The following is a 57,671-nucleotide window of genomic DNA, read 5'->3' as shown; positions in this document are numbered from 1 at the left end:
ATGATAAGGGTTGGGGATTGTACAATGGCTGGGGTAACTTCTATCCGACGAAAGAACTGTATGATACGTATCCGGCGGGCGACAAACGCCGCGAAGCTACGATTCTGAAAACGGGGGATAAGTTCATGTACTTCGGTCAGGAGCGTACTTATAACCAGGATAACTTTAAGGTAAGCTCAAGCAACCGGACGGGTTACCAGTTCCGCAAGTACATGGAACCCTACGGCTATGCCAATCCAATTGGTACGTACGTGAATCCGAACGGCGATAAGCCTTCTACGTCGCTGAACGTTCCTTTGCTGCGATACGCGGATGTACTGCTGATTAAAGCGGAAGCCAAACTCATGCAGAATAAAAACGCGGATACGGAGCTGAATCTGATTCGTAAACGGGCCGGACTGGCTACGCTGACCAATGCCACGCTATCCGATCTGAAACGCGAACGTCGGTGCGAACTGGCGGGTGAGTGGACCGACCGTCACTTTGATCTGGTTCGCTGGGGGGATGCTCAGGCCGTATACGCTCAGCCGCTACACCACGCGGATGGTCGGGTCATTTACGCCGCCCGGATGTTCAACCCGGCTATTCACCACGTCTGGCCGATTCCTCCGATGGAAATTCAGAATAGTAAAGGTACGCTGGCTCAGAATCAGGGCTGGTAAGTTTGAAAGTGACAATCCAAAAGACCCCGAAAGTGTTAAACTTTCGGGGTCTTTTGGATTGTCGCCTAGGATAAAGGAGTTGAACTGGTGCAGGTTTCCAAACCTGTACCTACCCTCGGGCAGTTTCTAAGGGCCAACCGCCTAACTGATATTCCCCGCATTGCATGCGGGGCTAATGCGGTTGAACCCCTTCGGGGTTAGCAGCTCGGTTACAAAAGACAGAGACAGGTATGCGTACCCAAACTTGCACCAGTGTTAGCCGTTTAAAGGTCAGGATCCTTAACCCCGAAGGGGTTCAACGATGATTAGCCATGGGTACAACCCATGGGACGGGACGGTACGTGTATCAACAATGCCTTAACCCTGCCGCTCGCTCAGACGGTACACCCGGCCGTGCTCCAGAATTTCGGGATCAATTTCCCGTTTCTTCAAAATGATATTGCTTGGCACAATCGGATTAAAATCGCTCATGCTTCGAATCTTATCCAGTTTCATCCGGGCGTGCAGACTGAATTCAATCAGATTGATTACGTGCGTATCGTTCTGGAAAAAGTCGTCCTCCAGCAGGAAGTTATGTTCCAGTAATTCGCGTAATAATTCCGCCAGTTTCTGATTGGCGTAGAGGTGTTCTTTCTTCTGGAAATACTCCTGATTGAGAACCATATACTTCTCCTTAATCCAGCGGGCAGCGGCCAGGGAAGTCACTACCATCCGGTTTTTGTATACCATTACGTTTTCCAGAAACGCATGAATTTCTTTAAGTGTCAGTAATCCTGCCCAGTACAAATCCCGCAGCGTATAATCCAGCCGATCGGCACACAAGTGGGGCAGGGGCTGTTCCAGAATCGGAAACGAGCCCGTCAGCATCTCATCCGCTGTATAACCATAGGCCTCCAGAATAGAGGAAATTTCGGGCTGCCGAAGAAAGTACGCAAACCACTTTTCATGAAAATCTTCTTCCTGATGATTCAGTACGTAATCAATCACGTGAGAAAAAGCCGTATGCGAAAGATCATGCAATAGCCCCGCCACCTGCTCTTTTTCCGAACCACCCAGTTGCCGGATGAGTAGCATTACCCCAATGGAATGCTCAAAACGGGTATGCCGTATCTGGGGATTGACCAGGAAGATGGCTCCGCCCTGGTGAATGAATTGTAAGCGTTGGAAAAACGAACTCTGGATTAGCGTTTCAAAGACTCCCGTAATCTCATGCGAACCATACAGTATATCGGAATACAACATATCTCAACTAGCAATTAACAGCACCACCTACCGGGCATGTACGTAAAACCAGTGGTCTGAAGTTTTTACCAAACCTCGTTTCCGGTAAAACGAACGCCCTTTTTAAGACTACGGATACCGGACAAAGTTTCAAACAAATAATGAATACTGAAGGTTAGTTTTGAAAAATTTCACAACCTATGAAAACAAAATCTTTATTCTTACTTCTACTTGGATTCGTTTGTGCCAGTGCCGCTCAGGCTCAAATTCGGCTGGACTTGGAATCAGGCCTCGTGTTCGGGACGCCTTACAACCGGATCCGTATACCCAATCAGGGCGGTACGCTGGTGGATATTGGCAAAGAGCTGGATGTCAAACCTAAGGTTTTTTTCCGTTTACGGGGGGGCTATACCATCAATAATCGGCACACGATTTCTGCTCTGTACGCTCCACTAACCGTTCGCTATGATGGAGCTTTTCGGGAAAACGTTTCTTTTAACTCGGTGGTATTCGAAGCCGGGAAACCCGTGGAGGTAGATTACAAATTCAACTCTTATCGGCTAACCTATCGGTATGATTTCGTGGCTAACGAGCACTGGCGGGTAGGAGCGGGTGTGACGGCAAAAATCCGGGATGCCAAGGTTCGTTATAAAAACGATACGCAGGATACGAATTTCGATAACTTCGGTTTTGTACCACTGATCAATTTCTACGCCTCCTGGCAGCCGGGCAAACGCTGGGGCGTCCTGGTAGAGGGCGATGCCTTGGGTTCAAAACAAGGTCGGGCCGAAGATATTTTTGCGGGAGCCACGTATGCCCTGGGCGAACAGGCCTTTGTTAAACTGGGGTATCGGGTTGTGGAAGGCGGAGCCGACGTAGATCGGGTCTACACCTTCAACTGGATCAATTACGCTTCCGTAGGTCTGGTGGTGGAATTCTGATTATTCCCCAATTACTACGTGCAATCAATGCCGATACGGTTCGTTTACCACCGTATCGGCATTTAGTTTTTGTATACATGTTACGTATAGCGTAAGTGGTTATGGGACGTTAATGGCGTCTGGAACAGGCGTTAACGGCATTGCATTAACTTTTTGTGAAGCCGCTTAACGAAAATATAACTTGGTGAAACCTAGGACTTCGCTACAATTTTGCGGCGTAAAACACATGCATCATATCGCCATGCTTCCCAAGTTTCTGCTATCAATGCCCAACGAAACGGACGTTGATTATGTACTTCACACGGATAACCCTTCTTTTCTGATTCGCGTTGACCGGAATGATGAAGATCAGCCGGTTTTATCGAAAAGATCTATCATTCGCTGGTACGATGCCGAACCTGCTCAGTCGGGCATTCTGGAGGCCGTTTTTGAGGAAATGATGGAGTTCCTGTTGGAAGAATACGACTTTATTTCAGACGAAGAAGAGTGGAACGACTAATCACCAGAACCATGAAACAGCAATGGCTGGCCTGCGGGCTAAGTACCCTCTTGTGCAGTGCCGCTTTCGCCCAGAGTCAGGTGAAAGGCTACGTGTACGACGATCAAAACGGAAACGGTAAAAAGGATAAAAAAGAAGTCGGACTAGCGAAAGTGGCCGTATCCAATGGTCGTGAAGTCGTACTGACCGACGAAAAGGGAGCGTATACGCTGCCGCTAGGACCGGATAATGCGATTTTTGTCATCAAGCCAACGGGGTATCGCCTGCCGGTAAACGAATACAACCTGCCGCAGTTTTACCGCCACCATAAACCTCAGGGATCGCCCAAAACCAAATTTGCGGGCGTAGCCGCTACGGGTGCACTGCCCAAATCTGTAGATTTTGCCCTGATCAAACAGGACGAGCCCGAGACTTACAAAATGCTCGTTTTCGGAGACCCTCAGGTGTATACGCAGGAACAGGTGACGTTCTTTGAAAAAGGGATCATCGACGAGGTAAAAACCAAAACCCAGGACGTGCGTTTCGGCATCAGCATGGGCGATGAAGTAGGAGACAACCCGAACCTGTACGGCCCCTACAAACAAGCCATTCAGAAATTGGGCGTACCCTGGTTCCATGTCATGGGTAACCACGACATGAACTACGACGCTCAGACGGACAGCCTTTCCGACGAAAGTTTCGAAGCCGCCTTTGGCCCGAACAACTACGCGTTTAACAGTGGGAAAGTCCATTTCGTCGTACTCGACAATATTCTCTATCCCGATCCCCGCGATGGCAAAGGCTATCAGGGCGGTTTACGTCCGGATCAACTGGATTTCATCGAAAATGATCTGAAACTCGTACCGAAAGATCACCTGATCGTATTCTGCTATCACATTCCGCCTTTCGAAGAATTTCGTAAGGAAGATCGGCAACGGATGTTCAACGCCCTCAAAGATTTCCCCCATACCTTATCTCTGTCGGCTCATACGCACTTCCAGCTACACCATTTCTTTGGCAAGGAAGAAGGTTTTGCCCGCGAAACGCCTCATCACGAGTACAACGTAGGAACGACATCGGGGGACTGGTATTCCGGTGAAATGAACGCTCAAGGCGTACCCGTTTCGATGATGCGGGACGGTACACCGAAAGGATACATGTTTCTTTCCTTCAATGGCAACCAGTACGCGTTTGATTACCGCGTGGCGGGTCAGCCTGAGACGTACAAAATCGGTATTCACGCTCCGAAAGTGATTGCCCGTCGTCAGTCCGGAAAAGGAGAAGTATACGCTAACTTTTTCCAGGGTAGCAAAAACGATCAGCTTGAGTATCGGGTGGGTAACGGCGAATGGAAAGCCATGACTTATACGGAAGAACCCGATCCGATCATGGTCAGTACGCGTTTACGTTGGGATGAAGCTGCCGAACCACTGCAAGGTACACGTCCTTCCAATCCGGTGCCTTGTACGCACTTGTGGAAAGCCAGTTTGCCGGGAAACCTACCCGCGGGTGAACACACGCTGGAAGTACGGGCGAAGGATGCCTATGGCCGGACTTTCACCGGAACGCACGCTTTGAAAGTCATTAACGCAGCGGAAAATAATTAACCCATTACCGCTTGATCGTAACAAAGCCGAAGGAAGCCCTGCTTTCTTCGGCTTTCCTGTTTTCTAGCTTGTCCAGATGATACGAACCAGCAATCAAAAGCGTCCACCGTTTCTACGATGGACGCTTTTGAGTATCAGGAAATTTTCGAGTGGTGCTCATACGTCATGTACGTATGGGGAATGCCATCTTCTACGTATTCCTGACCCGTCGAAACAAATCCGAGCGATTTATAAAACGAGAGCAGGTACGTCTGGGCACCAATTTTAATGGAATGAGGACCGAACAACCGGCGGCAATAGGCGATAGAGGCATCCATCAGCCTTTTTCCTAATCCCGTACTACGAACATCGGGTGCCGTAACGACCCGGCCAATGGCCGTATAGCCCTGATAGCAAACGTCCTTCGCAAAGAGTCGCGTGTATGCAATGAGTTTGCCCGTCGTATCGTCCTTGCCCATGCAATGCCAGGCTTTCTGATCGTTGCCATCAATATCCTGATACGGACACTTTTGTTCAACAATGAAAACTTCGGCACGCAGAGCTAAAATATCGTATAGTTCCTGAGTCGTAAGTTCGTGAAATTGCTTGAGTACAAACTGCATAAAAGGCTTAATGAAATGAAGAGATAAGTCAACCGTAAAGCAAATGAAAAAAACGTATGCCTGTTAATCAATAGGGGGAAGGACTGACGCTTGACCAGCCGCCATCGACCACCAGCGTTTGCCCGGTGATATGACCCGCCTCGGGCGAAGTCAGAAAAACGACAGCCGCCGCAATGTCGGCTACACGGGCGGGTTTACCCAGGGGTGTAATACGAGACCAGGTTGGGATGTATTCGGGATCATCGAGCGTACGTTCGGTCAGGGTGGCCCCCGGAGCTACGCAGTTGATGGTAATACCGTGGGGGGAAAGTTCGGCCACCAGCGATTTCGCCAGCATCTGTAGGGCCGCTTTGGTCATTCCGTATGCAGCCAGGTAAGCGTGGGCCTGCTGACCCGTAACGGAAGACATGAGCAAAATCCGACCGCCCTGCCCCTGAGCTCGCATCTGGCGAGCCGCCTGTTGCGTCAGAAAGAAATTACCGCGAATGTTTAGATCCAATAATTTCTGGAGTGACTCGGGCTGATACTCAAAAAAATCGCCAAACGTAGTGATACCCGCATTTCCCACCAGAATGTCTACTGAACCAAAAGACGCTACAGTTTTTGAGACGAGATATTGAATGAAAGAAACATCGGAGGCATCGCCGGGAACGGCCAGACAAGTACCGCCTTCGGCCTGTATTTTTCCAGCGGCTTCTTCCGCCAGCGTTTCATCCACATCGTTGAGTACAACTGAGGCTCCCCGAAGGGCCAGCTGACGGCAGATTTCAAAACCAATTCCCTGGGCAGCTCCCGTAACAATAGCATTCATCAAGTCTAGCGAAAAGAGGCAGGCGTAAAGATAGACATTGTTTAGAGTTCCAAACGGCCAGCCCAGGGGATTGTTTTTAGCCAAACGTTTCCGTGATGCCCTGCTTCTACGACTGAGCATTTGGATTTGCCTAAAAAAACTCCAGATGAAACGGGCTTTCCGAAAAATTAGGCGATGGTGCCGTTTCAGGCAAAGCTTTGACTGTCAGTGTGTAAAAAAGCATAACGCTGCAAAATCAATCCAGTTTCTTTTTGTACTTTTCGACACGTTCTTCGGAATAGACCCCAATACCTCAACCGATTTATCATGCGTACAGTCATGAATTTACCCACCCCTGATGAAGTAGGAATCATTGCTGGCGAAGGCGATCCTGTACTTCGAAACCTGCAAATCACGCAGTGCTATTACGAACTTTCTGCTGCTTTTCTGGAACGCACCGGGCCGCTGGCCAACTGGTGTACCTTTGCTACCTGGGCTTCCAGGCAGGCCGGACAGACCATTCGCAAAGAAGATTTGAAACGTACCCTGGAAGCGGAATTGTCCGCTCGCTTACGCAATGACTCGGCCTTAGCTCTGCTCACCTCTTTACTGAAAGAGATGGGTGCCCACATCAAAACCGAGGAGCTGGAGCATCTGCTCTGGAAAAAAATTATTACTCAAAGTATTGAGCGATCCAGTGAGGCCGTAGCCCGCGGTAATCAGAAGGTTTTTGAAGAAATCGGGTACGAGTTTGCTCGTTTTGAAGGCACTTGCTTGAATGACCTGATCTACACGCCGGAATCCATTGAGAGGTTCTGTCAGAATTTGCGAACTGGTCTTCCACCCGAAGGGCAGCGGTACTTGCAGCAGGCGTTTACGCATTACTACGAATCTTTTTTTGAAACCGATCTTCGGAAAAAGGCTGAACTGCAATTGCTGGCGAATCTGGAAATTGGTTTTCATGAGCAAACCCGTTTGCAGCCCGAAATTCAGGCCTCGCTTGAATCTGTATTGCTGCTGGATACCGAACGTGTAAAGCAACGCATCCGGGAAATTCTTTTTCCGGCGGGAAGCTTAATTAGCTATCTCCGCATGCTAGTCCAGAAAATGCTGGGCCGTAAAGCCGCATTCGAACAAACCCTCGACGATGTAATGCAACGGGTGGTTGGACAAATACGCTTGCTGATTACCAGTCACCTGCTTACCCTGACGGTGCCGCCGAACGTACGTTTGCGGCTGGGTCAGGATTTAACCAGCCTTTTCCCTGAAAACCTGCGTAGCCTTTCCAACGAACGGTTACGGATTTTGTTAGCCCAGATCGATCCAACACTGGACAGTGTACGCGAAAGTGGGGCTCTCGACTGGGCTAATCTTCCCGAACGGCTGCAATTCATTGCCGATTTTTTCCGGTGTTATCAGGAATCCGTTGAATTGCTGGAGGCTCCTTTCACAGTCCTACAGGTACAGACTTTGAAGCAGGGGCGTGTACCGCAGGGACGATTGTAATTCAACGTACGTCAATGAAAAAGGCCGGGAAGTCCCGGCCTTTTGTGTGAGCTACTGTATGGATTAAAACCCGGTTTTCTTTTCGGCGGGCTTTTTCACCGGAGCAGCTTCCTGCGTTTCGGAAAGCGACGTGATTTTTTTCGTCTTGGTCGAATCAGAAAGGGTCGTTTTCTTCGCCGGAACCTGTACAAGTGCTTTTTTGTCTTTCACTTTTTTCAGATCCGTGCTATCGGTTGCTACTGAGTCGCCAGGCATGGCGGTCGTTTCTTCGATGACTACTTCCTGAGCTTTTTTCCTGGGTTTCTTCGCGGACTTCGCGGTTTCTTCCACTACGGGTTCTTCATCCCTAACTTCTTCCGCCGGGAAGGTTTCTTCCACTACCGGTTCCTGAGTCTTTTTCTTCGATTTCTTCGAAGGTTTCGCCCTGGTAGCTGCTACTTTCTCTTCCACCTGCTCCGTAGCGGCCGTTTCCTCGGTACTTACCGTTTCTTCCTTCGTTGGTTCCGATTCCGTTTTCTTCTGAGCTACTACCGGGCGGGGGGCACGGGGTTTGTTGGAAGAACCGGCCCGATACATCGTGCTAAAGCGATCGACGAAGTTGTTTTTGTCTTCTTCGGAAACCAGGAGAATTTTGTTATCCTTACCCGTTTTGGCCTGAAGCTGAGCGTTGAAATCCTGATCGGAGCTGAAGACTTCCGTCGTACCCTGAACCGAAGCAAAGTAGTACCACACGTCCGGGTTAAGTTCCAGATACAGGAACAAGTCATCAATGCCCGTCGGATTTTTACGAATTTCTACGGCTCCATCGAACTGGGCATTAATATCCGTTGCACCCACATTCGCCACGCCAATTCGACCTACACTATAGAAAGCCTGATTTTCGGGATTATACCGCAAGCTCACGTTGGAAAGTACTGCCGTCGCCGCAAATTTGGGCGAAACTGTCGGCAACGCGACGCTGGCTCCATTGGTCGATTTCTGACTGAATTGTTCGGCCACTTTGCCACCGGCAATGTTCGCAATTTTCAGTAACAGGCGATCAAAGTCTCCTTCGGCAGCCTCTTCGCTAATTTTTTCATCCAGATTCGTCTTCACAATTTTATCCGCGGCAACCGCCATGACAGGAGCGGGAATACTGGTGTTGAAGACCAGCATTGTATTGAACAGATACTTGGCCGAATCGGGAACGAGTCGGGCGAATCCCGCCGCTTGTACTGTAGTGGCAGGCGAAAACAGCGTCATCGGTCCTTCAAACGTGATGACTTTCTTGGAGTCGTCCAGCACGTATTTTTTTCCTTCCAGCGTTTCATCGTTAGCCCGAGCATCGCTGGCAATGGTGAGCTGATTGGTTTTAGCATCGTCCCGCAGACTGCCGCTGGCCGTGAAAATATTCGTATCCTGAGCATTGTACTTGGGTGACAGGAAAGTCAGGTACAGCCCCTCGCCGCCGAAATGCAAGCCAGTATACAAAGGCGTTGTGCCGTCTTCGCCCTTCAGTCCATCCACGTGCAGACTCAAACTATCGCCATTGCTGCCTTCGAAGGGAATCCAGGCGGGTTCGGCAATTTTGCTTTTCAGGTTGGTTTGAATCGCTCCCTTGAACTTGAGTCCCGGATCCGCCGCTACCATCGTAATGTCACCTTTATACAACAAACGGGGCGTGAGCAAAAAGCGATTTTCTTCGCTGATCCCTGATTTGGCCACGGTACCATAACTCACATTGGAAACCGTTTCCGTCTTGTTACGCCGACTGGATTTCGATGCTACGGCGGAGGTACTGGTAGTCTCCCGGAACTCAAACGCATCCATTTTCAGATTTGTCGTATCACCTTTGGAGCGAACGTACTGATAGGTAGCATTTCCTTCGAATTTCTTGGCCGATAAAATCTGAATCGTTCCGTCGGACAGGTGGTGAAACTCATTGACCGTATCCGCAATGACGCGAGCCTTTTTGAGCGGTAAGATCTCCGCATCCTGTTTGATCGAAACCAAGCCGTTCGCCGGAATAATCTTGGCATCCGCTGACTTGATGTACGGTACACCTTTGATATTCAGCGTCATTTTGTCCATTTCGTACAAGGCTTCCGCTCCATTGAAGGCTAGCCCTTCCTGCGTCGGATTCATGGAAATAAACGTAGACGTCTTGACATTGCCCTTCATGGAAATCGTTTTCTTGGCAATGTCCCAGTCCGCCCGGTTGATCGTCGTCGTATAAGCCGCGTAAGGGAAATACAGACTCGAAGAATCCTCCAGCGTCGCGTTTTTAGGGGTTTGAATTACCGCATTCTGAGCCACCGTATTGAACGTAACGTCTACTGCACGCCCTAATAAAGCCGGTTTTTCAGCCGTACCCACCTGAATCTGAGCCCGTTCGGCGACGAACTGATCTTTCTTGAAAGAAAAGGATTCGGAGCTGATTTCGGAGTCTTTCCGTTTCATAATGCCCTCTCCGTACAGGCCGGTTGAGCGGACCAGCAAACTGCCCGTCAGGTGCGAGGTGCCGTTGTAAAAGTCGAGTGAACTTTCTTTGTCTTTGATAATCAGACTATCCTGCTTCGGCAACCATTTTACTTCGTAGGATTTCAGAGCTACTTCGGGGAAATAGGTCTTGCCTACCATACCTTCCTTAATCCGGCCCGAAGTACCGCCCGTACTGATGACAGAGTCCGGCGTCAGTACCAGATTTTTTGCTTCGAGAGAGGTAGTCAGTGTAGTTAGTACGCCGTCGGCCCGTAAGCCTTCGTTATCCATGGTTAGCGTACCCGTCACTTTCAGATTCCCCTTGCCTTCGTACAACTTCAGTCCAGCTTCGGGAACCTTGTGGGTAAAGCCCAGCGAGTTATCAGGCATGGTAACGAGCTTGGTCTGAATAGGAGGAAGCACGCCATCTGAGTAAAACGTCCCCGCAAATTCAATATCCTTACTGGTCAGACTGTCCTGATCAATTTTCGGGATCTTGAAGTATACCTTGCGGTTGTACGCACCCGCCAGCCGCGTGGTATCATCGAAGTAAATATTGACGCCATCCTGTACAACGAGTCGTGGTACACTGGGCTTCTTCCCGGATTTATTATTCGGTTTACCCAGGTATAATTTGCCCGAGCCGTACTTCAAATCCTGACCGATTTCCTTCGAGTTTTTCTTCCCCTTCATCTGTTGGGGAATGAAGGTTACCGTATCGAGTTTATCAAGATTGACGTAGAACTGCTCGTAATTGAAATTCAGGTCGCGGCCTTTGAAGCGGAAGTTATCAAGCTTCATTTCGCCGTTGAAAACAAATGAACGGTTTTTGCCCACCCGTACTACTTTATCCGAAGGGCGAATATAGATTTTGAGCGAATCGCTGACTTTAAACGGAGCTACACCGCGGATGGTCAGGTAGTTATCTTTAAAGTTGATGGAAGCATTGGCCAGACTATCCCGATCTGAACCGGCCTGGGTGGAAAGAATCGCCAAGTTGTCAAAATCCTTTTTCGCCAGAGCTACCTGTAAGTAATGCAGACCTTTGGAGCTGAGTTTTACCTGATCGGTATCGGGGTTGTAATCAATGAAGCCCTGTTCGATGGGTAGAATCAACGCGTCCCGCATGAGTTTACCCTCGCGGCGATAATGAGCCGCCAGTTCGTCCACCGTAATGGCCGATACGCCCTTCTGCTTGAGACAGTTCGCGAGTAGCGTCACCGGGTGAAAGCCCTGCGGACTGGTTAGGCGGTCATATTGCGTCGACTCATAATAATCCACGGACTCAAAACGGGCCGGTACAGCGGTTTGGCCGCCAATGATGTCAAACTCCAGGTGCTGACTCGGTAAGCTCCACTTGGCCGCATCCGCCCGAATGGCAAAGCCATGGTAGCTGTCACTGAACGAAGCACTGCGATAGCCGCCGCGTTCGAGGCGAGCCAGCCGCAGATTTTTAGTCTGGGCGTTGTACGTAAGTCGCAGGGCTGGGTGGGTGAGGGAGTCGCCCGTGGGGAAGTAGCCGCTGAACTGAGCATTCGGACTATAAATCAGGGAATCACTTAGTTCAAAACCCTTGCTTTGGGCCCGAAAAGCAATTTTGTCATTCTGTTTAACGGTCAGCGTAGCTCGATGACCATTGGCAGCCGCTCCGTATACTTTTGTTCCAATCACAGCAAAACCACCCCGGTACTCGACGTCCTTGCCCAGATTTTTCAGTTCTACGTCTGCCTTAGCGGATTCAAACTGGGGCTGCGTAACTACAGCGTTCGGAGCACGTTTCCGGCTTTCAAATCGGAAGGTTCCGGGTACGGGCTCTTTCAGCCGTTCGCCGTAAGTTAGTACGGCTTCATCGGCTAAAATTCGCGGCGTCTTGAGCAGCATCTTGTACGACTTCAAATCCACGTTGGCCTGTTTCAAATCACCCATCGGCCAGGTGTACTTACCCGACTGTCCGTACAGCAAACCTTCCTTGATGCCCAGGGTCAGAGTCGCCTGATCTACCACAAAAGAATCCTGAGCTGTAACAATGGCTAATGATACGCCCTGTAAATCAAGCAGGGGGCCCGCCGCCAGTAACTTCGGTTGAGGCAGAGCCTTTATGGGTTCATTGGTCGCTGAAACGGGCGTATCCCAGCCCGAATCGTCCCAACCATTGCCCCAGCCGTCGTCGGTAGGTTCCGTAGATTTGGGTTCTTCATCCGCTGGTTTTGGGGTTGTTGCGGGTGAAGTCGTTTTATCAGTCCGTACATCCAGCGGTTGATCAATGAAGCGGAATTTAAAAGTACCTCCAGTGGTAGGAAGTTTATGGAAGTTCGTAGCGTACAACTGACGCGAAGTCAGAAACAGCCGGACAAAATTCAGATAATTCAGGTACGCCTTGCTGTCGCTGGACTTAAAGGTTTTTTCCGTTACGCTCAGAAAGTTACTCAGTTCTGCCCCGCCCAATTGCTGTTGTGTCGTACCGTGAAGAGCCTGAAACCAGGGAAGCAGGTACGGCGGTTGCTTCATGTTTTTGGCAAACATGGCCCGGGTAATGGCGATGATCTGCGACTGCTGGGCTGCGTTGAATCCTGTCCAGGCCGTCGCGAAGTCGGTACCCACCTGTTTCTGACCAAAAGCGGCCGTTGCCGTTTGAACATCCTGCACAAACTGATCCGGCTGATCCGAAAATTTAACCTGCTGAGCGTACGATAACTGGAACGTCAGTAAGAGTGTAAAAAGTAGTAAAAACCTCATACAAGAAATAGTTAGTAGCGGGTTGGTAGAAGTATCGTTTAGGGAACAGAAAACGTTCCGGCAATTCGTTTTTCTTTAAACGCGAAACTGCCTGCTTTTCGCCAAAGTCGCAACAAAAAAAGCCTCAACTCTACGCTGAGGCTTCTGCTAGCAGGCGAATAGCCCTTATAGTTGGCGAGTAAAACGGGCCGCAGCCCAGCCATTTCTGGTTTTCAGCGAAGTCAGCTGTAAACCTACGGATTGTGCAACAGCTTCGATTTCTGGCAGATCGTGTTCGTAAAAACCGCTGATGACCAGCGTTCCGACGGGCGTCATGTACTCGACGTACGTCGGAATTTCACGAAGCAGAATGTTCCGGTTGATGTTAGCCAGTACCACGTCATATTGGGCGGCGGGTTCGTCCTCAATGGTGCCCTGGCGAACATGTACGACGTCTTCCAGGTGATTTAACTGAACGTTTTCCAGGGCATTTTCCGTCGCCCAGTCTTCAATATCGAAGGCAGATACGTAGGTGGCTCCGCGGAGAGCAGCCATAATGGCTAAGATGCCCGTACCCGATCCCACATCCAGTACCTGTTTGCCACTTTGGTCAATTTCCAGTTGATGAGCCAGCATCATCCAGGTCGTTTCGTGGTGACCCGTACCAAAGGACATTTTGGGATTAATTTCAATGATGTATTCGTAACTGGAAGCGTCCATGTCGTGGAAACTGGCCCGCACTAGTACGCGACCTTCTACGTCGATGGGGGGGTAGTTACGTTCCCATTCCGCGTTCCAGTTTTCTTTCTCCAGGTATTTAATGCTGTAATCGACGGTTCCAGTGATGGACTCGTACTGTTGCATGATGTGCTGCAACGCATCCCCGTTGAAACCCGTTTCCGGGATGTACCCGAGCAAACAGGTGTCTTCTTCAACAAAAGATTCGAAACCAATTTCGGCCAGCTCCGCCACGAAGATGTCGTGTACCCCGGGCGAAACGCAGAGTTTTAGTTCGTAGTAGTTCATAATACGAAGGTACGGCAAAAGCTACGGAGAAGGCCTACAAAAGCTGAAGATACATGTGATTGTTCTTCTGCGAATAGGAAAACTTACACTGGTCGTACTTGGGAGATTTCACCCGCGGACGATAGTTATTGGAAAAGCAATACGGTTCTTTGGGAATGCCTACAATATTAGTATTGAGCTTCCCATCGCCGTTTTCATCCTGAAAAACGGCCACTGCATATTCTCCGTACGGGAGATCGTCAATGAACAAGGTTGGAGAGGATCCGCCGTTGGGTTCAAGTTTGTAGTTTTTGAAAGGCACTTTCGTGAACGGATCACTTTTACGGAATACGCCCACAACCAGAGGAGCCCGAGTATTACGAACATTAGTGAAAGTAATGGCAAGGGGTTCCTGTTTGGCGGGAAGGATAAAATTGAGTACTAAATGACTAATAATGAGCAACGATTTCATAAGCGAACGTAAAAAAGACTATCAACAATTGACTAAAAAAATTGGGCAGTTGCAAAGCCACTGCCCAATAACGTTCAACCTTCAACCTTTGTCTGTTTTGGATTGAATTGGGATTACTCCCAAATCCAACCAGACATCCAGACGTCGTTAGACGCCTGAACATTACAAAAATAGAGAAATTTTGTTAAATACTATTTTTTAGTAAATATCATTGAATGTTATATTTTATTCCAATTATAATGAGCAATTCAAAATAAAATATATGTATTAATGAGTAATGTTTAAGTATAATTCTTTATTTACTAATAAATGTATTGCTAAAATTTTGTAAGGAGTTTACTTGCCGAGCACTATGGATTTAGATAAAATTCAATTAAACAAGGACTTTCGTCAGAACTAAGTCTGCCGACGAAAGTCCTTGAAGTGTCGGCAAGAATCATTATTTTTTAGGCATAGACGAATTTTTGTCCATTTGCGACAGAGTCGTTTCTACCTCCTGTAATTTATTAAGTGCTCCTACTAATTTTTGGCGTTTTTGGTTTAATTCCGTCCGTCGGGCTGCTGAAGGAGAGGCTTTCAGCTCCTGATCTACCGTTTCCAGGTGTTTATTCACCTGACTCATCAAATCTTTGGAGGAATTCATTCCTGTGGTACCACTGGTGGGATTAGCCATTGCCTTTTCCACATTCGTCGAAGTGGCCGTCATTGACTCCGTCGCGTTAACACCGTTTCGCTGACCGGGCGTAGTCATGGCCTGGGTACGTTGTGAGGTATCCGCTGAGGGAGGAGCTACCATATTTTCTGGATTGTTTGGCAACTCCTTACCGGAAGTATTTCCGGAACGAGAAGATTTGCTCAGGTAGCTATTGACAGTCGGTGCTGATTCTTTCGATACACCCGTTTCCCGGCTCATGTCAGGCCGTACACCGGCAGTATTCGTAGTTGTATTGGTGGAATTGGTCGTCGTATTGCCCCGCATGAGTGAATTGTTGGAACCGTTGCTCATCGTTGAGCTGGTCGCTGGATTACCCGTACCGGAAGTAACCGTTGGGTCCGTTGCTGATGGATTCGCCGCATTACTCATCGCTCCGGGGTTTACCACGGATTGATTCGAAATATTCGTCTGATTATTGTTCGTCGCCGAATTGTTTCGATTGGTCCGGTCCCGATTATCCGAACGAGCATAGGAATTGTTCGGAACCATACCGCCCTGTTCTACAATGCCTGTGTTGTTCGTAGCGGGCGTGCTGGAACCCGGTACCGTACTTGAATTGCTGGCGTTGTTCATCCGAACAGAAGCCGTGGAGAGAGAGTCCGTGCGGCTATCGCCAGCAGGAGTAGAGCGAGTACTTTGACAGGAACTTATACCGATAACGGCCAGGGCCGCGGAGAGTACGATGATATTCTTTTTCATGGCTTTTAATGTTGGTTGGAATTTTCTGTTTGGCTGTAGTGAAGAAAAGAACATTCCAAAGAAAAAACTGGGGAGTATTGAGGAACGATTTGAGGAACTTTGAGTAGGGATTGCAAAAGAAAAGCGACTGGAAACCAATCGCTTGTGTAATTATTAACCGTTCAAGAAGCTCAAAATCTGTTTAAACATGAGTGGCTAGACGGATGCCTTCGCCGTAGGTGGTAGGCTGAAAACCAAAGTGTTTCTCAAACTTACTGCTATCAAACAGATAGGTATGTTCGTATTGGTACAACATTTCAATGCTTTCCTTCAAATCAGGAACGAAGAGACCCGCCATCTGAATCATCCATTTAGGTAGCGTGGTAAATTTTGAAGAAACTCCTAATTGCTGGGCACAGGCTGTGATAAATTCCGCTCCGGTAAGGGCGGGAGCCGCCGTCGGCAAGTGCCAGATTTGCCCGTAAGCTTCGGCATTGTTACCGAGTAGAGCCATCGCGTGCCCCGCATCGGGTGTAAAAATGAAAGAATGCTTTACTTCACTATTTACCAGCCACTGGGCTTTCTTTCCTTTTTTCAAATTCTGGATGACGGTAATGTCTATCACGCTGGTCTTGACGTTGGGACCGTAGAAATCCGGAGCCCGGGCAATCACGGCTTCGACATTACCGGCTTTGGTTTCGTCTAACAACTGCTGGGCGATTCGGGCCCGAATTTCCCCTTTTTTACTGATGGGATTCACGGGTGTCTCTTCGGTCATGGTTCCCTGCACGTATCCCAATGCGTAGATGTTGTCCAGGAATACCAGCCGGGCCTGGTGTTTGCGGCAGGCCTGAATGACATTTTGCATGACTACTGGCCAGTGTTCCTGCCAAAGTTTGGTTCGATAGGGTAAACCCACCGTCAGATAAACGATGGAAGACCCTGCAACCGCCGCATCTACCTGAGCGGCATCAAGCAGATTGGCGGGGAAAAGGGTATCGCTGGGGTTGACTCGCTGAGGTGTTCGGCTGACCAGTCGAATTTCGTCAGTGTAGGTACGCAGGTGTTGGGCGAGCGGAACAGCCACGGCTCCGCCAGAGCCAAGAATCGTTTGCATGGCTTGAAGGGAAAAACGGTTGAGAAATAGTTAAGACTGACTTAGACTTTCAGCGAGGTAATCAATAGATCAAGGGATTGGTCCATGAGTTGCTGCGTATTTAAATGCTCCGGAAAAGCTTTGAGTCGATTCCGAATGTGTAAGCAAGCCAGTCCATGTACAAACGACCATACCGATAAAGCGGTAACATATAAATCGTTAGTACGAAGCAGCCCCTGATCCATGTTCTCCTGGATGATGGAGCAAAGCGTATGAAAAGACTGATACCCGCAATCCCAGGTACTTCCTTCCTGAGCTTTTTCCAGAGCGTTCATGGGAGAGTAGGAAATGAACATCAGATCATACATTTCTGGGTTGTTGATTGCAAACTGCACGTATCGATGACCCAGTTGCCGGAATCGCTCCAAGGGGTCAGCTATTTCCTGCAGGGTTTGAAAGGAGGCGAGGAGTGCGTCGAAGCCCAATTCGTGAATGGCAAATAGCAACTGATCTTTATCCTTATAATATAGATAAATCGTAGCGGGACTGTATTCAATCCGGTCCGCAATGGTACGGATAGACGTTTTCTCATACCCTTCTTCAATGAATACCTGCCTGGCCGTTTGCAGAATCAGTTCCCGCATTTCCTGTTTTTCCCGCTCTTTTCGTTCCTGTATACCCATGTAATTTATTTTGATGTAAATTTAATGAACAGTGTTTAGTAAATAAAACATGTTCGGAAATGATTTTTAATTTCTCGTATTGACTTTAAATTAACTGGCTGATTAATAGAATATTATAGTGCTTTGTGCTAAACAATGTATTCGATCTTGGAAACAATGAGCCGCGAAACGGAAAATAATTCTAAACTTTGAGCAGTCCGAGGCGTTTCCTTCTCGGACCCCCGGAAATCCCCCTATTACCAGAGATTTATTCCGGATTCCTTGTCTAACGGTTGGACTAGGCTACTTTTGCACTTTCTCGTGAAAGCAATCATTGCCGTATGAATTACCATTTAAATCAAATTCCCGAGCGTACCGAGAAGCCCCGGCAGTCTGGATTAACCATGGCTATGGACAAAGGGCTAAGTATCAGACAAGCAGAAGATTTTCTGGATGTTGCTGCCGATCATGTAGACATTGTAAAGCTGGGATGGGCGACGTCTTTCGTAACGCCCAGGCTGAAAGAAAAATTGAAAGTTTACAAGGAAGCTGGTATTCCGGTTTACTTCGGCGGTACTCTTTTTGAAGCGTTCGTTATTCGCGGTCAGTTTGATGATTACCGACGCGTAATCGACGAATTTGGCTTGACGCACGCGGAAGTCTCTGACGGCTCCATTGATATGCCTCAGGATGAGAAACTACAGTACATCAGTACTTTATCGAAACAGGTAACCGTACTTTCGGAAGTAGGATCGAAGGATGAAGCGAAGATCATTCCGCCGTATAAGTGGATTCAACTCATGAACGCCGAACTGGCGGCTGGTGCCTGGAAAGTAATCGGTGAAGCCCGTGAAGGGGGTAACGTCGGTTTATTCCGCTCTTCCGGAGAGGTCCGTCAAGGCCTGGTCGAAGAAATTCTCACGCAGGTTCCCGCCGAGCACATCATCTGGGAAGCTCCCCAAAAGGCTCAGCAGGTATGGTTCGTACAGCTCCTGGGAGCCAACGTGAACCTCGGAAACATTGCTCCCAATGAGGTTATTTCGGTGGAAACCATCCGCTTAGGCCTCCGGGGTGATACCTTCTCCCATTTTCTGAATATGGAAAAAGACTGTTAACTTCCCACCCAAATTCTATCTGTCTCTTCTTTTTATGGAAATTATTAAAGGATTGTTGGATTTCCTCATGCACCTGGATCGTTACCTGGACGTGTGGGTAAATGAGTACGGATTGCTGACCTACGGCATTCTTTTTCTGATCGTTTTCGTGGAAACTGGCTTCATTGTCATGCCTCTGTTGCCCGGCGATTCGCTGCTATTTGCGGCTGGAGCACTGGCGGCCCGCGATACCAATGAGCTTTCAGTAGGGGTAATCATTCCCCTGTTGATTGTGGCGGCTTTGATGGGCGACAACCTCAATTATTTTGTTGGCAAGTACTTCTCCAATTTTATTCGATCGAGGGAACGTATTCTGTTTTTCAAACGCGAATACCTGTACAAAACCGAAGAATACTACGCTAAATACGGTGGACAAACGGTGATTATCGCCCGTTTCGTACCGATCGTTCGGACGATTGCTCCCTTCGTTGCTGGAGCCGGTAGTATGACTTACGGACGGTACATTTTCTTCTGCGTAGCGGGAGCCGTACTTTGGGTAACGAGTATTTCACTACTGGGCTACTTCTTTGGTAACCTGGAATTTGTGAAGAAGAATTTCGAGATTGTTGTTTTCGGAATCATCGGTCTTTCGGTATTACCTATCATTTGGGGAATTCTGAAAGAGAAATTTATGACGAAGAAAACGGTATAAAACCTTTTCAAAAGCAAAGCGTAAAGAATTAGTAGAGGTGTCAAAGCCATTACGATTCTTTACGCTTTTTTACTGATACCCTATGAACCTCTACGCCCTCATCGGCTTTCCGCTCGGACACTCCTTCTCCAAACGTTATTTCACCGAGAAATTTCAACGGGAAGGGCTAGCCGAAACACACGTTTACGAACTATTTGAATTACCCGAAGCGAACGAATTACCGGCTTTAGTAGCTCAGTGGCCGGAACTAAAAGGGCTGAATGTAACCATTCCGCACAAAAAAGCCGTACTGCCCTTCCTGACCGAACTGGACCCGCTGGCCGAACGAATCGGTGCTGTCAATGTCATTAAAGTACAATCCGATGGTACGCTGAAAGGCTATAATTCCGATTACTGGGGCTTTCGCTGGTCGCTTGAACGCTGGGAGCCTTTTCAACAATTGCAACCGAAAAAAGCCCTGATTCTGGGGGATGGCGGAGCCACCAAAGCCGTTCGTATCGCTCTGGAGGATCTGGGCATTACGTACAAAACGGTATCCAGGAAAGAGTCCGATGCGTTTCTGAATTACTCGGATTTGAACGCGGATGTACTGGCTGAGTATTCGCTCCTCATTAACGCCACGCCGCTGGGCACGTACCCGAACGTCGACGCCTGTCCGGACCTGCCGTACGCGTCACTGACCGAACAGAACCTGCTGTACGATCTGGTCTATAATCCCGAAGAAACGCTCTTTATGAAACGCGGAGCTGAACACGGAGCTGCCACGCACAACGGATACCGCATGCTGGAATTACAGGCTGAGAAGTCCTGGGAAATCTGGAATGAATAACTTACAGCGGTGCCCATATACTGAGTTCGTCCGTCAACAGACGATCTTTCTGAAGCAGGGTACCGCAGAAATCCGGGGCGGCCAGACCGGAGCCGAGACGAACCGAACTGCGGAAAATCCGAATTTCATCCCACAGATTCTGTTCGATGAAGGATTGCAACAGGGTAGGGCCGCCCTCGATCACCACACTTTGAATGGACCGCTGCCGTAAATCCTGGATCAGAGTGAGCAAATCCCAGGAATCTGGTATCACCCACCGCGTACGTTCCGTCTGGCGAGTTTCGCGTTGATTATACACCAGCGTTACCTGCGAATCATCCAGAAAATGAAAGGTATCCGGTAGGCTCAATGTCCGATCCAGACCAATCCGAACGGGATTGCGACCCGGCCAGAGGCGAGCATTCAATTGCGGATTATCGGCCTGAAGGGTACGTGTTCCAACCAGAAAAGCGTCTTCTTCTGTCCGCCATTTGTGCAACAGTCGCCGGGAAACGGCATTGGAAATCTGGATCGGCTGGCCTTCGCGTCCGGCCAGATAGCCGTCCGCCGTTTCCGCCCATTTCAGGATTAAAAAGGGGCGGTTCTTTTCAAAATACGTGAAGAAACGGCGATTAATGCGACGACCCTCAGCGGCTAAAACCCCCGTTTCGACCTCAATACCCGCTTCCCGTAATTTCCGGATACCCCGACCCGCCACCAGCGGATTCGGATCATCGTTACAAATCACTACCCGTCGCACGCCTTCACTGACAAGCCGATCGGCACAGGGCGGCGTTTTGCCGTAGTGTGAACAAGGTTCGAGCGTTACATATACGGTCGCTTGCGGGAGTAAGTCCCGTTCGGTAACGTCGTTCAGAGCATTGACTTCCGCGTGAGCCTGTCCATACTGTCGGTGCCAGCCTTCACCGATAATCCGGTTTTCGTGCACAATCACACAACCGACCATGGGGTTCGGTGCCACGGTACCCTGTCCTAGCTGGGCCAGTTCCAGAGCCCGTTGCATGAAAAGTTCGTCCATCAATGCGTGTTTTTCACTAGTCAAAAAGCGAATATACGATCATACGCAAAAGACGCTGATCAAACGAGTTCGTTTCACCAGCGTCTTTCCTAAATTCTGACCTTGTTTATTACTTCAACAGAGCTTCAGCCTGCGTTTTAGCGGCTTTCAGTTCGGTTTGAATCTGCTCGATATTTTTCTTGATTTCTTTCTGAATTTCGACGTGTTGCTCGGGCGTTACATCGGGAGCTTTTTTATGCTCGTGGTGGTGATGGTGTTCCCCTTCGCCATGGCCTTCGTGTTCATGCTCGTGCTTATGTTCCATGCCCGGAACCGTCACCAGGTTTTCTTCCCAGGCTTTGAAGTCCGTTTTTACTTTATCCAGAGCGGCTACAGCCGAAGCAAAGGCTGCCGTGTCTTTCGCGGCGATCTGTTTGTTGGCCAGAGCGGATTGCAGGCTATCCAGTGATTCTACTTCGGGCTCAATACTTTCCATGATTTCATGAGCTTCGTTGTGAATAGCTGCCGCTTCTTTCAGCTGGGGATTTTCCTTTTCCTGACAGGAAAACAGCAGCAAACCGACGAGCAGAGCCGACAGAGGGAGAAAACGTTTGATCATAGCAGGGATTAATTAGACTTCGCAAGATTAGGACAAAAGCAGGAGAAAACCATTCGTTACTGGTAGCTGACTTCCGTCAGTTCCAGGCCCTGATTACGAAGGTCCTGCAGCAACTGGTCTTTATTGATTTTTCGAAAATCGTAACGTAAGGAAATCACTCCCGCCTGTACGGGCTTCAACTGCAGGACCCCATCCACATTTTCCAGACTTTTTTCCAGCATTTGTGGCGTCGTATCGTCCGACAGGGCCAGTGTTACTTTCCGGGCGTTGAACACCCGTTGTACCTGAGCCGTCGCCATTTTCTGGTCATTGGACATCAGCCATTCGTGCGGAATGCTCCAGGCCACTACCGAAAACACTACTAGGAACCAGAAAATCGCCCGTTCGTAGCGTAAACGGGGACTAGGCTGATGCTGTACGTATAAATGATAAAAAGACCAGCTCATTAAGAGTACCTGAAAACCAACTAAGTACCAGCGATAATCCAATACCCAGCTCAGTACCGACGAAGAACCGCTCAGGCCCAGTACTGCTGCCAGCAAAGGCAACAGACAGCACAGCCAGTGAGCAATCACCGTGAGTACGGAAGTGGATGCATATACAATCGATTTCATAGCTTTCTGCAACTTGGTTGCAAAATTACAATTTTCTCGGCGAACAAGTTCCGATTTATCCTAAAAAAATCAGACGAAGCCCACATGGGTGACTTGATTTACAGGAAGGATAATTTCGTCAGGTCTGCCCGCTTGCCTTGTGAACCGACTCCTTCCGGGCGTATCTTTGTCTTCTATCCATTGTTTATTTGGTCAGGAAAAAAGCTTGTTCACGGAGCTTTTTACTGACCCAACGACTGAAGTGACTATGGCTCGTCCATCCAAGGAAGGTGCAGGGAAGCAGGAAAAGGAAACCCCTCTGAATCGGCAGTATAATCAAATCAAAACGCAATACCCGGGAGCCATTCTCCTGTTCCGGGTGGGCGATTTTTACGAAACGTTTGGGGAAGATGCCGTACGGGCCAGTAAGATTCTGGGTATTACGCTCACCAAACGAAACAACGGTACCTCGGGCGAAACGCCCCTGGCGGGTTTTCCCCACCACTCGCTGGATAATTACCTGCCCAAACTGGTACGGGCGGGTGAACGCGTCGCCATCTGCGACCAGCTCGAAGATCCGGCTACGGCCAAAGGTATTGTACGGCGGGGCGTTACAGAGCTAGTGACGCCGGGTGTTTCTTTTAACGACAACGTACTCGACGTTCGGCGAAACAATTACCTGGCAGCCGTGCATTTTCAGAAAGACGTAATCGGCATTTCCTTTCTGGACGTTTCGACGGGTGAATTTCTGACTACGCAGGGCAATGCGGCTTACGTCGAAAAATTACTGCAAAGTTTTAGCCCGGCGGAAATACTCTTTTGTAAAAAAAACCGCTCGGAGTTTCAGGGAATTTTTGGAGAGCAATTCAATACGTATCAACTGGAAGACTGGGCCTTCACGCACGATTTTGCGTATCCCTTACTGACGGCTCATTTTAATACCACGACGCTTAAGGGCTTTGGGGTGGAAAACCTTACCGAAGGAATCGTCGCAGCGGGGGTTATTCTGCACTACCTGGCCGAAACCGAGCACCGCGATGTCGGGCATATTACCCGATTGACACGTCTGGAAGAAGATAAGTACGTTTGGCTGGATCGCTTTACGATTCGCAACCTGGAGCTGGTAACGGCTCAGCAGGAGAACGGCGTACCGCTCATTCAGATTCTCGACCAGACGCTGACGCCGATGGGAGCCCGCATGTTGCGGAAGTGGCTGGTACTACCGCTGAAGGAGTTGAAACCCATTCACGAGCGACTCAATACGGTAGATTTGCTATTGCAGGATACTGAACTGGCCGAAACGCTCGATACGCACCTCCGGCAAATCGGCGATCTGGAGCGGTTGATTTCCAAAGTAGCCGTTCGCCGGATCAATCCCCGGGAAATGCTGGCTCTCAAACGGGCCTTGTCGCACGTCGGACCGATTCGGAATTTTCTGCTCCAGCACAGTGCAACCCAGCCCTTACTGCGGAAGTACGCCGAACAACTGAATACCTGCGAATCGTTGCTCGAAAAGATTGAAACGGAATTACGCGAAGATCCGCCGCTGGTGACCAACCTGGGTAACATGATCAAATCGGGCGTGGATAACGAGCTGGACCAGTTGCATCAGATTGCCTATGCAGGAAAGGATTTTCTGGTGAATATTCAGAACCGGGAGATCACGAATACGGGCATCACCTCGCTGAAAATCGCGTATAATAAAGTGTTTGGGTATTATCTGGAAGTGACGAATGCTCACAAGAATCGCGTACCTGCCGAGTGGATTCGCAAGCAAACGCTCGTCAATGCGGAACGCTACATCACGCCCGAGCTTAAAGAATACGAGGATCAGATTTTGAATGCCGAGGATAAAATCTTCGTCATTGAACAACGCATCTTCAACGAACTGATCCAAACAGCCAGTGAGTACGTAAGTCCCATTCAGCAAAATGCCCGAGTACTGGCGGTGCTGGATGCTTTACTAAGTTTCGCGAAAATTGCTCAAAAGAATAAGTACGCCAAACCGGAAGTAAACGAGGGCAAAGCGATTCGGATTACGGCGGGTCGCCACCCGGTGATCGAACAGCAGTTGCCCCTGGGCGAAAGCTACGTACCGAATGATCTGACGCTGGACGACGAAGAGCAGCAAATCATCATGATTACGGGTCCCAACATGGCGGGGAAATCGGCTTTACTACGACAAACGGCCCTGATCGTGCTGATGGCTCAAATCGGTAGTTTCGTTCCGGCCACGGCCGCTGATATTGGATTGGTCGACAAGGTCTTCACGCGGGTAGGGGCTTCCGATAATCTGAGCCGGGGGGAAAGTACGTTCATGGTGGAAATGACCGAAACGGCGAGTATTCTCAATAACCTCAGCGACCGTAGTCTGGTCCTGATGGATGAAATTGGGCGGGGGACGAGTACCTACGACGGCGTAAGTATTGCCTGGGGGATCACCGAATACCTGCATAGCCTTCCGAATGCCCGACCGAAAACGCTTTTCGCTACGCACTATCACGAACTCAATCAGTTGGCAGAGGATTTTCCACGAATCAAAAACTTCAACGTTTCCGTAAAGGAATCGGGTAATAAAGTGATTTTCCTGCGAAAGCTGAAACCCGGTGGATCGGAGCACAGTTTCGGTATTCACGTAGCTCAGATGGCGGGTATGCCGGGAGCCGTAGTCAATCGGGCCAACGAAATTCTGGCTCACCTTGAACAGGATCACATCAAGGAAAACCATACCGAACGCATGCGGGAAGTACCCAAAGCCATACCAGCGTTTCAGATGAGTTTATTCGGGGCAGAAAAAGATCCGCGTTTCGAAAAAGTGGAAGAGCTACTATCACGGATTGACGTCAACACACTGACGCCGATCGAAGCCCTGTTGAAGCTAAATGAGATCAAGCGATTGATGGAATAAAGTCTGGAAACGAAGTTCAATATCCGTTTTCCTAGTAATAAAAAAGCCCGACGAATTTTCTTCGTCGGGCTTTTTCGTGTTTGATCAAGCTATTTTCGTAAGCGATTCCAGGCCCATAAGCTTAAGCCCGCTACCGCCCCGATGGCCAGACCTTTGGCTACCCAGTACGAAATCGGCGTTGGCATGGAAACAATGCCATTTTCATCCGTATGAGCCGGGTGATTAATGTAGCGACTGGAGCCGGGTAGGGCTCGGGTATCAAATTCGTCGGAAAGCTCCTGTAACTGCGACCGCCACTCTTTACCCCGCAGGGCTTTGCCGTGACCCGTACCTACGGCACTGGGTTTAAGCTGAGCTAGTCGGCGGACGGACTTCTTCGCTGCCCGCCAATCGCAGGTAAAGTAGCTCGGTGGTCCGTGTAATTCCAGTTTCTGCGTAGCTACGGAGAATACTGAATTCTGATTAGTCGTTACGAAAGCATCCCCGGCAATCAGAACTTTATCTTTATCCCGGAATAACGATACGTGTCCGGGAGCGTGACCGGGCGTATGGATGAACCGCCAGTCGGGCAGTTCCTCAATAAAACCATCGTGCGGAATGGGCTGCACGCGACCTGAAATGTCGAGCGGACGCGTCGGGAATAAAAACGAAAGGGCTGCCATCGCACCATTTCCCGCCGCTGGATCTGGTGGTGGGTAGTGTGATTTTCCCGTCAGGAATGGCATTTCCAGCGGATGAGCATACACCGGGATATTTCCCCAAGTTTTTAACAAGTCTTCCAGTGCTCCGGTATGATCGAAGTGACCATGGGTAAGTACGATAGCCTGCGGCGGATTGTCTTTACCAAAACGCGTTTCCGCCTCTTTGATGAGACGACTGGCTGAGTTTGGAATCGCGGCATCGACCAGTACCCAGGGATTACCTTCCCCCGGTTTACCAATCATATACACGTTGACAAACACTACCTTAATACCCGCTACGTCATCGGCTACATCGTATTCCGATCCGTGCGTTTGGGTTTTTTCTTCCAGCAGTTCCTTTTCCATAGGTTGGTTTTTTAGGGCAGCTATCCTGAAAAAGCCATACCAATGAAATAGCCCTAAATAAAATAGCCCGCACGCGGCGGGCTATTTTGAGAAGCTGATTTTCAGCCTACTATTTCTTTTGTAAGGCCTTCGCCATTTCCAGGGGACGGTCGGTGGACATAATATCCGCTCCGTTTTTGGCAAAATTGACGTATACCTGATCGCCTTTGGCCTGTGCCATTTTATCGAGGTTACCCAAGGTTCCTAAAATGCAGGAAATACCTTTTTTGTGCAGAAAAGCGTAATGCTCGGCAGAAGGCTCGCGAGTACCCACAAAGGCTACCATCCGATTGTCAGGAATCCCCAGATCGTGGTGACGATTGTATTCGGCCTCGTTCCGGATGGTTACGGAAATCATCAGACTGGGATCTAATTTGTGGACTTTTGCGGCATCCTGGGCATTATACGTAATGACGACACAGTTGTCTTCCGTATGGGTGCGGTGAATCAGGTCTACCACTTTTTCAAAAGGTACCGTGCGTTTCACGTCCAGCGTATAAATCACTTTGCCTTTCCCCCAGTTCAATACCTGCTCCAGCGTAGGCATCCGGAATTTGGTCGTAGTACCGGCGTTGTCTTTCAGATGTAGACTTTGGGTATAGGCGTACGAAACTGCGTTGAGTTTGCCTTTTCCGGTCGTCGTACGGTCCAGTACGTCGTCGTGTAGCATTACGAGTACGCTGTCCTGTGTTAATCCAATGTCACATTCGATAATCATGGCTGCCTGTTTCGCCAGATACGCAAACGATTCAAGGCAGTTTTCGGGATAACCCGGGTAGTCGCCACCGCCCCGGTGAGCACTGATGAGCGTTGGTTTACCGGCTTCGGGTTTCAGGTACTCGGAAAGCCCCTGTTTGGGTACGCGAAGGTACGTTTTTGGAGCACAGCCCAGCAAAAAAGCCAGACAAAAGGCCAGCAGGCCAAAACGGGTAAGCATGGGAAGTTTACAGTTTGCGGTTTACAGTTTTCAGGATGGCATTTCCGTCGCTGTATTCCAATCAATTGAAAATAGTATTAGCCGTTTTATGTATGATTTACAGAGTTAACCTCTCCGTTACTGTATTAGCATGAACTGAAAACAGTAAACAGTCAACTGACAACTAAAACTGAAATCCCCGCCTCAGGTAAGCCGAAAGCGGGGATTGAGTACTAAGTAGGATAGCGTCCTAAACGTCGAGTAACAGACGAGCGGGATCTTCCAGCAGTTGTTTCACGCGTACCAGGAAGCTTACGGATTCTTTACCGTCGATGATGCGGTGATCGTAGCTCAGGGCGATGTACATCATCGGACGAATTACGATTTCTTTGTTCACCACTACCGGACGCTCGATGATGTTGTGCATCCCGAGAATCGCTACCTGCGGAGCGTTGATGATCGGCGTAGACATCATGGAACCGAATACACCACCATTAGTGATCGTAAACGTACCGCCTGACATATCTTCGATCGTCAGCTTATTGTCACGGGCTTTTACCGCCAGCTCAATAATGCCTTTCTCGATACCGGCGAAGCTCAGCTGATCCGCATTACGCAGAATCGGAACCACCAGACCACGCTCGGTTGATACGGCTACGGAAATATCCACGTAGTCATGGTAAACGATTTCATCGCCATCGATGGAAGCGTTTACGGCCTGGAATTCTTTCAGGGCTACGCAAACGGCTTTCGCAAAGAAGGACATGAAGCCCAAACCAACGCCGTGTTTTTCTTTGAATTTGTCCTTGAACTTCGACCGCAGTTCCATGATCGGCTGCATGTCCACTTCGTTGAACGTAGTCAGCATGGCTGTTTCGTTCTTCACGGCTACCAGTCGGCGAGCGATGGTTTTCCGCAGCGAAGTCATGCGTTGACGACGTTCCGCCCGTCCACCCGTAGTGGCAGGAGCCGCCGCAGGTTGGGCAGCCGCAGCAGCCTTGGGAGCTTCGGCTTTCGCCGCAGGAGTCGGAGCTGAAGTAGCTTTCAGAGCATCCGCTTTGGTGATTTTTCCACCTTCGCCCGATCCCTGAATGTCTTTGGGATTGATGCCTTTGTCCGCCAGAATAGCCGCCGCTACGGGCGTTACGCCACTGGCTTTATCCGCTACCGGGGCCGAAGAGCCACCTGAAGCCGGAGCTGCCGCCGGAGCCGAAGGAGCCGCCGCTGGAGCACCTGCACCTACCGTAATGGTAGCTACCACTGCACCGATTTCAAGCGTAGAGCCGGGTTCGGCGATAATGTGCAGCGTACCTGCCGCTTCCGCGGGCAGTTCGAACGTAGCTTTATCGGATTCCAGTTCGCAGAGGATTTCGTCCATTTTCACGAAATCGCCTTCTTTTTTATTCCAGTTGGCAATGGTAGCCTCGGTAACCGATTCGCCCATTACCGGAATTTTCACTTCAATGGTTTTGGTCTCTTCCGCCTTTGCTTCAGGGGCAGGAGCCGGAGCGGCTTCGGGAGCCTGACCGTTGCTGGAGACGGCCGCCGGAGCTTCTTCTTGAGGAGCTTCGGGAGCTGCACCGTCCGTTGAGATCGAGCAGATGGGTGCTCCGATGGCGAGCGTATCACCTTCTTTCGCCAGGATACGCAGCACACCCGCCGCTTCAGCGGGTAGCTCGAAAGTAGCCTTGTCAGACTCTAACTCGCATAATACCTCATCCATCTTTACCGTATCGCCATCTTTTTTATTCCAGGTGGCGATGGTAACCTCGGTGACGGATTCCCCCACGACGGGGACTTTCATTTCGATGATTGCCATGATTGGGTACTTCCCAGGAGGGAGGATTCGTTCGGTTTTATAATCAAATGGCCGAATTCAGGCTAAACGCCACCTGAATTCGGCTTTTTATTGGTTAAGCAAAGGCTTCCTGAATGAGGGCTGCCTGTTCTTCACTGTGTGTTTTGAGGAACCCGGTGGCCGGTGAAGCGGACGTTTTACGCGAAATTACTTCCATACCAACGCCACAACCAAATTCACGTAAGATAAACGACCAGTAGCCCATGTTTTTGGGTTCTTCCTGTACCCAGTACACTTTCGCTTTGGCGTATTTGCCCAGTTCCTGTTGAATCTGTTTTAGTGGTAGCGGGTGCAGTTGTTCAACCCGAACAATCGCTACGTCTTTCCGCTGATCTTTCTGCTGTTTGTCGAGTAAGTCGTAATATACTTTACCCGTACACAACAGGACTTTCTTGACCTCTTTCGGATTCACGTACGAATCGCCAATCACTTCCCGGAAGCCACCTTTCGTCAGATCTTCAAGCGGGGATACGTTAAGCGGATGACGCAGCATGGATTTGGGAGACATGATGACCAGCGGTTTCCGGAAATCCCAAGTCAGCTGACGCCGCATGAGGTGGAAAATGTTGGCGGGTGTCGTCACGTTGGCTACCACCATGTTGTAATCCCCGCACAACTGCAGGAAGCGTTCGGGACGGGCGTTCGAGTGCTCCGGACCCTGACCTTCGTAGCCGTGGGGCAGTAACATCACCAGACCGTTTTGCAGACCCCATTTCGATTCGCAGGAGCTGACAAACTGGTCAATAATGATTTGAGCCCCGTTGGCAAAGTCACCAAACTGAGCTTCCCAGATCACCAAAGCGTGAGCGTTGGCCATGGAGTAACCAAACTCAAAGCCGAGCACACCGTATTCCGAAAGAAGGGAGTTGAAGATTTGCATCTGCTCCTGACCTTCTTCGATGTGGTCAATCTGCGTATAGGTCTTGTTATTCTCGGCGTCGTGCAGAACCGCATGACGGTGGCTAAAAGTGCCCCGTTGTACGTCCTGACCCGTCATCCGTACCGTTTTGCCTTCCATCAGCAACGAACCGTAGGCCATCAGCTCAGCCGTGGCCCAGTTCACCTGACCGTTTTCTTCCAGTAATTTCTTCCGGTCGGAAATCAGTTTGTCGATCTGCTTGAGCGGTTTAAAACCTTCAGGCAGCGTCGTCAGGGCTTTGAAAATTTTATCCAGATTCTCGCGGGAAACGCTCGTATCGGGCGATTGTTCGAAATCTTCCGCCGAACCATAACGCAGGGCTTTCCAGTCCTCGTCGAGTTTGAGCGGATGGAACACGGGAGCTTCGGCCTGCTTTACGCCATCCAGACGATCCTGTAGGAATTGCTTGAATTCGGCTTCCATGCCCTTGGCCAGCTTGGCATCTACTTTACCACGGCTAACCAGTTGCTCGTTATAGAGTTCGAGTACGTTCTTGTGCAGTTTGATCTGCGAGTACATCGTCGGTTGGGTGAACGCCGGTTCATCCGATTCATTGTGTCCCCAGCGACGGTAGCAAAGCATATTGATGAATACGTCCTGATTGAATTCCTGACGGTATTCAACGGCCATTTTCGATACGAACATCACGGCTTCCGGATCGTCCCCGTTCACGTGGAATACGGGAGCGTCGATGATTTTGGCAATGTCCGTACAGTAAATCGCCGAACGACCTTCCGCCGCATCCGTCGTAAAACCAATCTGGTTGTTAATGACGAAGTGAATGGTACCCCCCGTTTTGTAGGCGGGAAGTTTCGCCATTTGCGTCACTTCATACACAATACCCTGACCCGCTACGGCGGCATCGCCGTGAATCAGGATGGGCATAACCTTGTCGTAATCGCCTTCGAAAATTCCGTCGGCCCGGCTGCGTACGAAACCTTCCACCACGGGGTTTACCGTTTCCAGGTGCGAAGGGTTTGGAGCCAGTTTCAGGCTTACTTCCGTTCCTTTGGGCGTTACGTGGGTGCTTGAATAACCCAGGTGATATTTTACGTCTCCACCAAAGTTAATATCGTTGGGGAGGTTGTCTTCCAGTTCAGGTACCTGTCCTACGAAACCGCTGATGATTTCATCGTAGGATTTATGCATGATGTTTACCAGCACGTTCAGACGGCCCCGGTGAGCCATCCCGATCATCACTTCTTTCACGCCCATATCGGCAGAGGTATTGATGATCGTATCCAGGGAAGAAATCGTTGCTTCGCCACCTTCCAGCGAGAAGCGTTTCTGACCCAGGAATTTGGTGTGCAGGAATTGCTCGAACGTAACGGCTTCGTTGAGCTTCTTCAGAATGCGTTCTTTTTCTTCTTTCGTCGGATCGAATACCAGAGCGGCTTTCTCAATCTGATTCCGCAGCCACTCTTTTTCTTCCATGTTCCGTACGTACATGTACTCGAAACCAATGTTGCCCGCGTAGATTTTCTCCAGAGCGGCCATGATTTCGCGTAAGGTAGCCGAACGACCAAGCAAGAAGTGACCGGCTTCGAAAACCGTATCCAGATCTTTCTCGGAAAGTTTGTAATCTTCCAGCGTCAGGCGGGCCTCTACGTTACGATCGTAACCCAGCGGATTCGTTTTCGCCAGCAAGTGACCGCGTGAACGGTACGCTTTGATCAAACTCAGTACCGAGCCTTCTTTCGCAATAAGGCCCGCATCGGCTGGTTTAGCCTGACCATTAGAAGTTCCGTTGGAAGAAACGCCATTGGTGGCTCCTTTTTCACCGTAAATGACGGAAAAATCGTAGCCTTTAAAGAAGTTTTGCCAGCTCGTATCGACACTGGAAGGGTCCTGTTGGTATTTATCGTACAAGTCGGAAATGTAATCCACGTCCGCATTGGCGATATATGAATATTGGTCCATATCTGAAAACTGCTCGAATAATTGGGCAAAGGTAGGGGATGCAAAAGACTGAGAAGGAAAATAATCTCAAATTTCCTTAAAATTTCCGCCAAAAAGGTATAGCTTGAAAAAACACACATTTGTCGCGAGCTCTAAAGCAAGCTTTAGCAGCTTTAAACGACGGGCTAAGGATACGGTTGCATGGGTTGGTGGTTTGATGATTCAGTGCAGTCAAAGCATTGGTTAAGAAGTCAAAGCCTTTCGTCAACGGGAATTTACCGCCGGGAAAAGCCTTTGGTTCTGTAACGTTATACAAATGATTTTGTTCAATAATTGTTGAATAAGCCCCGGTACTTTCTAGCGACCGGTTTCGGGAACCATTCCGGCGACAATACGGGCTGAAAATAAACACAACGGAATTCCGCCGCCCGGATGTACGCTACCGCCCACGAAATACAAATTTTTGATACGGGACGAAAAATTGGGGTGCCGCAAAAAGGCCGCAAACCGATTATTAGACGACGTTCCGTAGAGGGCTCCCTGATAGGAAGAGGTACGAAGTTCAATACTTCGGGGATCCAGTACCGATTCACTCTCAATCATTGGTTCTACGTCTACCCCCAAACTGCGACTTATTTTAGCCAGTACTTCCTGTCGGGTCTGGGCAATGATGGTGTCCCAGTCCTGCCCCTCGTTGGCGGGAGCGTTGATAAGTACAAACCAGTTTTCACCGCCTGCGGGGGCGTCATCCTTCTTGATTTTCGAGCTGATGTGCAGGTATACCGTGGGGTCGTAGTAAATAGTTTTATACTGAAACTGGTGCTCGAATTCGGCCTTGTAATCGTTCGAAAAGAAAATATTATGTACGCCCAGTTCCGCAAATTCCCGCCGTACGCCCCAGTAGAAGATCAGACCTGAGCCCGAACGGGGTTGTTGCAACGTACGTTCCGGGGCTTTCTCGGTGGGGAGCAATTTCCGGTACGTGGGCGTAATGTCCATGTTCGAGACAACTATACTACACGGGATTTCCTGACCCTGCACCACCACACCGACGGCTTTGCCATCGCGTACCTGAATGCGTTCCACTTTAGACTGGTACCGAAACTGAACCCCTTTTCGCTCAGCCAGAGCGACCAGACTTTCGGTGATACTGACCATCCCTTTTTCCGGAAAGTACGCTCCGATGTTGTACTCCAGGTGCGGAATCATGTTGAGCAACGCGGGCGTCTGATACGGATCGGAGCCATTATAGGTGGCGTAGCGGTTGAAGAGTTGTACCACTTTCGCCTGTTGGAAACGTTGCTCATTCGCCTGATTCATGGTACCTAAAACCCCCAGTCGCGGAAAATTCAGGTAGCCTCGCAAGGCCTTCCGACTGAGCCAGGTGGACGCTTTATGCAGGGAATCTTTCAGGAAAAGCTGCTCCGTAACGTCGTACTGAAAGGCACTGTGCTGAAGGAAATTACGAACATGAGCCGCTGGTTCGCCGAGGGTTTGTTCCACTTCCTGAGCAAACTGGTCCGAATTCGCCGAGGCCGTCAGCCGCGTGCCATCATCCCAGAAGTAATGACAGATGTCGGGCAGGCGTTCGTAGGTAAAATGCTCCCTGGGATCTTCGCCCGCCAGTATAAAAAGTTCCTCGACTAGTTGAGGCATCGTGAAAAGCGAAGGCCCCGCATCGAAGCGATACCCTTTTTCTTCAAAAGCCGACAACTTGCCGCCGGGATACGTATTTGCCTCAAATACGGTAACGGGATAGCCCTTCACGGCTAAACGTATAGCGGTGGCAATACCGCCGATGCCCGCTCCGATAACGGCTGCCGTTTGGTTCATGAATTCCTACTGTTTTTGAATACGTAAGCAGAAAACGGGGGGAATGTTTAAAAAAGAATGATCGCGGCTCTTCGCAAACTTATCGCAGTTGTTTTTCTTATGATCGCTATCATATATATGGTGATAAGGGTATTTGGCGAAATATTTATACCTTTAGTGAACGGTACTTCCCAATTTTAGTAAACCTTTTTATTGACGGATATGAAAAAAATTTTCCTCGCTTTACCCTTGATTGGTTTAAGCCAACTGGTATCAGCACAACAGGATGCCAAGCTGATTGAAAAAGCCAAGAAAATTCACGCCAAGGTGTTCACGCTGGATACCCACGCCGATACGCCGATGCGGATGGTCGGAAAAGGCTTTGACATTTCGAAAGATAATACGCCCGCACCCGGAACGGCTACGGGATTTGACTCCAAGATTGACTTTCCCCGCATGAAAAAAGGGGGCGTAGACGGGATTTTCTTCGCCGTGTATCAGGGACAGGGGCCGCGTACGCCCGAGGCCAACGCCAGGGTTCAGCAAATGGCGATGACGATTCTGGATTCGATGTACGCTCAGATTAACCGACATCCGGAAATGGGCAAAATTGTAACGACCCAGGAAGAGGCGATGGCTCAGGAAAAAGCGGGCAAACGGTCGATTTTTATTGGCATGGAAAATGGCTATCAGATCGGAAACGATCTGTCGCTGCTTCAGAAGTTTTACGATCGCGGCGTACGGTACATGACGCTTTCTCACTCGGCGAATAACGATATCTGCGACTCATCGACGGATCCCAAAGGACCGGAATTCAACGGCCTGAGTCCCTTCGGTGAAAAAGTAGTGACGGAAATGAATCGTCTTGGGATGATTATCGATATTTCGCACGTATCCGACAGTACGGTGTGGGATTTAATCAAACTGTCAAAAGCTCCCATCGTTGCTACGCACTCCGATGCTTGGTCGGTACTCAACCATCCCCGAAACCTAAACGATGACTTACTACGGGCCGTTGCCAAAAAAGGCGGTGTCGTACAGTTGAACTTGCTGAGTAGCTATATTAAGGAAGCTCCGAAAAATCCCGAACGCGAGGCGGCCACGGCTGAAATCCGTAAGAAGTATACGGCGGGTGGAGCCATGACGGATGAGCAGATGAAAGCCATGCGGATGGAAATGCGGGAACTGAACAAGAAATACCCTGTACCGTTGGCTACAGTGAAAGATGCAATCGATCACCTCGACCATTTTGTGAAAATCATGGGCGTGGATCACGTGGGCATCGGTGGCGATTACGATGGCGGTGGGTACCTGGCTGATTGTTTCGACATTTCTGAATACGAAAACCTGACGATTGAAATGGTTCGTCGCGGCTACAGCGAAAAGGACCTGAAGAAAATCTGGGGCGATAACTTTTTCCGGGTGATGAAGGACGTCAAGAAAGTAGGCGAGAAAATCCGGAGCGGCGACATGGCTATGCGATAAAACCAGCATTTCAACCCACAAAATATAGAACGTCCCTGACTCCTACAGTCAGGGACGTTTTTGTTACAGGTAAGTATCGCCTAATGGTTTATAGATTCGTAGCGGATGCCACGAATAACAGGTTCGCTCTCTAACCGGATTGTTTATTACCTAGTAGCTTGGTTATAACCTCCTAGTTAATGTGCCACTAACAACAAACAACACTCAACCAACAACTACAAAAACCAGCAGCTAAACCTAAATCAACTTATCCGGCGTAATCGGTAATTCCCGAATCCGTTTTCCGGTGGCGTTGTATACCGCATTGGCAATGGCTGGAGCCATCCCAATAATGGCGATTTCGCCCAGTCCTTTGGCTCCCATGGGGTTGATGTAGGGATCTTTTTTATCGACAAACAAGACATCAATATCGGGAATGTCGGCATTGACGGGTACGTGATAATTAGCCAGATCGTTGTTGATATACCGTCCGTAGCGATGGTCAATCACGGCTTCTTCCTGTAAAGCCATGCCGATACCACCCACGGCTCCGCCCATCATCTGGCTGCTGGCCGTTTTGTGATTCACAATCGTACCCGCATCTGCCACGGCTACGGCGTGTTTTACCCGGACTACGCCTGTCGTGGGGTGGACATGAACTTTCACAAAATGTACGGAGAAGGAATACATAGCAAATTTCTTCCCTTCTTCGCCCGGTTTCGCCTCCTTGGTTACTTCCAGCATCGGCAGATTATTCCGCTTTAGAATTTCCGTGTAAGCAATACTGGCCGAGCGATCGGTAGGGGAGCGAACGCGGCCTTCTTCGTAAACCAGCGTATCAACTTTGGCTTTTTTCAAAGCATTGCCCGAAAGTTCCACCAGTTGCTGACGCAAAGCCATACAGGCTTCGTGTACCGCCGAACCTACCGAGGCCACCGTCGCCGAACCGCCCTGAATAGGAGCATAGGGAAAGGCTGTTTCACCCAATTCAAACTTGATTTGATCGGCGGGCATACCCATCACTTCAGCGGCAATCTGTACCATGGCCGTACCCGTTCCCGGACCAATATCACTGGCCGCACTTTGGATGAGCAAGGTACCATCCGCTTTGAGCTGAGCCCGGGCCGTTGCCTCGCGTCGGTGGGCTCCGAACGTACCCGTTGCCATCCCGTATCCTATCCACATGCCGTTTTCTTTTTTGCTGCGTGGTTCTTTCGGACGGTTCGACCAGCCAATTTTATCGGCTCCCAATTGATAGGCCTCCCGAACGTGGTTACTCGACCAGGGTAAATCCTGCTCGGGGTCTTTTTCGGGATAGTTTTTCATCCGTAAGTCAATCGGGTCCATATTCAGGGCGTACGACAATTCATCAATGGCCGATTCCAAAGCAAAAGCTCCCGTCGCTTCGCCGGGTCCACGCATGGGGATCGGCGTACAAATGTCAAGCGGTACAACCCGATAGGTCGTGTTAACGTTGGGTGAACGATACAGAAACCGCGTCATGCCCACCGTCGCTTCGGTAAACTCTTCGTAGTTACTGTTCTGAACATTGGCCCAGTGGGAAATGCCGACAAACTTTCCGTCTTTATTGGCTCCAATCCCTACTTTTTGATGCGTATGCGGTCGGTAACCCGCGATGGTAAACATCTGATCCCGCGTGATCACCAGTTTGACGGGACGCTGTACTTTCTGAGCCGCCAGTATCGTAGCAATTTCGTGCGGCCATACCCGCAGCGACATCCCGAAGGCTCCCCCCACAAACTGCGAGTGAACGGATACATTTTCTTTCGGAATCTTGAACGTATCGGCAATGACCTGCTGGGTCATCTTCACACCCTGCGTCTTTGCGTACACGGTGATTTTGTCCGGACCTTCCCACTGAGCCAGAATACCGTGTAATTCCATCGGATTATGTACCTCCGTAGGCTGGATGTACTCGGCTTCAATCTTAACCGGGGCCGTTTGATACGCGTCTTTCTTGCCCCGCTGATAATCCTGCAGGGACTTGCTTTTGGGCGTAATCCCTTTATCCAGATTGCTTTTGAGCTCAGTCTGGTGCGAAGACTTTTCGTACTGAGCGGTCACCAGCGAGGCCGCGTAGGTAGCTCGTTCAAAGGTATTCGCTACGACCATCGCGATGGGCTGTCCGTTGAAGTAGACTTTGTTATCGTGGAAGGCTTTCATTCCGGGACCGCGTCCGGAAGAGGTTTTGCTTGGTTCGTCCGTTTGGTACGCGGGTGTTTTCGGAGCGTTCAGGTAGGAAAGAACCGCCAGTACACCCGGAGCACTTTCGGCCTTTTTCGTATCCAGACTTTTAATGGTGCCTTTGGTAATCGTGCTCGGAACCAGTACCCCGTAGACCAGATTGGGTACTTCAAATTCGGCGAAATATTTGGCGGCCCCCGTCACTTTCAGCTGAGCATCGACGCGACTCATGCGTCCGCCAATTCGTTCATCTTTATTTTTCATGAGCTTATGCGGTTAGGCCAGCGGCCATTTTCAAAGCTTCTACAATTGTATTAGGAGCGAGCTTGAGTTTGAAGGCATTGTACTCAAACGCCCGGGCTCCGGCCATCGCCTGCTGAGCAGCCTGTTGAAACGTAGCTTCGGATACGGTTTTGCCCACCAAAGCCTTTTCCACTTCCTGCAAACGCCAGGGTTTATGAGCCACGCCACCCATCGCCAATCGGGCCGACTTAATGGTTTTACCCTCCAGCTCCAACGCCGCCGCTACGGAGACCAACGCAAAGGCGTACGAAGCCCGATCGCGTACTTTCAGATAATGAGCGTGTTGCGTATAGGGCGAATCCGGCAGGGTTACGGCTACAATTAATTCATCTTTTCCCAGCGTATTGTCTTTTTCGGGACGATCGCCGGGCAAGCGATGAAATTCGGTGAAGGGAATGGTGCGTTCGCCTTTGGGACCTTGTACGACTACCGCAGCGTCGAGGGCTACCAACGCTACGCACATGTCACTGGGGTGGACGGCAATGCAGTGTTCGCTCGTACCGAAAATGGCATGCATGCGATTATAGCCTTCCTTGGCTCCGCAACCCGTTCCCGGCTGCCGTTTATTGCAGGGCATTTCGGTATCGTAAAAATAGCCGCAACGCGTACGCTGGAGCATATTGCCACCCACCGTAGCCTTATTCCGTAATTGGGCCGAAGCCCCGGCATTGAGGGCCTGAGCCAGTAGCGGCCACTTTTCCAGGATCAGCTTGTCATCGGCTACCTGACTATTAAGGGACATGGCTCCGATGCGAACGCCATTGGCTACTTTTTCAATTTTATTTAGCGGTAAACGACTGATGTCGATGAGTTTATCCGGGGCCGTTACGCCCCGTTTCATCAAATCCACCAGATTGGTACCTCCGGCGATGAACTGAGCGGAAGGGTCTTTGGCTAATGCTTCGAGAGCCGACTTAGCCGTATTGGCCCGGACGTATTGAAAGGCTTTCATACCGTTTGTCCTCCTTTCTTCACGTCCATAATGGCATCGACAATATTGGGATAGGCTCCGCACCGGCAGATGTTCCCACTCATGTACTCCCGGATTTCGTCTTCGGAATTCGCGTGTCCTTCGCGGATACATGCCACCGCCGACATAATCTGACCGGGCGTGCAGTAACCGCATTGAAAACCGTCGTGTTTGACGAAAGCCTCCTGCATGGGATGCAGGGTATCGCCTTTGGCCAGTCCTTCAATGGTCGTGATTTTCTTTCCTTCTTCGGTGACTGCCAGGGTCAGGCAGGAATTAATTCGCTGGCCGTCGGAATGTACGGTACAGGCTCCGCACTGGCCGTAATCGCAACCTTTTTTGGTACCCGTCAGGTGCAGTTGCTCGCGTAAAAGGTCGAGTAAGGTCGTACGCGGTTCCACGTTCAGCGTATGCTTGACCCCATTGATTTCCAGTTTCAGTGGTACTTTTTCAAAAGGAGCCGCAATTTTTTCATCCCAATTCGGGTCCTTGATCGCCTTTTCGGGGGATAGCACCAAAGCCGACAACACCGACGATTGCTTCAGAAAATCGCGGCGGGCTTCGTTTTCAATAGTCTTTTTGCTCGTTTTCATGAAGTTCTAAAAATGAAGTGTGCTTTTTAGAGGTGCTCTGTTTATTTAAATCGGGTTTCGCCCCGTAAACACGGCTGACTGCTAGACTATAAACACCCTTATGAACTGCTTATCAAAAATTTTGCTCTTTTAAAGCTTCGTTATCCACCTGGACCGAATTTGGTTCTCTTTACTGACTGGCTAGTAGCCCGTAAGCCTTCCAGGCTGGACCTCTCCACGACTAACGACAGCTTGCTCTGGGCCACCGCTGTTTACGGGCGGGAGGGATTTTCATCTTTTATTAATAGTTGTTGGTGTGGTTAGAAGACAGTCGAACACCTGCATGGAGGACATAAAACCGAACCCCGTCTTATCGCGATATGGACTAAATGACCAGCTTTCTCAGCGGGACGAAACAGGTCTTCGTTTAATGCAATACTTCCAATCACAAAATGAAAAGGCTCTTCTTATGAAATCAATACTTTATTCAAATCCTATTCATACAGATTAAAAAACTCTGCCATTCAGAAATTATCGGGCTATTTTCGAAGAATAGCCTTTTCAATCCTAGAGAAAACCAAGCAAAATGAATCATAGATGCCTTGACAGCACTTCATTTTAACCTTTGATCGCTTTTTGCAATAAAAACCTGCGTTTTTCGCTTACTTTAAGGGTTTGATTTCCATTCTATTCACTTCATGAAAAAACTGCTTACGTTGTTGGCTTTGAGTCCGCTGGCTTTCGCTCAGGCTCAGAATCCAACGAAATTCGCCGAGACCATCAAGGCGGAAGATCTTAAAAAACACCTCTCGTACCTGGCTTCCGACGAACTGGAAGGTCGCGGTACCGGAACGCCCGGTCAGCACAAAGCGGCTGAATACATTGCCAACCACTTTAAGAGTCTGGGTTTAAAGGGTATTGGTCCCGGTGGGAGCTACCTACAACCCGTTGAGCTGGTTGAACTGGGTTGGGGTGATGTGTACCTGAAGACCCCCAGCGGTACGAAAGAATTACTGAAAGATTTCTACGTAACGGGGTCGGGGAATTTCTCCAAAGAAGAGACCCTGGATATCGTACTGGTCGGTTACGGAACGGATGAAGACCTGAATGGGCTAAACCTGGATGGCAAAGCCGCGTTGTTACTCGCCGCCGAGCCCCGTAACGCCGAAGCCATGCGTAAGAAAATGGCCGTGCTAAAGGAAAAAGGAGTGCGTTGTGTGCTGACCATTGCTCCGGGTGCCGATGAACAAACGGATAAACTTTACGGTCGGATGCGGGCATACTCACCCCGGATGAATCGTCTGACGTTCAAGGATGAAAAACGTCCGGAATCTACCTTATTGTCCGTACAGGTGAAGCAGGGACTGGCGAAGGAAATGCTGGGTCTTGATGATACACAACTGGCGGATCTGATGGCTGGGAAGACGAAACCTGCTGATCTCAAGAAAACCCTGACCTTGAAAGCCGAAGAGAAGCAGACGCCTATCGAAACGTCAAACGTCGTTGGTTTTCTGGAAGGTACCGACAAGAAAAACGAAGTACTCGTGGTGACGGCTCACTACGATCACATCGGCATTTCGCCCGATGGGCAGATCAACAACGGAGCCAATGACGACGGTTCGGGTACGGTTGGCGTGATGGAATTGGCCGAGGCCTTCTCTAAAGCGGCTAAAGCGGGCAATCGTCCGCGTCGCAGCATTTTGTTCATGACCGTAACGGGTGAAGAAAAAGGGCTGCTGGGCTCGGAATACTATGTAAACCACCCGCTGATTCCGCTGGAAAACACCATTGCCGATTTGAACATTGACATGATTGGCCGGGTGGACAAAGCCCACGAAGGCAAGCCGGATTATATCTACGTGATTGGCTCCGATAAGCTGTCTTCGGAACTGCACGCTATCAATGAAGAAGCGAACAAGAAGTACATCAAGATGGATCTGGACTACACGTTCAACGATCCGAAGGATGTAAACCGTTTCTACTACCGCTCGGACCACTACAACTTCGCGGCTAAGAAAATCCCCATTATTTTCTACTTCAACGGTGTCCACGATGACTACCACCGCCCGACGGATGACGTGGAAAAAATCCAATTCGACAAGGCTGAGAAAACGGCCCGTCTGGTCTTCTATACAGCCTGGGAACTGGTGAATCGGGACAAGCGTATTGTCGTTGATTCCAATAAACCGTAAGGTTTTTAGTAACCCAAAGAAGCCCTGGTTACCACTGGTAACCGGGGCTTTTGCTTTGTAAACACTTGATGGTTAGGAAATGATAAAAAAGGGGCGATAAGTAAAAGAATAGAGAAAGTGATACTCGAAAAGGCCATGTTTTAGTAAGAAATCCTAAAACGTGGAAATAGTTTTAACAGGAAATGCTAGAGGTATGACAGAAAAGTAGGTTGAAGGCGAACCAGCAAAAGGCTAGTTGTCTTTGCTGCGACATGGACAAAACTCAAAGAAAAAGAGAAAAAAAGCAATACCTACAAATGGGTAAGTTGCGTCTCAGGAATCGAAAAGTAACAGAAGGGAAACGGATGAGAGTGCCTTTTTTTGTAAAAAGATGCCTTAAAAGCTGAAAGGAGCGAAACGAAACGTTTTCTCATTATCGCGTCCATTTTTGCTGGAATCATCGGATCGTTTGCTCTGAAATGGGTTATTGCTGAGGAAAGCCTACAAAAAGAAAAAAGGCCAGCGTTTCGGCTGACCTTTTTTGGTACGACGGCAGGTTTTATTTAGCCCACTGCACTTTTGCCGTTTGTACGTCGCTGGAATTGGTACCGATCTGAATACTGAATTCGCCCCCTTCCCAGTCGTATTTCAAATCCGTAGTATAGAATTTGAGCTGTTCGGGTGTAATACGAAAGGTAACTTCCTTACTCTCGCCGGATTTCAGACTGATCTTCTGGAAGCCTTTCAGGTCTTTCACCGAACGCGTTACACTCGCGACAGGATCGCTGATGTAGAGCTGAACAACTTCTTCGCCCGTGTACTTACCCGTGTTTTTTACAGTCACACTTGCCTGTAATGTCTGATTGCCCTTCAGGGTGGTCTGGCTGAGTTTGACCTCGCTGTAACTGAACGTAGTATAACTTAAACCGTACCCAAAGGGAAATAACGGATCATTGGGTACGTCGAGGTAACGGGATTTGAATTTATCCAGTAACACGCCTTCGTAGGGACGACCCGTATTCTTGTGATTGTAATAAATGGGAATCTGACCAACGTTGCGGGGAAATGTAGCCGTCAGTTTTCCGGCAGGATTGTAGTTGCCAAACAAAACGTCTGCGATGGCATTGCCCGATTCGCTACCGCCAAACCAGGCTTCCAGCATGGCATCGGCGTTGTCGTTTTCCCAGGTAAGCGTTAGCGGACGACCGCTCATCACTACCAGTACCAGCGGTTTGCCCGTTTTTTTCAGTGCTTTCAGTAAGTCTTTCTGATTTTCGGGAATACCAATATCCGAACGACTGGAAGCTTCGCCCGACATTTCCTGAGCTTCGCCTACAACGGCCACAATCACGTCTGATTGCCGGGCCACCTTTACGGCTTCCTCGATCATCACTTCCGGCGAACGGGGGTCTACGTCTACGAGTCCGTTCTGAGCGTTCAATCGCTGAATTAGCAGTGTATCTGTGGTGAAGTTGGCTCCTTTGGCGTAATTGATTTTTACACTATTACCCGCTACATTCTTAATGCCTTCCGCCACGGTCACGGCTTTTTTCCAGTCGCCAGCAATATTCCACGTACCCAGCATATTCTTCCGATCATCCGCCAGGGGGCCAATCAGAGCAATGCTGCCGCTTTTTTTCAGGGGTAAGGTCTGATTCGCATTTTTGAGTAATACGTGACTACGGGCAGCCAGATCGCGGGCAAAGGCCCGGTTCTCGGGCGTCAGAATTTCTTTAACCGGACGCGACTCGTCCAGGTAGCGATACGGATCGTCAAACAGGCCCAATTTGTACTTGGCTTCCAGAATCCGGCGGCAGGCCTGATCGATTTCTTTTTGGGTGATCTTGCCTTCGTTCAGCGATTGTTTGAGCGTCGTTAGAAAGCCTTCGCCTACCATATCCATGTCGGTACCGGCTTTCAAAGCCAGAGCCGAAACCTGTTTCAGATCCCCCAGACCGTGGGCAATCATTTCGTTAATGGCCGTGTAGTCGGTTACCACCAGGCCTTTAAAGCCCCATTGGTTGCGTAACAAATCGGTTACGAGCCATTTATTGGCCGTCGCCGGTACTGCGTCGATTTCGTTGAAGGAAGTCATCACACTCCCTACGCCCGCGTCGATGGCGGCTTTGTACGGCGGCAGGTAGTACTCAAACATTTTAATACGGCTCATATCCACGGTATTGTAATCACGGCCCGCTTCAGCCGCTCCGTACAGAGCAAAGTGTTTGACGCAGGCGAGAACCGTATTCGTTTCCTTAAAGCTGGTGCCCTGATACCCGCGAATCATGGCTTTGGCAATGAGCGAACCCAGGTACGGATCTTCTCCGGAACTTTCAGAAATGCGGCCCCAGCGAGGATCACGGGCAATATCGACCATGGGCGAGAACACCCAGTTCAGCCCATCCGCGGTAGCTTCAGTCGCGGCAATGCGGGCACTTTTCTCAATGCGTTCGAGATCCCAGGTTGACGAAATGCCGAGGGGAATGGGAAAGCTGGTTTTGTGTCCGTGAATGACGTCGAGTCCGAACAGCAGAGGAATGTGCAGCCGGGAATTTTTTACGGCCAGTTCCTGAGGTTTGCGTACCAGCGTCGGATCGTAAATGCCGAACAAGCCGCCGACTTTACCCGCTTTAATATTGGCTTCGACGTTTTGGGAAACCGTAGCTCCCGTCGCCGTAAATCCGCCCGGTGTCACCAGATTGAGCTGACCGATTTTTTCATCAATCGTCATCTGGCCCATGAGCTTGGTGACGAAGGTATTCATTTTCGCCTCCGGCGTCTGAGCCTGTACCTGAAACTGGAACAGACCCGCCAGAAGCAGAAGAGAAGTCTTTTTCATGGAATGAATCATTTATTGATTTCTTGCAGAATCAAACGGAGTTTAGTCTCGAAAGCATGTTAACCTATAGATAGCTCAGGAACTAATAACTTGCTTTTTACAGATGCGTTATTCACCTAGACCGAGTCTGGTTCCGTTGGAACGGCTGACTAGTAGCCCAGAAGCCTTCCAGGCTGGACCTCTCCACGACTGACGACAGCCCGCTTTAGGCCACCGCATTGCGGCTATCGTAGGTCGTTCCGTTGCTTCCGGGCGGGGGAGGTTTTCATTTTCCAGCAATAGTGATTATTTATTAGTTTTTATCGAATCGGTATCGTCGACGGACTAAAAGACCAGCGTAACTTGCGGGACGAAAGACTGCATATAGGGTACCAATAATTACCGCAATACCAACTTCATCACCTTCTTCACCGAACCCTGCGTAATCGTTGCTACATACTTTCCTCCGGCTGCGTCGAAAGATTGAATATGTGTACCGGGCGTTAGCGTTTTATTATCCAATACTTTAAGGGTTGTACCATTAATGCCCGTGAGTTCGATGGTAACGGGTTGTGTACCGGCCACGGCGAATTCCAGCGGGTATTTACCTGTGTCGCTGTGTCGCATCAGACTCCATTCGCCGGTAGTCGGGTGCGGCTGGTAGGCGTAGAAGCCCGTCGGGTAGGAGGGGTTCTCAATACCCATTTTCTTCAGTCCCGTCTGAATTTCAGTAATGCGTTCGCCCACTTTCCAAATCAGGCCTGTCCGGTAGTTTTCAATCATCACGACAATCGGACCCTGATCAATCGCCAGATACTGATTGGAGTACCAGTTTTTCGACGCATTGTAGGCATCATAAAAACCATATTCACCAAACAGACGATTGCCGTGTTTCAGATACAGATACCGCAGTGCCTGCCAGGATTCGTAAGGCGTATACGGGAAAGCCGATAAAGCCGCCGTGGGCGTAATCGTACCGTTATCGTTGGTCGGTGAGTGAGCGTCGTAGAAATTGTAATCGTCGCTGGCGGTTAGGCCCCAGTTTTCTTCGGAATACCCATACACTTTAGGAGCTTTTTCGGCACAGTACGCCCAGTTAATCAGCGTATGAGCCTGATTCATCTGCCAGTAGTTCGTATGCTGATCCTGCATCCGTCGCGGGTCCATACTCAGATACGAGTAATGGCTGAAGAAGAGCGGCCCGCCGTAGGGGAAGCCAATGTCGAGCTTATAACCCATGTACTTGTTGCCATTGGTAAAGTGATTCGACTGTTTCCAGGTGTTTTCGTAGACCTGCGGCGTAATGGCGTGCGTGGGCGAACCCAGAGCCAGCACATACGTAATCAGACATTCATTATAGCCTTCAATGGGCATATTCATGTCCCAATTGTACTGCTTGGACCAGTGCCAGCGAAGTTTGCCATCGTGCACGTACCAGTCCCACTCGATGCCTTCCCAGAGTTTGGTAATCTGGTTACGAAGTTTCTTTTCGGCGGCAGTATTGCCGTTGAAGTATTCTCGGGCAACGAGTAGACCATTGGTTAGAAAAGCGGTTTCTACCAGATCACCGCCGTTATCTTTTTGTCCAAAAGGAACGACCCGGCCCGTGTTGCCATCAATCCAGTGCGACCAGGCTCCGTGGAAGCGGTCGGCTTTTTCCAGAAAATCGGCAATTTTTTGTACGCGGGCTACGGCGGCCTCGCGGGTAATCCACTGCCGTTCGGCGGCTACGACCATTCCCATCAGGCCAAAACCCGTACCGCCCGTCGTGACGATATTGGGCGTGGCTGTACGTTCGGCAGCCATGCCCGAAATGGGATGCCCGAAATCCCAGAAGTAACGGAACGTAGCTTTTTGTACAACGTCCATGTATTCGCTCTTCTCGGAAGGCAATTTCTCAGTAGCAAGCGTTTTAGAATGAGTAGTCGGGACGGACTTGGTACAGGAAACAAACGTCAATGTACAAGCCATGACGCCTGTCAGAAGCGTGGAGTATATTCTCATAAAGCAGAAAGAGTAGGGCGGAAAAGAATACCAAATACACCTTGAAGCGAAAGAGGTAATCAGAAGAACCATTCTTTCTGATTACCTCTCGCCTTGTTTTAGTAGCCGGGGTTTTGTTTTAGCTGACCACCGCTTAAGTCGATTTGCGTTTGCGGAATGGGGAACAGATCGTGTTTAGGACTTACGTAAGGCAGACCCAGAGCCCGCAGTACTGTTGCGGCTCGTCCCTGCCGACGCAGGTCGAACATCCGGTCGTGCTCCATTGCCAATTCTACGCGACGTTCGTTCCAGATTTTCAGGCGTAAGTCGCTCTGAGAACCTGCTTGTGCCGCTTGCAATCCGGCCCGTACCCGAACTTTGTTCAGAGAAATCAGGGCATTACCCGACTGACCCAGTTCGTTAGAGGCTTCCGCGTGCATCAGCAGTACTTCCGCAAAGCGTAAAATCCGCATGTTTTTGTTCGTCTCCGAATCGTTACCATTGTACGTTTCAGCTACGCGGCTTACGTACGCTTTCTTGTTGTAACGAGGGTTCGGAGCCGTAGCTAACACCTGCTGACCATCCCAAAGCACTTCACCGGGGTACATGATGGTCGCTGCTTTGCGTTTATCACCGGGTTCATACGCTTTTTCCAGATCCGCTGAAGGCGTATTGAAGCCCCAGCCCCACTGACCGCGTACACCTTGGGTTGCCGAGTAGTTATTAATGCCTTTGTTTGGCGTAGTACCCTGAGCTTGTACTTCAAAAATGGATTCGGCGTTGTTTTCACCGACTTCCCGCCAGATCGTCGAGTAATCGTCTACCAAGGAATATTTACCACCAGTGATTACTGCATTGGTAAGTTCCAGTACTTTGTCCCATTTCTTCTGGTACATCGAAACTTTCGCTAACAGAGCCTGAGCTGCTCCTTTCGTAGCCCGGCCGGTTGCAATGCTACCTTTTTCGGGCAGATTGGTTATTGCCGTGTTGAGATCCGCTTCGATTTGGGAATAAATGGCTTCCGTCGTAGTCCGCGTACGACCCGCCTGTAAGTCGGCTTCGTTCGTTGGATTAGGAACCGTCGTAATCAAGGGTACACCCCCGAACGTACGAACCAGATTGAAGTAAAAATACGCCCGCAGGAAGGTAGCTTCGCCAATCAGACGGTTTTTGGAGGCTTCGTCAATCGTCAGCGTAGGCAAATACGTCAGAGCCTGGTTAGCCCGGGCGATGCCCTGATAATTTCCCTGCCAGATGTCATTAAAGGAACCACTGGTTGCCGAGAACGTAAAGCCGTCCAATTCATTTTTATCTGAACCTGAATCGCCCGGATCACTGCCTTTATCGGCGTCGTCGGAAGCAATACTGGTAATACCGATCCAGGAAAAGGAGTGGATATTCCAGTCGAGCATCTTGTTGTAAATGGCCGTAACGATACCTTCAGCCGATTTCGGATCGCTGGATAAATAATCCGGCGTAAGCTCGCCCTGAGGAGCTACATCCAGGTAATCCTTACAGGCGACTCCGCTCAAAGCAAGACCCGTAAAGAGGCCAGCTCTCAGGATATATTTGTTGACTTTCATTGGAACTATATGTTTTGAGATGGGGCCAGTCGTTACCGCCTGACCCGAATCTTGTCGAATTAGAAATTAACCGTTACTCCCATCAGGAACGTACGAGGCGTGGGATACGCATCCAGTTCGATACCCGAAGACAGCGTACCCGCGGTTTGGTCGGTGCTGTTCGCGAGCGTACGACCGGGAAGCTCAGGGGTAAAGCCCGAGAACTTCTGGAACGTCACCAGGTTTTGAGCCGTCACGTACACGCGAATGCCCTGCATTTTCCAGGAATCCGTCAGCGTTTTGGGTAAGTTGTAACCCAGCGAAACGTTATTAATCCGCAGGTACGAGCCTGATTCGATGTAGTAATCAGAAGCCAGAGCTACGTCATTCGACGGACGGGGATTGTTGCTCGTCGTATTGCTGGGTGACCACCAGTTGGTGACGGAAGCTTCGATATTCTCGTTACCAAATCGTTGAGCTTTTTTACCGTTGTAAATCTGGTTGCCCAGGTTACCCGCTGCCGTAACGCTCAAATCGAAGTTGCGGTAGCTAAGACCACCCGTCAGACCAAAGAAGTATTTAGGCTGATACGAACCTTTGTATACGCGGTCGTTACCATTGATGATTCCGTTCCCATCCGTGTCCACGTAACGCAGATCGCCCACTTTTGCTCCGGAAATGTGCGGATACGCATCCAGCTCAGCCTGTGATTTGAAGATACCATTCGTCTGGTATACGTAGAAGCTACCGATGGGTTGTCCTTCTGCTGTCTGCGTTGTGATTTGACCGTTACCCAAGCTACCAGCCTGGATAGGCAGACCACCGTTCACACGCTCAATTTTGTTATTGTTGATCGTGAAGTTCACGCCTACATTGTAACGGAAGTCACCTTTCTTCTCATTCCAGTTCAAACCAAACTCGATACCGCGGTTACGAATGTCGGCGGCGTTGGTCAGATACTGGGAATCGTTATCACCGAAGATGGCATCAATGGGTTTGTAGATCAACGCGTCTTTCGTGAGTTTGTCATAGTAGTTGACTTCCCCGGAGAGACGGTTGTTTAATAAACCAAACTCCAGACCTAAATCCTTCTCCGTCGTTACTTCCCAACGTAGGTTCAAATCCTTAATGTCCTGAATCGTGTAACCCGGAGCCAGTTGACCATCAATCTGATAATCCAGGTTCGAAGACAGCGTATAGAGGAACGCGTTCGGTACAATCCGGTCGTTTCCTACCTGACCCCAGCTCGCCCGGAGTTTCAGTGCAGAGAAGAGGTTCTGACCCTTCATGAAATTCTCGTTGGCAATCTGCCAGGCCGCACCCACGGATGGGAATACGCTGGAACGATTGGACGAAGGAAACTTGCTGGATCCATCCTGACGTACGGTAGCCGTCAACAGGTACCGGTCATCGTAGTTATAGTTTACCCGACCGTAGTAGGAGAGGCGTCGCTCCAGACCCATGCTGCTTTCGTTGGTAGCAGTGGCCTGCGTACCCAGATTCAGGGTCCAGTAGTCCGGATTGTTCGGTACGTTCAAACGGGAGCCCCCGAGGAAGCTTGTTTTGTAGCGTTCACCCGTAACCCCTACCAGGGCATTCAGACTATGTTTTTCGCCAAACGTTTTGGTGTAGGTTAAGGTATTATCCCATACCCAGCGAGAAGCATTATCATCGCGAAGTGTCAGCTGACTGGTATTGTTTTGCTGGTTTCCAGAAACCACGTAGATCGGGTTGTACTTGCGATTATTGAACGAACGGTTTTCCACGGCAAAGTTCGAGCGGAATCGCAAATCACTGGTGATGTTCCATTCCGCAAACAATACACCCTGCAAACGCAGACTTTTCGTATGATCGTTCGTATAGTTGATCTGAGCTAGCGGGTTGGCTACGTTGTTGCGAAGGGTGTATCCATAGCTGCCGTCCTCATTGTATACGGGCACGATTGGAGCCTGCTTGTAGGCACTCGTAAAAGCGGAGTAAGGTTTGTTTTCATTATCTTCCTGAGCCAGGTTTAATGAGGCTCCCACTTTGAAAGACTTACTGACCTGATAATCATTGCTAGCCCGCAAGCTCAAACGACGATAGCCATTGCCTTTTAGAATACCGTCGTCGAACATATAACCACCACTTAGAAAATACGTACTTTTCTCAGAACCACCACTCAAGGAAATGTTATGGTTATGAACCAGGGCGTTACGGGTAATGGCGTTGAACCAATTCGTATTCGCCTTGATGTCGCCTGCGGTGAAAACAGGTTGCTGACCCGCCCGTACCAACGCTTCGTTTGAGAAGTCGATGTACTGCTGCGAATCGGCCATTTTCACCCGACGGGAAGCCTGACGGAAACCTACGTAACCATCGTAGGTTACTTTAACCGCTCCGCTTTGTCCACGTTTCGTCGTTACCAGGATAACGCCGTTAGCAGCTCGCATCCCATAGATAGCCGTAGCCGAAGCATCTTTCAGAACGTCCATGGAGGTAATATCCTGCGGATTGATGTTTCGAATATCGTCCGTAATAACGCCGTCTACGACGTACAAAGGATCTGCACCGGCCAACAATGTACCCGTACCACGAATCCGTACCGTCGGTACGCTACCCGGTTCACCCGAGGCAGTGATTTGTACCCCAGCTAATTTACCCTGCATCGCCTGCGTAGCCGATACAACGGGTTGATTAACGATGTCTGCCGTTTTTAAGGTAGCTACTGCTCCCGTCAAGTCTTTCTTACGGGCCGTTCCGTAGCCAATCGCGACGACTTCGTTTAACGTAGACGCATCCGATTCCAGCGTAATGGTAAGCTCTGTAGCCGCCGCAGTTACTGTTATTTCCTGCGGCTTCATTCCCACGAACGTTACGGAAAGTACATCGCCTGTATTCGCCGCAAGAGAGAATCGCCCCTCGGCGTCCGTGTTTGTACCACGCGTGGTACCCTTTATGGCAATCGTTGCTCCGGGCAACGGTTGGTTATCGTCTGCACTGGTTACTCGTCCAGTGACGCGGCGTCCCTCCTGAGCATACACTTGAGTGACGATCAGTGAAAACAACCATAGACACAGCAGATAAGCTTTCTTCATGATAAGAAATTGTATTATTTGGTGGACAAAATTAAAATATCTAAGTAGATGTAGACAAAAAAACCACTACATCATTACCACATCATTTACAGGGTAAGGCTTGTGTGTACTACATCATTCCTACATATTTGTATTAATTGTTGAAAAAATTGTGGGATTGATTTTAACGGTGAAGCAAGTGAGTACCCAGAACAGGATCGGAAGAAGGATAGGAATCGATACTCGTGTAAGGTTCGTATTCGTAATAGTTTTAGTGCTTGTCAGTGATTTTGCGAAAGCTCAAACGTATACCGATCAGCTACAAAAGCTATGCCTGCCTGAGGTGAGATCGTTCACTATACAGGACTATCAAGCCCAGCGACAGAACTGGAGTATTAGCCAGAGCAAGAACACCCGATTCATCTACGTTGGGAATTCGAAAGGTCTGCTGGAATACGATGGACAAACCTGGAAAAATTTCATTTTGCCGCACCGTCAGATCATTCGCTCCGTTGCTACGGCGGGTGATCGCATTTATACGGGAGCTTTACAGGAATTCGGCTATTGGCAGGCGAATAGTAAGGGCGTTCTTACGTACCATTCCCTGAACTCCCGGAACAAGGACCCTCGATTTAAACAGGAAGAAATCTGGAATATTATTACATTAGGTGATGCGGTCTATTTCCATTCTTTTGCTTACCTGTTCCGTTATCAGCATAATCAGATAACGACTTTACCTACGCCGGGAAACGTATTTTTTGCCTACCAGGTTGACAATCGGCTCTTTGTGCAGATTATGGATAAGGGCATCTACGAATGGGTAGATGAACAATTTGTATACTTACCGGGCAGTGACCGTCTCGCTCATGAACGGGTACGCTGTGTATTCCGATCCGGACCCAGTCAGTTACAGATTGGTACGGATCGGATGCTTTTCACTTTTGATGGCAAAGGCTTCACTATGCTGAATACCCCAGCAAGTCGTTTTCTAGCGGACAACCAGCTCAACAAAGCCATTCGAGTGGATGAGCGAACGTATGCGTATGGTTCGGTACAAAATGGGATGATTATTACCGATGAATGGGGCCGTATTCGCTACCACCTCAACCAGAAATCAGGCTTGCAGAATAATACCGTACTGGCCCTGCACGCCGACGCGGACAAAAACGTGTGGGTAGGTACGGATAATGGAATTGATGCCGTCTTGCTAAGTTCGCCCGTTCGCCATTTTCGGGATAAGGACGGCGTACTCGGAAGTGTGTACGATGCTACGCTCTATCAGGGCAAACTGTACGTAGGAACGAACCATGGCGTTTTTCAGGTCAACGAAACGGATGGAAAAACCAGTCTACAGATCGTACCCGGTAGTCAGGGGCAGGTTTGGGATCTGGAAGTAATCGACGGAACCCTGTTTTGCGGTCATAACGAAGGCACTTTCGTACTGGAAGGCTCGGGCTTTCGGCAAATTTCGAAGCTGACCGGAGGACTCGTACTTCACCAACTCCAAAAGCATCCGGATATACTTATTCAGGGCACTTATACGGATCTGGCATTGTATAAACAGGTCAACGGTCGCTGGCAGTTGAGTCACTCATTGGCGGGCGATTTTTCACTAACCGATCAAATTATAGAGCAAGATGCCAATACGCTTTTGCTGCGACGAAAATACCGGGGGATCACCCAAATTCGACTTGCGGACGATTTGCGAACCATTCAGCATACCACACCACTCAATGGTCTGCAGGGAGCTAACCTGATTCGGATCCAGGAAAAACCATTGGTGTGTACCGATCAGCAATCGTATTTTCTGGAAGGAACAACCTTGAAAGCCATTCCAGCCCTTGGTAAACAGGGCGTAAGAAACATTTTTCCCATCAACTCCCAGGATTATCTGGTATTACGGATCAACGGAACGCTGGCGTACTGGCGGGGAAATCAATCGATCAGGCCGTTGAATATCAAACATGTGCAATGGGTGGAAGGGTACGAGAATGTCGTACGGCTCGATGAGCAGACGCTGCTGGTCTGCGGAGATGATGGGTTTTCAGTGGTACCGGTTTCTTACTTGCGACAGGGAACGACGGAGACGCAGGCCCACCCGCTAATCCGTCAGATCAGTACTGAAAACTTCGATCAAACGCTTTATCCCGGTCAGCCTCAACCTGAGTTGCAATTCCGATACTGGCAGAACAACCTGACCATTGATTTTACGTCTACCCAGTACGAGGCCGATGTCACATACGACTACTGGCTGGAAGGAAAAATGCCGGGCTGGACGACGTTGTCGAAAACGCACACCCTGACGACGGGGCCTTTAGACCCAGGTACGTATGTGGTGCATTTACGTTCATCCGTTTCCAGCGAAGAAACGACTCTGTCCTTTGAAATACGGCCACCCTGGTACTGGAATCGCTGGAGTCAGTTTCTATACCTGGTGTTGTTAGTCGTGGGTTTCTGGCTGGCGTATCAGTTTTATCGGCGTCGCATTCGGATGCACCAAAGCCGGATTCAACGAAAAATGCAGCTACAACTGGAAGAGGAGCAACTCCGAAACGCTCAGGTATTGGCAGAATTACGGAACGAGCAATTGCGGAAAGACGTCGAACGCAAGTCGGAAGAACTGGCAAATTCGGCCATGAACCTGCTGCAAAAAAATGAACTGCTGGAAACGATCAAGGGAGAATTGGAGAAGTTACGGAAAGAAATTGGTCCGGAAACCGCTGCTACGCAATACCGCTCGCTGGTACAACTCATTAATCGCAATCTGGCCGATGAACATAGCTGGGATATCTTTGAATCGAATTTCAACGACGTGCATGATTACTTTTTCAAAAAGCTGCTCGAATCGTTTCCCAACCTAACGCCTGGTGATTTGAAGTTGGCTGCGTATCTGCGAATGAATTTATCCAGTAAGGAAATTGCTCAGTTACTGAACATTACGGTTCGCAGTGTCGAGTTGAAGCGGTACCGATTACGCACGAAACTCAATTTGCAAACGGAACAGAACCTCAATGAATTTCTGATTAAACTATGAAAAGACCCGGCCTTTCGAGCCGGGTCTTTTTGTTAGCGTAGTTTCAGCGTAACCAGGGTAAATACCGCCAGCAGAATACCGATGATGAAGAAACGCATGACAATCTTCGGTTCCGGTATATTGGATTTCTGGTAGTGGTGATGCAACGGAGACATTTTGAAAAGCCGGTGCAACTGGGCGTATTCAAGTCCTCGTCGTTTTTTCTGGTACTTGAAATAACTCACCTGGAGAATGACAGAAATGGATTCGATGAGGAAAACCCCGCACAAAATCGGAATTAGCAATTCTTTACGTAACACAATGGCCAGCGTGGCGATGACGCTACCCAGCATCAAACTACCCGTATCGCCCATGAAAACCTGAGCGGGATAGGTGTTGTACCAGAGAAAGCCGACGCAGGCTCCGACAAAGGCCCCGCAGAATACCACCAGCTCGCCGGATAAAGGAATGTAGTAGATGTTGAGGTACTGGGAAAAGACTTTATTTCCTGAAAGGTAAGCTAGAATACCCAGCGTGAGGCCGATGATGATGGACGAACCCGCGGCTAGCCCATCAATCCCATCCGTGATGTTGGCTCCATTGGATACGGCCGTAATAATGAAGATGACAATAACGGTGTATAGAATCCAGGTGTATTCATCGGGCAGAATGGAATCCGGAAGAATCTCCGAATAATCAATTTCGTTGTTTTTAAAGAAAGGGACGTTCGTTAGAAAATCTTTGGTATCCGTAAATTTCCGTAGTTCAGCGAAGCCCGTTGGGGTATTGATGCGAGCTTCTTCGTACACCCGGATTTTGATGTCCGGCGAATAGTGCATCGTCAGTCCAATCAACAAGCCTAGTCCGATTTGTCCGACAATCTTGAAGCGACCGGGTAAGCCTTCTTTATTTTTCCGAAATACTTTAATGTAGTCATCCACGAAACCGATCAAACAGGTCCATACCGCCGAAATTAGTAAAAGGACTACGTAAATATTATCCAGCTTGGCGAATAGCAGTACCGGAATAACAATGGCCAGTAAGATAATGAAACCACCCATCGTAGGGGTACCCTTTTTCTGCATCTGTCCTTCCAGGCCCAGATCACGGATGGTTTCGCCAATTTGCAGGCGTTGCAGGTACCAGATGATGCGTTTACCAAAAACAATACCGATAATCAAGGACGTCACTGTAGCCGCCGCCGTCCGAAACGTAAGAAACTGAAAAACCCCGGCTCCGGGAAAATTGAAGGCTTTATCCAGGTAATCGAAAAGATAGTAGAGCATACTAGGCTACAAAAATTGACAATGCGGGTACTAAGTTCTGCAAAAGCCGGGAAAAGCCGACATCTGAAATGAAAATACCCCGGCTTTAGTAAAAAGGGCACAAAAAAAGCCCGCAATTGCGGGCTTTACAAAGAAGGGGAAATGAATGATTATTCGACTTCCAGCTTCGTAATTTTATATACATTACGGTCGATAGTAAAACGACCGATGCCTTCTTCGCCAATAACGTCGAAGAGTTCAAGGGCCCGACGGGCGTTGATTTCTTCTTCAACTTGCTCTTTCACAAACCATTGCAGGAAGTTTTCGGTAGCGTAATCTTCTACGCGACGGCAAAGACTTACCAGACGGTTGATGGAATGCGTTACGTTGATCTCACTTTGCAGAGCCGTTTCGAATACACTGCGGAAGGAAGGATATTCGTGAGGAACAGCTCCTACTTCAGGTGAATAAGCCATTACACCCTGATCTGCCAGGTAATGGAAGATTTTGAGCATGTGCTCACGTTCTTCTTCCGATTGTTTGTAGAAATATTTGGCAGAATACAGGAAACCATTCACTTCGCACCAGGAAGCCATGGCTAAATATTTAGAAGAAGCTTCTGCTTCCATTTTAATCTGAGCATTCAAGGCTAATTCAACTTCCTCTTTCAGTGAGGTGCGGAGGCGTTGCAAATCTTTCATGTTAATCTTATTTTTTTAATGCGATAGTTCAAAAAAATGTGCTCGTTGCTATCGCCCGGGGATTTAGATCGTTGGTGGGCAATACTTTCTACACCACAAAGATATAGGCTCTCGCGTAGAATGCAATACTAACGCATTGAAAAAGAGTAATTTAGAAATAATCTCAGTAGCAAAATAAATAAGGGCTCCGTGGTTTATATGCCAACGGAGCCCTTTATTCAAAAAAGAAGTATTGTTCGTTAGTACGAATAGGTATATAAAACTTCGTGTAACATCGAATTGAGATTCAGGGTAAACTGCGTACCCGCCAGTAAGTCACGTAATTGTACCAGATCGCACAGCGTCAGCACCAGTTTCTGATCGGATTTGGGTGCTTCCAGTACTTCAAAATCGTATTCATCGTCGAGATTAAAAATCATCTCGTGAAGATTCACTCGTTCTGCTTTCCGACGAAACAGAACGAAATCTGCCATTCGGAATGCCATCACCTGATCAGCAAAATTGAGAACAATACGATTCGTTAGATCGCATTGGTAAGTCACTCCTTTCGAAGTACGGTACAACTCGTGAAGAGAAACGTTAAGGCTCATGGAACGGGTACGTGAAAATCTCCTCAAAGATAAAGACAGAAGGGTGATAGAAACAAATTATTTAGAATCAATAAAAATTATTTGAAAATTATTTGGAATAAATCTAAATAAACTACTTCCTTTGCAATGTCTAAGATGGACTAATGGTTAGGGGACAGCTTCATCTTAAGCACTCCATCGTTTTTTTGCTCGTTGTTATTAGAAAAAAGCCTTCGTCTTGCGAGGGCTTTTTTTATGAGGAGCTATCCTCTCTTCTCCATTGCACCCCTCATTTTATTCCCTTCTTCTCCATGAAAAAAAACTATCTACTCTTTCTGATGCTGCTTGGGGCATGCACAAGCCTTTGGGCACAAACGGGCCGTATTCAGGGGACTATCACGAGTTCTGACGGTAAACCGACCAGTCAGGTAACGATTTCGCTCAAGGGTCGTTCGGTCGGAGCTACTTCTAACGAGTCAGGCCAGTATGCCATCGAAAAAGTAAAAGCTGGTACATATACCTTACGCGTGAGTTTTGTCGGCCTGAAAAGCCAGGAGCGTGAGCTGGAAGTTCGTGAAAACGAAACCACGCAGGCCGATTTTACGCTGGTAGAGACGGCGGAACAACTCGAAGAGGTACTGGTGAAAGGCACCAACAAGTTCGGGAATAAAGAAAGTGAATATGTAGCCCGGTTACCCATCAAGAATCTGGAGAATCCGCAGGTATATAATGTTCTTTCCAAAGAGCTTGCTACCGAGCAAATCGCCGTAGACTATAAAAACCTGTTACAAAACGTGCCCGGTGCCGGGGTTGGATTCGGTGGTGTGAACAATGGCGTTACCTACCTGATCCTACGCGGATTCTGGGTAACCAGTCAGATGCGGAATGGCATGGCTTCGCAACAAAGTGCGGGAATTGACCCCATCAATGTGGAGCGGGTAGAAGTACTGAAAGGACCCTCCGGTACGCTCTTTGGTTCCAGTCTAATTTCTTTTGGTGGGTTTTCCAATCTGGTTACGAAAAAGCCATACGCTGATTTTGGCGGTGAGATTTCCTATACGGGCGGCAGTTGGAGCTTGAATCGACTGGCTGCGGATGTCAACACGCCGCTCAATAAAGAGAAAACGGCTCTGTTCCGCCTGAATTTGGCTTCGCACAATGAAAAAAG

40 protein-coding genes (2 of these 40 cut by a window edge) are annotated in these 57,671 nt (G+C 49.2%); 13 read left to right on the top strand and 27 right to left on the bottom strand.

Translation table 11 applies throughout. The features are described 5' to 3' along the window. Nucleotides 1–662: the end of a RagB/SusD family nutrient uptake outer membrane protein gene (locus BWI97_RS11280; RefSeq protein WP_094813297.1), read on the top strand. The gene continues 844 nt to the left of window position 1, outside the view; only the last 662 of its 1,506 coding nucleotides appear in the window; its start codon lies off the left edge, out of view; the stop codon is at nt 660–662. A gap of 357 nt (nt 663–1,019) precedes the next feature. Here the strand turns inward: BWI97_RS11280 and BWI97_RS11275 are convergent, their stop codons facing one another. Continuing rightward, nucleotides 1,020–1,904 (bottom strand): HD domain-containing protein, encoded by an 885-nt coding sequence (locus tag BWI97_RS11275; RefSeq protein WP_102201070.1) that lies wholly within the window; start codon nt 1,902–1,904, stop codon nt 1,020–1,022. A gap of 179 nt (nt 1,905–2,083) precedes the next feature. Between BWI97_RS11275 and BWI97_RS11270 the strand changes: the two genes are divergently transcribed. The 3 genes from BWI97_RS11270 (at nt 2,084) to BWI97_RS11260 (ending at nt 4,909) form a co-directional block, all read left to right on the top strand. Next, nucleotides 2,084–2,824: an outer membrane beta-barrel protein gene (locus tag BWI97_RS11270; protein WP_102201069.1), complete on the top strand. Its 741-nt coding sequence runs from the start codon at nt 2,084–2,086 to the stop codon at nt 2,822–2,824. Nucleotides 2,825–3,050: 226 nt separating this feature from the next. Continuing rightward, nucleotides 3,051–3,323, top strand: a complete 273-nt coding sequence (locus tag BWI97_RS11265; RefSeq protein ID WP_102201068.1) for a hypothetical protein — start codon at nt 3,051–3,053, stop codon at nt 3,321–3,323. A gap of 11 nt (nt 3,324–3,334) precedes the next feature. Further along, nucleotides 3,335–4,909 carry a calcineurin-like phosphoesterase family protein gene (locus tag BWI97_RS11260; protein ID WP_102201067.1) on the top strand — a complete coding sequence of 525 codons (1,575 nt, stop codon included), beginning with the start codon at nt 3,335–3,337 and terminating at the stop codon, nt 4,907–4,909. Between the two features lie 134 nt (nt 4,910–5,043). Here BWI97_RS11260 and BWI97_RS11255 read toward each other — a convergent pair whose 3' ends face one another. Beyond that, a complete protein-coding gene (locus BWI97_RS11255; RefSeq protein WP_094813289.1) occupies nt 5,044–5,511 on the bottom strand; it encodes a GNAT family N-acetyltransferase in 468 nt (155 codons plus the stop codon). A 67-nt stretch (nt 5,512–5,578) separates the two neighbouring features. Beyond that, nucleotides 5,579–6,322 carry an SDR family NAD(P)-dependent oxidoreductase gene (locus BWI97_RS11250; protein ID WP_094813301.1) on the bottom strand — a complete coding sequence of 248 codons (744 nt, stop codon included), beginning with the start codon at nt 6,320–6,322 and terminating at the stop codon, nt 5,579–5,581. 306 nt (nt 6,323–6,628) lie between these two features. On the opposite strand from BWI97_RS11250, the gene BWI97_RS11245 reads away from it, so the two are divergent. Further along, nucleotides 6,629–7,807 carry a hypothetical protein gene (locus tag BWI97_RS11245; RefSeq protein ID WP_146010916.1) on the top strand — a complete coding sequence of 393 codons (1,179 nt, stop codon included), beginning with the start codon at nt 6,629–6,631 and terminating at the stop codon, nt 7,805–7,807. Nucleotides 7,808–7,870: 63 nt separating this feature from the next. On the opposite strand, the gene BWI97_RS11240 is transcribed toward BWI97_RS11245, so the two are convergent. From BWI97_RS11240 to BWI97_RS11215, 6 genes are all read right to left on the bottom strand, one after another. Beyond that, nucleotides 7,871–13,003: a hypothetical protein gene (locus tag BWI97_RS11240; RefSeq protein WP_102201065.1), complete on the bottom strand. Its 5,133-nt coding sequence runs from the start codon at nt 13,001–13,003 to the stop codon at nt 7,871–7,873. Between the two features lie 165 nt (nt 13,004–13,168). Continuing rightward, the gene (gene prmA, locus BWI97_RS11235) at nt 13,169–14,008 is read right to left on the bottom strand and encodes a 50S ribosomal protein L11 methyltransferase (RefSeq protein WP_094813283.1); all 840 of its coding nucleotides are present in this window, start codon (nt 14,006–14,008) and stop codon (nt 13,169–13,171) included. Nucleotides 14,009–14,042: 34 nt separating this feature from the next. Next, nucleotides 14,043–14,459: a DUF2141 domain-containing protein gene (locus BWI97_RS11230; RefSeq protein WP_102201064.1), complete on the bottom strand. Its 417-nt coding sequence runs from the start codon at nt 14,457–14,459 to the stop codon at nt 14,043–14,045. A 439-nt stretch (nt 14,460–14,898) separates the two neighbouring features. After that, the gene (locus BWI97_RS11225) at nt 14,899–15,873 is read right to left on the bottom strand and encodes a hypothetical protein (protein ID WP_102201063.1); all 975 of its coding nucleotides are present in this window, start codon (nt 15,871–15,873) and stop codon (nt 14,899–14,901) included. Between the two features lie 181 nt (nt 15,874–16,054). Next, nucleotides 16,055–16,969: an NAD-dependent epimerase/dehydratase family protein gene (locus tag BWI97_RS11220; protein ID WP_102201062.1), complete on the bottom strand. Its 915-nt coding sequence runs from the start codon at nt 16,967–16,969 to the stop codon at nt 16,055–16,057. Between the two features lie 41 nt (nt 16,970–17,010). Further along, a complete protein-coding gene (locus BWI97_RS11215) occupies nt 17,011–17,631 on the bottom strand; it encodes a TetR/AcrR family transcriptional regulator (RefSeq protein ID WP_094813277.1) in 621 nt (206 codons plus the stop codon). 320 nt (nt 17,632–17,951) lie between these two features. On the opposite strand from BWI97_RS11215, the gene BWI97_RS11210 reads away from it, so the two are divergent. The 3 genes from BWI97_RS11210 (at nt 17,952) to BWI97_RS11200 (ending at nt 20,245) form a co-directional block, all read left to right on the top strand. After that, complete coding sequence (locus tag BWI97_RS11210) at nt 17,952–18,725, top strand: phosphosulfolactate synthase (protein WP_094813275.1); 774 nt, start codon at nt 17,952–17,954, stop codon at nt 18,723–18,725. A 34-nt stretch (nt 18,726–18,759) separates the two neighbouring features. Further along, the gene (locus BWI97_RS11205) at nt 18,760–19,416 is read left to right on the top strand and encodes a VTT domain-containing protein (RefSeq protein ID WP_094813273.1); all 657 of its coding nucleotides are present in this window, start codon (nt 18,760–18,762) and stop codon (nt 19,414–19,416) included. A gap of 82 nt (nt 19,417–19,498) precedes the next feature. After that, nucleotides 19,499–20,245, top strand: coding sequence for a shikimate dehydrogenase (locus tag BWI97_RS11200; protein WP_094813271.1), 747 nt, complete (start codon nt 19,499–19,501; stop codon nt 20,243–20,245). A 1-nt stretch (nt 20,246) separates the two neighbouring features. Here the strand turns inward: BWI97_RS11200 and ribD are convergent, their stop codons facing one another. From ribD to BWI97_RS11185, 3 genes are all read right to left on the bottom strand, one after another. Continuing rightward, a complete protein-coding gene (gene ribD, locus BWI97_RS11195; protein ID WP_094813269.1) occupies nt 20,247–21,263 on the bottom strand; it encodes a bifunctional diaminohydroxyphosphoribosylaminopyrimidine deaminase/5-amino-6-(5-phosphoribosylamino)uracil reductase RibD in 1,017 nt (338 codons plus the stop codon). 109 nt (nt 21,264–21,372) lie between these two features. Then, entirely contained in the window at nt 21,373–21,861 is a 489-nt protein-coding gene (locus BWI97_RS11190) for a hypothetical protein (protein WP_094813267.1), read from the bottom strand. 56 nt (nt 21,862–21,917) lie between these two features. Continuing rightward, the gene (locus tag BWI97_RS11185) at nt 21,918–22,475 is read right to left on the bottom strand and encodes a hypothetical protein (protein ID WP_102201061.1); all 558 of its coding nucleotides are present in this window, start codon (nt 22,473–22,475) and stop codon (nt 21,918–21,920) included. 247 nt (nt 22,476–22,722) lie between these two features. On the opposite strand from BWI97_RS11185, the gene mutS reads away from it, so the two are divergent. After that, complete coding sequence (gene mutS / locus BWI97_RS11180) at nt 22,723–25,362, top strand: DNA mismatch repair protein MutS (protein WP_102201060.1); 2,640 nt, start codon at nt 22,723–22,725, stop codon at nt 25,360–25,362. An 89-nt stretch (nt 25,363–25,451) separates the two neighbouring features. Here the strand turns inward: mutS and BWI97_RS11175 are convergent, their stop codons facing one another. From BWI97_RS11175 to crtD, 5 genes are all read right to left on the bottom strand, one after another. Beyond that, nucleotides 25,452–26,408, bottom strand: a complete 957-nt coding sequence (locus tag BWI97_RS11175) for an MBL fold metallo-hydrolase (protein WP_102201059.1) — start codon at nt 26,406–26,408, stop codon at nt 25,452–25,454. Between the two features lie 109 nt (nt 26,409–26,517). Further along, nucleotides 26,518–27,384, bottom strand: a complete 867-nt coding sequence (locus BWI97_RS11170; protein WP_102201058.1) for a glycerophosphodiester phosphodiesterase family protein — start codon at nt 27,382–27,384, stop codon at nt 26,518–26,520. A 229-nt stretch (nt 27,385–27,613) separates the two neighbouring features. Next, nucleotides 27,614–29,182, bottom strand: a complete 1,569-nt coding sequence (gene odhB, locus BWI97_RS11165) for a 2-oxoglutarate dehydrogenase complex dihydrolipoyllysine-residue succinyltransferase (RefSeq protein ID WP_102201057.1) — start codon at nt 29,180–29,182, stop codon at nt 27,614–27,616. Between the two features lie 94 nt (nt 29,183–29,276). Then, nucleotides 29,277–32,060 carry a 2-oxoglutarate dehydrogenase E1 component gene (locus tag BWI97_RS11160; protein ID WP_102201056.1) on the bottom strand — a complete coding sequence of 928 codons (2,784 nt, stop codon included), beginning with the start codon at nt 32,058–32,060 and terminating at the stop codon, nt 29,277–29,279. Nucleotides 32,061–32,396: 336 nt separating this feature from the next. After that, on the bottom strand, nt 32,397–33,872 hold the full coding sequence (gene crtD / locus BWI97_RS11155; RefSeq protein WP_102201055.1) for a 1-hydroxycarotenoid 3,4-desaturase CrtD: 1,476 nt from the start codon (nt 33,870–33,872) through the stop codon (nt 32,397–32,399). 201 nt (nt 33,873–34,073) lie between these two features. Between crtD and BWI97_RS11150 the strand changes: the two genes are divergently transcribed. Then, nucleotides 34,074–35,336, top strand: coding sequence for a dipeptidase (locus tag BWI97_RS11150; RefSeq protein ID WP_102201054.1), 1,263 nt, complete (start codon nt 34,074–34,076; stop codon nt 35,334–35,336). A 237-nt stretch (nt 35,337–35,573) separates the two neighbouring features. On the opposite strand, the gene BWI97_RS11145 is transcribed toward BWI97_RS11150, so the two are convergent. Genes BWI97_RS11145 through BWI97_RS11135 form a run of 3 tightly spaced genes read right to left on the bottom strand, consistent with a single transcriptional unit; the run spans nt 35,574 to nt 39,386 of the window. Further along, entirely contained in the window at nt 35,574–37,784 is a 2,211-nt protein-coding gene (locus tag BWI97_RS11145) for a xanthine dehydrogenase family protein molybdopterin-binding subunit (protein WP_102201053.1), read from the bottom strand. Between the two features lie 4 nt (nt 37,785–37,788). Beyond that, complete coding sequence (locus BWI97_RS11140) at nt 37,789–38,775, bottom strand: xanthine dehydrogenase family protein subunit M (protein ID WP_102201052.1); 987 nt, start codon at nt 38,773–38,775, stop codon at nt 37,789–37,791. Continuing rightward, nucleotides 38,772–39,386: a (2Fe-2S)-binding protein gene (locus tag BWI97_RS11135; protein WP_094813249.1), complete on the bottom strand. Its 615-nt coding sequence runs from the start codon at nt 39,384–39,386 to the stop codon at nt 38,772–38,774. Before BWI97_RS11135 ends, BWI97_RS11140 begins: the two co-directional genes overlap by 4 nt. 677 nt (nt 39,387–40,063) lie before the next feature. Here BWI97_RS11135 and BWI97_RS11130 point away from each other — a divergent pair. After that, the gene (locus BWI97_RS11130) at nt 40,064–41,557 is read left to right on the top strand and encodes a M28 family peptidase (protein ID WP_102201051.1); all 1,494 of its coding nucleotides are present in this window, start codon (nt 40,064–40,066) and stop codon (nt 41,555–41,557) included. Nucleotides 41,558–42,095: 538 nt separating this feature from the next. Here BWI97_RS11130 and bglX read toward each other — a convergent pair. The 4 genes from bglX to BWI97_RS11110 form a co-directional block, all read right to left on the bottom strand. Then, nucleotides 42,096–44,375 (bottom strand): beta-glucosidase BglX, encoded by a 2,280-nt coding sequence (gene bglX / locus BWI97_RS11125; protein ID WP_102201112.1) that lies wholly within the window; start codon nt 44,373–44,375, stop codon nt 42,096–42,098. 378 nt (nt 44,376–44,753) lie between these two features. Next, entirely contained in the window at nt 44,754–46,358 is a 1,605-nt protein-coding gene (locus BWI97_RS11120) for a glucoamylase family protein (RefSeq protein WP_233207811.1), read from the bottom strand. Nucleotides 46,359–46,456: 98 nt separating this feature from the next. Next, nucleotides 46,457–47,920 carry a RagB/SusD family nutrient uptake outer membrane protein gene (locus tag BWI97_RS11115; protein WP_102201049.1) on the bottom strand — a complete coding sequence of 488 codons (1,464 nt, stop codon included), beginning with the start codon at nt 47,918–47,920 and terminating at the stop codon, nt 46,457–46,459. A gap of 59 nt (nt 47,921–47,979) precedes the next feature. Continuing rightward, nucleotides 47,980–50,976, bottom strand: a complete 2,997-nt coding sequence (locus tag BWI97_RS11110; RefSeq protein ID WP_102201048.1) for a TonB-dependent receptor — start codon at nt 50,974–50,976, stop codon at nt 47,980–47,982. Nucleotides 50,977–51,298: 322 nt separating this feature from the next. Here BWI97_RS11110 and BWI97_RS11105 point away from each other — a divergent pair, with 322 nt between their 5' ends. Next, complete coding sequence (locus BWI97_RS11105; protein WP_146010915.1) at nt 51,299–53,989, top strand: two-component regulator propeller domain-containing protein; 2,691 nt, start codon at nt 51,299–51,301, stop codon at nt 53,987–53,989. 32 nt (nt 53,990–54,021) lie between these two features. Here the strand turns inward: BWI97_RS11105 and mraY are convergent, their stop codons facing one another. The 3 genes from mraY to BWI97_RS11090 all read right to left on the bottom strand — a co-directional run bounded on the left by mraY (nt 54,022) and on the right by BWI97_RS11090 (nt 56,524). After that, the gene (mraY, locus tag BWI97_RS11100; protein ID WP_094809302.1) at nt 54,022–55,254 is read right to left on the bottom strand and encodes a phospho-N-acetylmuramoyl-pentapeptide-transferase; all 1,233 of its coding nucleotides are present in this window, start codon (nt 55,252–55,254) and stop codon (nt 54,022–54,024) included. Nucleotides 55,255–55,403: 149 nt separating this feature from the next. After that, a complete protein-coding gene (locus BWI97_RS11095) occupies nt 55,404–55,934 on the bottom strand; it encodes a ferritin (RefSeq protein ID WP_094809304.1) in 531 nt (176 codons plus the stop codon). A gap of 239 nt (nt 55,935–56,173) precedes the next feature. Then, a complete protein-coding gene (locus tag BWI97_RS11090) occupies nt 56,174–56,524 on the bottom strand; it encodes a hypothetical protein (RefSeq protein ID WP_094809306.1) in 351 nt (116 codons plus the stop codon). Between the two features lie 290 nt (nt 56,525–56,814). Here BWI97_RS11090 and BWI97_RS11085 point away from each other — a divergent pair, with 290 nt between their 5' ends. Further along, a protein-coding gene (locus tag BWI97_RS11085; RefSeq protein WP_158242739.1) for a TonB-dependent receptor crosses the window boundary here: on the top strand, nt 56,815–57,671 show its 5' portion. 1,480 nt of this gene lie beyond the right edge of the window; the window shows 857 of its 2,337 coding nt (coding positions 1–857); its start codon is at nt 56,815–56,817; its stop codon lies off the right edge, out of view.

This window comes from Siphonobacter sp. BAB-5405 (assembly GCF_002872335.1).
Classification (GTDB): domain Bacteria; phylum Bacteroidota; class Bacteroidia; order Cytophagales; family Spirosomataceae; genus Siphonobacter.
The sequence above is the reverse complement of the archived record's forward strand: the minus strand, read 5'-3'. Positions and strand labels throughout refer to the sequence as shown.

What these genes read in the sequence shown, in the direction of transcription:
- BWI97_RS11275 (WP_102201070.1), bottom strand. Translation starts at nt 1,904, where the DNA reads ATGTTGTATTCCGATATACTGTATGGTTCGCATGAGATTACGGGAGTC.
- BWI97_RS11270 (WP_102201069.1), top strand. Translation starts at nt 2,084, where the DNA reads ATGAAAACAAAATCTTTATTCTTACTTCTACTTGGATTCGTTTGTGCC.
- BWI97_RS11265 (WP_102201068.1), top strand. Translation starts at nt 3,051, where the DNA reads ATGCATCATATCGCCATGCTTCCCAAGTTTCTGCTATCAATGCCCAAC.
- BWI97_RS11260 (WP_102201067.1), top strand. Translation starts at nt 3,335, where the DNA reads ATGAAACAGCAATGGCTGGCCTGCGGGCTAAGTACCCTCTTGTGCAGT.
- BWI97_RS11255 (WP_094813289.1), bottom strand. Translation starts at nt 5,511, where the DNA reads ATGCAGTTTGTACTCAAGCAATTTCACGAACTTACGACTCAGGAACTA.
- BWI97_RS11250 (WP_094813301.1), bottom strand. Translation starts at nt 6,322, where the DNA reads ATGAATGCTATTGTTACGGGAGCTGCCCAGGGAATTGGTTTTGAAATC.
- BWI97_RS11245 (WP_146010916.1), top strand. Translation starts at nt 6,629, where the DNA reads ATGCGTACAGTCATGAATTTACCCACCCCTGATGAAGTAGGAATCATT.
- BWI97_RS11240 (WP_102201065.1), bottom strand. Translation starts at nt 13,003, where the DNA reads ATGAGGTTTTTACTACTTTTTACACTCTTACTGACGTTCCAGTTATCG.
- prmA (WP_094813283.1), bottom strand. Translation starts at nt 14,008, where the DNA reads ATGAACTACTACGAACTAAAACTCTGCGTTTCGCCCGGGGTACACGAC.
- BWI97_RS11230 (WP_102201064.1), bottom strand. Translation starts at nt 14,459, where the DNA reads ATGAAATCGTTGCTCATTATTAGTCATTTAGTACTCAATTTTATCCTT.
- BWI97_RS11225 (WP_102201063.1), bottom strand. Translation starts at nt 15,873, where the DNA reads ATGAAAAAGAATATCATCGTACTCTCCGCGGCCCTGGCCGTTATCGGT.
- BWI97_RS11220 (WP_102201062.1), bottom strand. Translation starts at nt 16,969, where the DNA reads ATGCAAACGATTCTTGGCTCTGGCGGAGCCGTGGCTGTTCCGCTCGCC.
- BWI97_RS11215 (WP_094813277.1), bottom strand. Translation starts at nt 17,631, where the DNA reads ATGGGTATACAGGAACGAAAAGAGCGGGAAAAACAGGAAATGCGGGAA.
- BWI97_RS11210 (WP_094813275.1), top strand. Translation starts at nt 17,952, where the DNA reads ATGAATTACCATTTAAATCAAATTCCCGAGCGTACCGAGAAGCCCCGG.
- BWI97_RS11205 (WP_094813273.1), top strand. Translation starts at nt 18,760, where the DNA reads ATGGAAATTATTAAAGGATTGTTGGATTTCCTCATGCACCTGGATCGT.
- BWI97_RS11200 (WP_094813271.1), top strand. Translation starts at nt 19,499, where the DNA reads ATGAACCTCTACGCCCTCATCGGCTTTCCGCTCGGACACTCCTTCTCC.
- ribD (WP_094813269.1), bottom strand. Translation starts at nt 21,263, where the DNA reads ATGGACGAACTTTTCATGCAACGGGCTCTGGAACTGGCCCAGCTAGGA.
- BWI97_RS11190 (WP_094813267.1), bottom strand. Translation starts at nt 21,861, where the DNA reads ATGATCAAACGTTTTCTCCCTCTGTCGGCTCTGCTCGTCGGTTTGCTG.
- BWI97_RS11185 (WP_102201061.1), bottom strand. Translation starts at nt 22,475, where the DNA reads ATGAAATCGATTGTATATGCATCCACTTCCGTACTCACGGTGATTGCT.
- mutS (WP_102201060.1), top strand. Translation starts at nt 22,723, where the DNA reads ATGGCTCGTCCATCCAAGGAAGGTGCAGGGAAGCAGGAAAAGGAAACC.
- BWI97_RS11175 (WP_102201059.1), bottom strand. Translation starts at nt 26,408, where the DNA reads ATGGAAAAGGAACTGCTGGAAGAAAAAACCCAAACGCACGGATCGGAA.
- BWI97_RS11170 (WP_102201058.1), bottom strand. Translation starts at nt 27,384, where the DNA reads ATGCTTACCCGTTTTGGCCTGCTGGCCTTTTGTCTGGCTTTTTTGCTG.
- odhB (WP_102201057.1), bottom strand. Translation starts at nt 29,182, where the DNA reads ATGGCAATCATCGAAATGAAAGTCCCCGTCGTGGGGGAATCCGTCACC.
- BWI97_RS11160 (WP_102201056.1), bottom strand. Translation starts at nt 32,060, where the DNA reads ATGGACCAATATTCATATATCGCCAATGCGGACGTGGATTACATTTCC.
- crtD (WP_102201055.1), bottom strand. Translation starts at nt 33,872, where the DNA reads ATGAACCAAACGGCAGCCGTTATCGGAGCGGGCATCGGCGGTATTGCC.
- BWI97_RS11150 (WP_102201054.1), top strand. Translation starts at nt 34,074, where the DNA reads ATGAAAAAAATTTTCCTCGCTTTACCCTTGATTGGTTTAAGCCAACTG.
- BWI97_RS11145 (WP_102201053.1), bottom strand. Translation starts at nt 37,784, where the DNA reads ATGAAAAATAAAGATGAACGAATTGGCGGACGCATGAGTCGCGTCGAT.
- BWI97_RS11140 (WP_102201052.1), bottom strand. Translation starts at nt 38,775, where the DNA reads ATGAAAGCCTTTCAATACGTCCGGGCCAATACGGCTAAGTCGGCTCTC.
- BWI97_RS11135 (WP_094813249.1), bottom strand. Translation starts at nt 39,386, where the DNA reads ATGAAAACGAGCAAAAAGACTATTGAAAACGAAGCCCGCCGCGATTTT.
- BWI97_RS11130 (WP_102201051.1), top strand. Translation starts at nt 40,064, where the DNA reads ATGAAAAAACTGCTTACGTTGTTGGCTTTGAGTCCGCTGGCTTTCGCT.
- bglX (WP_102201112.1), bottom strand. Translation starts at nt 44,375, where the DNA reads ATGAAAAAGACTTCTCTTCTGCTTCTGGCGGGTCTGTTCCAGTTTCAG.
- BWI97_RS11120 (WP_233207811.1), bottom strand. Translation starts at nt 46,358, where the DNA reads ATGAGAATATACTCCACGCTTCTGACAGGCGTCATGGCTTGTACATTG.
- BWI97_RS11115 (WP_102201049.1), bottom strand. Translation starts at nt 47,920, where the DNA reads ATGAAAGTCAACAAATATATCCTGAGAGCTGGCCTCTTTACGGGTCTT.
- BWI97_RS11110 (WP_102201048.1), bottom strand. Translation starts at nt 50,976, where the DNA reads ATGAAGAAAGCTTATCTGCTGTGTCTATGGTTGTTTTCACTGATCGTC.
- mraY (WP_094809302.1), bottom strand. Translation starts at nt 55,254, where the DNA reads ATGCTCTACTATCTTTTCGATTACCTGGATAAAGCCTTCAATTTTCCC.
- BWI97_RS11095 (WP_094809304.1), bottom strand. Translation starts at nt 55,934, where the DNA reads ATGAAAGATTTGCAACGCCTCCGCACCTCACTGAAAGAGGAAGTTGAA.
- BWI97_RS11090 (WP_094809306.1), bottom strand. Translation starts at nt 56,524, where the DNA reads ATGAGCCTTAACGTTTCTCTTCACGAGTTGTACCGTACTTCGAAAGGA.